General features: G+C 73.6%; 51 protein-coding genes, 1 tRNA gene and 2 pseudogenes (1 of these 54 cut by a window edge). 31 read left to right on the top strand and 23 right to left on the bottom strand.

Annotated elements, in window-relative coordinates; translation table 11 throughout:
- From pcaH to ACUW6W_RS08960, 5 genes are all read left to right on the top strand, one after another.
- On the top strand, positions 1-362 hold the 3' end of the coding sequence (gene pcaH, locus ACUW6W_RS08980) for a protocatechuate 3,4-dioxygenase subunit beta (protein WP_196489408.1). 448 nt of this gene lie to the left of the window's left edge; the window shows 362 of its 810 coding nt (coding positions 449-810); the start codon falls outside the window, past its left edge; it ends in the stop codon at positions 360-362.
- Positions 362-1,009 (top strand): protocatechuate 3,4-dioxygenase subunit alpha, encoded by a 648-nt coding sequence (pcaG, locus tag ACUW6W_RS08975; RefSeq protein ID WP_020625037.1) that lies wholly within the window; start codon positions 362-364, stop codon positions 1,007-1,009. Before pcaH ends, pcaG begins: the two co-directional genes overlap by 1 nt.
- Before the next feature lie 104 nt (positions 1,010-1,113).
- Positions 1,114-2,553: a lyase family protein gene (locus tag ACUW6W_RS08970; protein WP_454180132.1), complete on the top strand. Its 1,440-nt coding sequence runs from the start codon at positions 1,114-1,116 to the stop codon at positions 2,551-2,553.
- 66 nt (positions 2,554-2,619) lie between these two features.
- Positions 2,620-3,417, top strand: coding sequence for an alpha/beta fold hydrolase (locus ACUW6W_RS08965; protein WP_020625038.1), 798 nt, complete (start codon positions 2,620-2,622; stop codon positions 3,415-3,417).
- A 63-nt stretch (positions 3,418-3,480) separates the two neighbouring features.
- Positions 3,481-3,906 carry a carboxymuconolactone decarboxylase family protein gene (locus tag ACUW6W_RS08960; RefSeq protein WP_044658774.1) on the top strand — a complete coding sequence of 142 codons (426 nt, stop codon included), beginning with the start codon at positions 3,481-3,483 and terminating at the stop codon, positions 3,904-3,906.
- A 68-nt stretch (positions 3,907-3,974) separates the two neighbouring features.
- Here the strand turns inward: ACUW6W_RS08960 and ACUW6W_RS08955 are convergent, their stop codons facing one another.
- On the bottom strand, positions 3,975-4,601 hold the full coding sequence (locus ACUW6W_RS08955; RefSeq protein ID WP_129867092.1) for a DUF4352 domain-containing protein: 627 nt from the start codon (positions 4,599-4,601) through the stop codon (positions 3,975-3,977).
- A gap of 449 nt (positions 4,602-5,050) precedes the next feature.
- On the opposite strand from ACUW6W_RS08955, the gene ACUW6W_RS08950 reads away from it, so the two are divergent.
- Positions 5,051-6,403, top strand: coding sequence for an NAD(P)-binding domain-containing protein (locus tag ACUW6W_RS08950; RefSeq protein WP_020624472.1), 1,353 nt, complete (start codon positions 5,051-5,053; stop codon positions 6,401-6,403).
- A gap of 159 nt (positions 6,404-6,562) precedes the next feature.
- Here the strand turns inward: ACUW6W_RS08950 and ACUW6W_RS08945 are convergent, their stop codons facing one another.
- A complete protein-coding gene (locus ACUW6W_RS08945; protein WP_020624471.1) occupies positions 6,563-7,435 on the bottom strand; it encodes an IclR family transcriptional regulator domain-containing protein in 873 nt (290 codons plus the stop codon).
- Between the two features lie 95 nt (positions 7,436-7,530).
- On the opposite strand from ACUW6W_RS08945, the gene ACUW6W_RS08940 reads away from it, so the two are divergent.
- From ACUW6W_RS08940 to ACUW6W_RS08930, 3 genes are read left to right on the top strand one after another with little or no spacing between them, the layout of a single operon-like run.
- Positions 7,531-8,808: a thiolase family protein gene (locus ACUW6W_RS08940; protein ID WP_020624470.1), complete on the top strand. Its 1,278-nt coding sequence runs from the start codon at positions 7,531-7,533 to the stop codon at positions 8,806-8,808.
- A gap of 47 nt (positions 8,809-8,855) precedes the next feature.
- A complete protein-coding gene (locus ACUW6W_RS08935; protein WP_020624469.1) occupies positions 8,856-9,620 on the top strand; it encodes a 3-oxoacid CoA-transferase subunit A in 765 nt (254 codons plus the stop codon).
- 8 nt (positions 9,621-9,628) lie between these two features.
- Positions 9,629-10,294, top strand: coding sequence for a 3-oxoacid CoA-transferase subunit B (locus ACUW6W_RS08930; protein WP_020624468.1), 666 nt, complete (start codon positions 9,629-9,631; stop codon positions 10,292-10,294).
- A 187-nt stretch (positions 10,295-10,481) separates the two neighbouring features.
- Here ACUW6W_RS08930 and ACUW6W_RS08925 read toward each other — a convergent pair whose 3' ends face one another.
- Complete coding sequence (locus tag ACUW6W_RS08925) at positions 10,482-12,545, bottom strand: LysM peptidoglycan-binding domain-containing protein (RefSeq protein ID WP_454180131.1); 2,064 nt, start codon at positions 12,543-12,545, stop codon at positions 10,482-10,484.
- A 320-nt stretch (positions 12,546-12,865) separates the two neighbouring features.
- On the opposite strand from ACUW6W_RS08925, the gene ACUW6W_RS08920 reads away from it, so the two are divergent.
- A complete protein-coding gene (locus ACUW6W_RS08920) occupies positions 12,866-13,195 on the top strand; it encodes a bifunctional 3-phenylpropionate/cinnamic acid dioxygenase ferredoxin subunit (protein ID WP_002857882.1) in 330 nt (109 codons plus the stop codon).
- On the top strand, positions 13,192-14,481 hold the full coding sequence (locus ACUW6W_RS08915; RefSeq protein WP_063188628.1) for an NAD(P)/FAD-dependent oxidoreductase: 1,290 nt from the start codon (positions 13,192-13,194) through the stop codon (positions 14,479-14,481). The genes ACUW6W_RS08920 and ACUW6W_RS08915 overlap by 4 nt, the downstream gene beginning before the upstream one ends.
- Before the next feature lie 27 nt (positions 14,482-14,508).
- Here ACUW6W_RS08915 and ACUW6W_RS08910 read toward each other — a convergent pair whose 3' ends face one another.
- From ACUW6W_RS08910 to ACUW6W_RS08865, 10 genes are all read right to left on the bottom strand, one after another.
- Positions 14,509-16,005 (bottom strand): protein adenylyltransferase SelO, encoded by a 1,497-nt coding sequence (locus ACUW6W_RS08910; RefSeq protein WP_063188626.1) that lies wholly within the window; start codon positions 16,003-16,005, stop codon positions 14,509-14,511.
- 172 nt (positions 16,006-16,177) lie between these two features.
- Positions 16,178-17,128 carry a hypothetical protein gene (locus tag ACUW6W_RS08905; RefSeq protein WP_454180130.1) on the bottom strand — a complete coding sequence of 317 codons (951 nt, stop codon included), beginning with the start codon at positions 17,126-17,128 and terminating at the stop codon, positions 16,178-16,180.
- A gap of 209 nt (positions 17,129-17,337) precedes the next feature.
- On the bottom strand, positions 17,338-18,201 hold the full coding sequence (locus tag ACUW6W_RS08900) for an HpcH/HpaI aldolase family protein (RefSeq protein ID WP_454180129.1): 864 nt from the start codon (positions 18,199-18,201) through the stop codon (positions 17,338-17,340).
- 142 nt (positions 18,202-18,343) lie between these two features.
- Entirely contained in the window at positions 18,344-19,129 is a 786-nt protein-coding gene (locus ACUW6W_RS08895) for a 2-keto-4-pentenoate hydratase (RefSeq protein ID WP_044658782.1), read from the bottom strand.
- Between the two features lie 394 nt (positions 19,130-19,523).
- Positions 19,524-20,690 (bottom strand): 3,4-dihydroxyphenylacetate 2,3-dioxygenase, encoded by a 1,167-nt coding sequence (hpaD, locus tag ACUW6W_RS08890; RefSeq protein WP_113914330.1) that lies wholly within the window; start codon positions 20,688-20,690, stop codon positions 19,524-19,526.
- Between the two features lie 262 nt (positions 20,691-20,952).
- A complete protein-coding gene (gene hpaE, locus ACUW6W_RS08885; RefSeq protein ID WP_371450121.1) occupies positions 20,953-22,497 on the bottom strand; it encodes a 5-carboxymethyl-2-hydroxymuconate semialdehyde dehydrogenase in 1,545 nt (514 codons plus the stop codon).
- A gap of 83 nt (positions 22,498-22,580) precedes the next feature.
- Entirely contained in the window at positions 22,581-23,282 is a 702-nt protein-coding gene (locus ACUW6W_RS08880; protein WP_036339691.1) for a GntR family transcriptional regulator, read from the bottom strand.
- A gap of 2 nt (positions 23,283-23,284) precedes the next feature.
- Entirely contained in the window at positions 23,285-24,883 is a 1,599-nt protein-coding gene (locus tag ACUW6W_RS08875) for a fumarylacetoacetate hydrolase family protein (protein WP_049146557.1), read from the bottom strand.
- A gap of 94 nt (positions 24,884-24,977) precedes the next feature.
- A complete protein-coding gene (locus ACUW6W_RS08870; protein WP_049146559.1) occupies positions 24,978-26,192 on the bottom strand; it encodes an aminotransferase-like domain-containing protein in 1,215 nt (404 codons plus the stop codon).
- Positions 26,193-26,264: 72 nt separating this feature from the next.
- Positions 26,265-26,999 (bottom strand): GerMN domain-containing protein, encoded by a 735-nt coding sequence (locus ACUW6W_RS08865; protein ID WP_049146561.1) that lies wholly within the window; start codon positions 26,997-26,999, stop codon positions 26,265-26,267.
- 158 nt (positions 27,000-27,157) lie between these two features.
- Between ACUW6W_RS08865 and ACUW6W_RS08860 the strand changes: the two genes are divergently transcribed.
- The 4 genes from ACUW6W_RS08860 to pdxT all read left to right on the top strand — a co-directional run bounded on the left by ACUW6W_RS08860 (position 27,158) and on the right by pdxT (position 30,229).
- On the top strand, positions 27,158-28,003 hold the full coding sequence (locus ACUW6W_RS08860; protein WP_049146562.1) for an HpcH/HpaI aldolase/citrate lyase family protein: 846 nt from the start codon (positions 27,158-27,160) through the stop codon (positions 28,001-28,003).
- Between the two features lie 51 nt (positions 28,004-28,054).
- Positions 28,055-28,540 (top strand): DedA family protein, encoded by a 486-nt coding sequence (locus ACUW6W_RS08855; protein ID WP_041102620.1) that lies wholly within the window; start codon positions 28,055-28,057, stop codon positions 28,538-28,540.
- 115 nt (positions 28,541-28,655) lie between these two features.
- Positions 28,656-29,600 (top strand): pyridoxal 5'-phosphate synthase lyase subunit PdxS, encoded by a 945-nt coding sequence (pdxS, locus tag ACUW6W_RS08850; protein ID WP_036313496.1) that lies wholly within the window; start codon positions 28,656-28,658, stop codon positions 29,598-29,600.
- Positions 29,597-30,229: a pyridoxal 5'-phosphate synthase glutaminase subunit PdxT gene (gene pdxT / locus ACUW6W_RS08845; RefSeq protein WP_192831665.1), complete on the top strand. Its 633-nt coding sequence runs from the start codon at positions 29,597-29,599 to the stop codon at positions 30,227-30,229. Before pdxS ends, pdxT begins: the two co-directional genes overlap by 4 nt.
- A gap of 36 nt (positions 30,230-30,265) precedes the next feature.
- On the opposite strand, the gene ald is transcribed toward pdxT, so the two are convergent.
- Positions 30,266-31,408 carry an alanine dehydrogenase gene (gene ald, locus ACUW6W_RS08840; RefSeq protein ID WP_041102622.1) on the bottom strand — a complete coding sequence of 381 codons (1,143 nt, stop codon included), beginning with the start codon at positions 31,406-31,408 and terminating at the stop codon, positions 30,266-30,268.
- A 105-nt stretch (positions 31,409-31,513) separates the two neighbouring features.
- Between ald and ACUW6W_RS08835 the strand changes: the two genes are divergently transcribed.
- Positions 31,514-32,011: a DUF456 domain-containing protein gene (locus ACUW6W_RS08835; protein WP_036339666.1), complete on the top strand. Its 498-nt coding sequence runs from the start codon at positions 31,514-31,516 to the stop codon at positions 32,009-32,011.
- Positions 32,012-32,066: 55 nt separating this feature from the next.
- Here ACUW6W_RS08835 and ACUW6W_RS08830 read toward each other — a convergent pair whose 3' ends face one another.
- Both ACUW6W_RS08830 and ACUW6W_RS08825 read right to left on the bottom strand, forming a co-directional pair.
- Positions 32,067-32,795 (bottom strand): FadR/GntR family transcriptional regulator, encoded by a 729-nt coding sequence (locus ACUW6W_RS08830; RefSeq protein WP_036313468.1) that lies wholly within the window; start codon positions 32,793-32,795, stop codon positions 32,067-32,069.
- A gap of 79 nt (positions 32,796-32,874) precedes the next feature.
- A complete protein-coding gene (locus ACUW6W_RS08825; protein ID WP_020628227.1) occupies positions 32,875-34,536 on the bottom strand; it encodes an L-lactate permease in 1,662 nt (553 codons plus the stop codon).
- Between the two features lie 201 nt (positions 34,537-34,737).
- Here ACUW6W_RS08825 and ACUW6W_RS08820 point away from each other — a divergent pair, with 201 nt between their 5' ends.
- Genes ACUW6W_RS08820 through ACUW6W_RS08810 form a run of 3 tightly spaced genes read left to right on the top strand, consistent with a single transcriptional unit; the run spans position 34,738 to position 37,930 of the window.
- Positions 34,738-35,601 (top strand): (Fe-S)-binding protein, encoded by an 864-nt coding sequence (locus ACUW6W_RS08820; protein ID WP_036313467.1) that lies wholly within the window; start codon positions 34,738-34,740, stop codon positions 35,599-35,601.
- The gene (locus ACUW6W_RS08815) at positions 35,598-37,238 is read left to right on the top strand and encodes a lactate utilization protein B (protein ID WP_049146570.1); all 1,641 of its coding nucleotides are present in this window, start codon (positions 35,598-35,600) and stop codon (positions 37,236-37,238) included. Before ACUW6W_RS08820 ends, ACUW6W_RS08815 begins: the two co-directional genes overlap by 4 nt.
- On the top strand, positions 37,235-37,930 hold the full coding sequence (locus tag ACUW6W_RS08810; RefSeq protein WP_044658796.1) for a LutC/YkgG family protein: 696 nt from the start codon (positions 37,235-37,237) through the stop codon (positions 37,928-37,930). Before ACUW6W_RS08815 ends, ACUW6W_RS08810 begins: the two co-directional genes overlap by 4 nt.
- A gap of 32 nt (positions 37,931-37,962) precedes the next feature.
- On the opposite strand, the gene ACUW6W_RS08805 is transcribed toward ACUW6W_RS08810, so the two are convergent.
- The 3 genes and pseudogenes from ACUW6W_RS08805 to ACUW6W_RS08795 form a co-directional block, all read right to left on the bottom strand.
- Entirely contained in the window at positions 37,963-38,172 is a 210-nt protein-coding gene (locus ACUW6W_RS08805; protein WP_020624127.1) for a hypothetical protein, read from the bottom strand.
- Positions 38,173-38,193: 21 nt separating this feature from the next.
- Positions 38,194-38,322: a putative transporter small subunit gene (locus tag ACUW6W_RS08800; protein WP_036339645.1), complete on the bottom strand. Its 129-nt coding sequence runs from the start codon at positions 38,320-38,322 to the stop codon at positions 38,194-38,196.
- Positions 38,323-38,355: 33 nt separating this feature from the next.
- Positions 38,356-39,895 (bottom strand): annotated as a pseudogene (locus ACUW6W_RS08795) (sodium:solute symporter family transporter).
- A gap of 352 nt (positions 39,896-40,247) precedes the next feature.
- On the opposite strand from ACUW6W_RS08795, the gene ACUW6W_RS08790 reads away from it, so the two are divergent.
- The 4 genes from ACUW6W_RS08790 (at position 40,248) to ACUW6W_RS08775 (ending at position 43,230) form a co-directional block, all read left to right on the top strand.
- Positions 40,248-40,658, top strand: coding sequence for a VanZ family protein (locus tag ACUW6W_RS08790; RefSeq protein WP_060974163.1), 411 nt, complete (start codon positions 40,248-40,250; stop codon positions 40,656-40,658).
- A gap of 34 nt (positions 40,659-40,692) precedes the next feature.
- Positions 40,693-40,765, top strand: a tRNA-Ala gene (locus tag ACUW6W_RS08785).
- Positions 40,766-41,011: 246 nt separating this feature from the next.
- On the top strand, positions 41,012-42,139 hold the full coding sequence (locus ACUW6W_RS08780) for a glycosyltransferase (protein ID WP_060974164.1): 1,128 nt from the start codon (positions 41,012-41,014) through the stop codon (positions 42,137-42,139).
- The gene (locus ACUW6W_RS08775; RefSeq protein ID WP_060974165.1) at positions 42,139-43,230 is read left to right on the top strand and encodes a glycosyl transferase; all 1,092 of its coding nucleotides are present in this window, start codon (positions 42,139-42,141) and stop codon (positions 43,228-43,230) included. The genes ACUW6W_RS08780 and ACUW6W_RS08775 overlap by 1 nt, the downstream gene beginning before the upstream one ends.
- Positions 43,231-43,258: 28 nt before the next feature.
- On the opposite strand, the gene ACUW6W_RS08770 is transcribed toward ACUW6W_RS08775, so the two are convergent.
- Complete coding sequence (locus ACUW6W_RS08770) at positions 43,259-45,253, bottom strand: glycosyltransferase (RefSeq protein WP_060974166.1); 1,995 nt, start codon at positions 45,251-45,253, stop codon at positions 43,259-43,261.
- 165 nt (positions 45,254-45,418) lie between these two features.
- On the opposite strand from ACUW6W_RS08770, the gene ACUW6W_RS08765 reads away from it, so the two are divergent.
- The 4 genes from ACUW6W_RS08765 (at position 45,419) to ACUW6W_RS08750 (ending at position 50,338) form a co-directional block, all read left to right on the top strand.
- Positions 45,419-46,531 (top strand): glycosyltransferase family protein, encoded by a 1,113-nt coding sequence (locus ACUW6W_RS08765; protein WP_060974167.1) that lies wholly within the window; start codon positions 45,419-45,421, stop codon positions 46,529-46,531.
- Positions 46,528-47,907, top strand: a complete 1,380-nt coding sequence (locus ACUW6W_RS08760) for a glycosyltransferase (protein ID WP_230956251.1) — start codon at positions 46,528-46,530, stop codon at positions 47,905-47,907. Before ACUW6W_RS08765 ends, ACUW6W_RS08760 begins: the two co-directional genes overlap by 4 nt.
- A gap of 183 nt (positions 47,908-48,090) precedes the next feature.
- Positions 48,091-49,044: a WcbI family polysaccharide biosynthesis putative acetyltransferase gene (locus ACUW6W_RS08755; RefSeq protein WP_060973586.1), complete on the top strand. Its 954-nt coding sequence runs from the start codon at positions 48,091-48,093 to the stop codon at positions 49,042-49,044.
- A gap of 112 nt (positions 49,045-49,156) precedes the next feature.
- Positions 49,157-50,338 carry an NAD(P)/FAD-dependent oxidoreductase gene (locus ACUW6W_RS08750; protein WP_396830472.1) on the top strand — a complete coding sequence of 394 codons (1,182 nt, stop codon included), beginning with the start codon at positions 49,157-49,159 and terminating at the stop codon, positions 50,336-50,338.
- Between the two features lie 170 nt (positions 50,339-50,508).
- Here ACUW6W_RS08750 and ACUW6W_RS08745 read toward each other — a convergent pair whose 3' ends face one another.
- Positions 50,509-51,270, bottom strand: a complete 762-nt coding sequence (locus ACUW6W_RS08745; RefSeq protein WP_148408524.1) for an OBAP family protein — start codon at positions 51,268-51,270, stop codon at positions 50,509-50,511.
- Between the two features lie 336 nt (positions 51,271-51,606).
- Here ACUW6W_RS08745 and ACUW6W_RS08740 point away from each other — a divergent pair, with 336 nt between their 5' ends.
- Positions 51,607-51,882: a DUF1540 domain-containing protein gene (locus ACUW6W_RS08740; RefSeq protein ID WP_148408525.1), complete on the top strand. Its 276-nt coding sequence runs from the start codon at positions 51,607-51,609 to the stop codon at positions 51,880-51,882.
- Positions 51,883-51,891: 9 nt separating this feature from the next.
- Here the strand turns inward: ACUW6W_RS08740 and ACUW6W_RS08735 are convergent, their stop codons facing one another.
- Entirely contained in the window at positions 51,892-52,719 is an 828-nt protein-coding gene (locus tag ACUW6W_RS08735; protein ID WP_454180128.1) for a hypothetical protein, read from the bottom strand.
- Between the two features lie 160 nt (positions 52,720-52,879).
- On the opposite strand from ACUW6W_RS08735, the gene ACUW6W_RS08730 reads away from it, so the two are divergent.
- Positions 52,880-53,737, top strand: coding sequence for a transporter substrate-binding domain-containing protein (locus tag ACUW6W_RS08730; RefSeq protein ID WP_063188582.1), 858 nt, complete (start codon positions 52,880-52,882; stop codon positions 53,735-53,737).
- Positions 53,738-53,827: 90 nt separating this feature from the next.
- Here ACUW6W_RS08730 and ACUW6W_RS08725 read toward each other — a convergent pair whose 3' ends face one another.
- The gene (locus tag ACUW6W_RS08725; protein WP_223247472.1) at positions 53,828-54,055 is read right to left on the bottom strand and encodes a helix-turn-helix domain-containing protein; all 228 of its coding nucleotides are present in this window, start codon (positions 54,053-54,055) and stop codon (positions 53,828-53,830) included.
- Positions 54,056-54,314: 259 nt separating this feature from the next.
- Here ACUW6W_RS08725 and ACUW6W_RS08720 point away from each other — a divergent pair, with 259 nt between their 5' ends.
- Positions 54,315-54,530 (top strand): type I restriction-modification system subunit M N-terminal domain-containing protein, encoded by a 216-nt coding sequence (locus tag ACUW6W_RS08720; RefSeq protein ID WP_069942031.1) that lies wholly within the window; start codon positions 54,315-54,317, stop codon positions 54,528-54,530.
- A 338-nt stretch (positions 54,531-54,868) separates the two neighbouring features.
- Positions 54,869-55,540 (top strand): annotated as a pseudogene (locus ACUW6W_RS08715) (transposase); the annotation flags it as partial.

Genomic DNA, 55,540 nt, shown 5'->3' with positions numbered 1-55,540 from the left:
TCACGGGCATCGGCCGCACACTGACCGGCGCGGACGGGACCTACGAGTTCACCACCATCAAGCCGGCCCCGTACCCGTGGAAGAACCACCGCAACGCGTGGCGCCCGGCGCACATCCACTTCTCCCTGTTCGGCACGGACTTCACGCAGCGCATGATCACCCAGATGTACTTCCCGGGCGATCCGCTGTTCCCGCTGGACCCGATCTACCAGGGCATCACGGACCAGGCCGCCCGCGACCGGCTCGTGGCCACCTACGACCACTCGGTGACCAGCCACGAGTGGAACACCGGCTACTGGTGGGACATCGTGCTCACGGGCAGCCACCGCACCTGGATGGAAGACGAGGAGGGCGATCACTGATGCGGATCGACGAGACCACCGAGCGCACCGCCGACGGGAGGCTGGTCCCCACCCCGGGCCAGACCATCGGCCCGTTCTTCGGCTACGCGAACGGCTACGAGCAGGTCCACCTGCCGTGGCGCGACGGCCACCAGCTGGTCCCCGCGGGCCGCGCGGACGCGATGCGCCTGTTCGGCACCGTCTACGACGGCAACGGCGATCCGATCCCGGACGCCATGATCGAGATCTGGCAGGCCGACGCCGAGGGCGTCATCTCGCAGGAGGACGGCTCCCTCGTCCAGGACGGCTTCACCTTCACCGGCTGGGGCCGCTGCGCCGTGGACAACGCGGGCCGCTACACCTTCTCCACCGTGGAGCCCGGCGTGGTGAACGAGGACCGCGCCCGGTTCATCCACGTCGTCGTGTTCGCCCGCGGCCTGCTGAACAAGCTGCACACCCGCGTGTACCTGCCCGAGGACGCCGAGGCGATCGTGCAGGACGCGTTCCTGACCTCCCTCGACGAGGACCGCCGTCGCACCCTGATCGGCACCCGGAACGACGACGGCTCGCTCGAGTTCGACATCTGGATCCAGGGCCCCGGGGAGCACGCACCGAAGGAGACCGTGTTCCTGCAGTTCCCCGGCATCGAGTACCCCGAGCTCGACTGACGCCGGCCTCGGCCGCAGGCCCGGCCCCTCCCACACGCGGGACGGGTCGGGCCTGACGCCGCCTCCGGAGCCCGATCCCACCCCTCCGACCCCAGGAGCCCGCCATGACCTCAGCCGCCGCCGACCTCGCCGCCGTCGCCGACGTCGGCCTCCTGGATCCGGCCTGGGCCGGCAGTCGGGCGGAGGCCGCCACCGCGGACCGCACCTTCCTGGGGCACCTGCTCGACGTCGAGGCGGCCTGGGTGCGCGTGCTCGCCCGGCACGGGCTCGCCACGGAGGCGGAGGCGGCGGCCGCCGCGGCGGCGGGCGACCCGGACGCCTACGACCTCGCCGCGCTCGCCCGCGCGGCCCAGGGCGGCGGCACCCCCCTGATCCCGGCGCTGAAGGCGCTGCGCGCGCAGCTGCCGGCCGGCTCCCGCGCCGTGCACCTGGGCGCCACGAGCCAGGACGTCGTGGACTCCGCGCTGATGGTCATGGTGGGCCGGGTGGGCGCGATCCTGGCCGAGGACCTCGCCGCCGCGCAGGACGCGCTTGCGGAGCTGGCCCGCGCCCACCGCTCGACGCCGATGGTCGCCCGATCCCTCGCCCAGCACTCCCTGCCCTCCACCTTCGGGCTGCGCGCCGCGAACTGGCTCGACGGCCTCGGCCAGGCCGCGGATCGGCTCGCCGCCGCCGTCGCGGACCTGCCCGTCCAGTGGGGCGGCGCCGCCGGCACCCTGGCCTCCCTGTCCGGGCACGTCGACCGCGCGCACCGCGCGGGGACCCTCGGCCCCGAGGTCACCGCGTTCACCCTGGTCGAGGACCTCGCCGCCGAGCTGGGCCTCGCCGCCCCCGCCGGGCCCTGGGACACGAACCGCATGGCCGTCACGGGCGTGGCCGCGGCCCTGGCCGACGTCGTGGCCGCGTGCGGGAAGATCGCCAACGACGTGCTGACATCGGCGCGGATCGAGAACGGCGAGCTCGGTGAGCCGCTTGCGGCCGGCCGCGGCGGCTCCTCCCCGATGCCGCACAAGCAGAACCCCGTGCTCTCCGTGCTGATCCGCTCCGCCGCGCTGTCCGCCCCCGGGCTCGCGGCGCGGGTGTACACGGCGGCCGGCGCCGCGGACGACGAGCGCCCGGACGGGGCCTGGCACGCCGAGTGGCCCGCGCTGCGCCGCCTGCTGCGGGTGACCGGCGGGACCGCGGCCCTGACCCGCGAGCTCGTCTCCGGCCTGCGCGTCCACGAGGACCGCATGCGGCGCAACCTGGAGCTCACCGGCCCGCTGCTCGTCTCCGAGCCGATCATGGCCGAGCTGGCTCCGGAGCTGGACGAGGCCTCCGGCGAGCCGGGCTCCGGGAAGCGGCTGATCCAGGACGTCGTGGACCGCTCCCTGGCGTGCGAGGGGAACTTCCGCGCCCTGCTGCGCGCGGCGGTCCCGGAGTCCGTTCCGGACGCCCGCCTCGACGACCTCCTCGACCCCGCCGCCTACACGGGGGAGGCCGAGGCCCTCGTGGACCGCCTCCTCGCCGCCCGCCGGGGCACGACGACGCCGCCCCGCACCTGAGACCATCTCCGTCAGAACCGGCCGCGCCCCTCGGGGTGCGGCGCCGCCGCAGAGGAAGGACCGCCCATGAGCACCCCCCGTGTCACCACCACCCTCCTGAAGCCCGCCCAGGACCCCGCCCGCGTGCTCGTGGTCGGCGCCGGCCTCGGCACCGGCGTCCAGGCCCTGTGGAGCCTCGCCGCGCAGCAGCTCCCTGAGGACACCGTGGTGGTCGGCTACGACCTGCCCGGCCACGGCGCCTCCGAGCCCCACGCCGAGCCGTTCTCGATGGCGGAGCTGGCGGACGCCGTCGTCGCCGCCGTGCAGGCGCTGCAGGAGGACGGCACCGTTCCCGCGGACCTGCCCGTGCACTTCGCGGGCGTCTCCCTCAACGGGTGCGTGGCGCTGCAGCTGGCCCTGGACCACGCGGACACCGTCTCCGGTGTGGCCGTGATCTGCTCCGCCGCGAAGATCGGCGAGGCGGGGTCCTGGCGCGAGCGCGCCGAGCTCGTGGAGCGTGCCGGCACCCCGACCCTCGTCGAGGGCTCGGCGCAGCGCTGGTTCGCCGACGGGTTCATCGCGGCCCACCCGGAGCGGACGACGGGCCTGCTGCACACCCTGCAGGAGGCGGACCGCCATTCCTACGCGCGCCTGTGCGAGGCGCTGGCCGACTTCGACGTGCGCGGGCGCCTCGGGGAGATCGCCGTCCCCGTCCTCACGATCCACGGCGTGGCGGACCAGGTCACCCCGCCCTCGGCGGGCGAGGAGATCGCCGCCGCGGTGCCGGGCACCGTGACCCACGTGTTCGACGAGACCGCCCATCAGGCCCCCCTCGAGCAGCCCGAGCGCACCGCCGCGGCCCTGGCCGCCTTCCCGGCGCGCTGAGCCGCCCGCCCCCTCCCGCCCTGCCCCGCACGACGACGCCCCCACCACGAGGAGAGACTGCGCATGAGCGCCGAGCAGCCCATCGGGCACGACATGGACCGCACCTCCCAGGAGGTGCTCGACGCGGGCAGGGCCGTGCGCCGCGAGGTCCTGGGCGACGCCCACGTGGACCGCGCCGAGGCGAGGAAGGACGCCACCACCGAGGACTTCCAGAACCTGATCACCCGCTACGCATGGGGGACGATCTGGACGCGGCCCGGTCTGGACCGGCGGATGCGCTCAGCCGTGACCATCTCCGCCATGGTGGCCGGCGGCTACTGGGACGAGTGCGCCATGCACCCGCGCGCCGCCCTGCGCAACGGCCTGACCCGGGAGGAGATCCAGGAGATCCTCCTGCAGACCGCGGTCTACGCCTCCGTGCCGGCGGCGAACATCGCGTTCAAGCTCGCCCAGGAGGACGCCGACCTCGCCGAGGGCAGGCCGCTCTGAGCGCAACGTTCACAGCGCGCACGAGGCCCCATGCCCGGGAAGGACATGGGGCCTCGTCTGCGCGCTGATCAGTCGAGCTCGACGACCACCGGCTGATCGAGGGAGAGGCCGCCCCCGGAGACCTTGACCTGGGTGATCTCGGTCCCTGCCGGAACGTCGAACCACAGGTAGCCGCTGGCCACGTTGCCCGGGTTGGTCGGCTCGATGTTCATGCCGTTCTCGGTGCCGTAGATCGATGCGTCCGTGCTGTAGCTGTACTCGGCCCCGTCTGCGCTGACGAGCTTCACGCTGTCGGCGAAGAACGTCCGCTCCTCCTTGGCGTTGTTCTTCGCGCTGATCTGCACGGGCACGAACTCGCCCTGGGCCTCCGTGGAGAAGCCGGACGGGCCGACGCTCGCGACGGGCGTATCGACCGACTCAACGGTCGTGGCCCAGTCGCCCACGGTGAACTCCTGGCCGAGGCCGACCTTGGCTGCCTCGTCGCTGGAGCTGGTCTCGCCCTGGGAGGCGGCCTCTCCGCCCCCCTCCGAGGTGCTGTTCGAACCGCCGCCCATCATGGAGGCGAGGACGGCGATCACGATCAGGGCGAGCAGGCCGATCAGGGCGTACTTGAGACACCCCCCTTTCTTCTTCGCGGGGGGCTGCACGACATTGCCGTTGGCGTCGTAATACACAGGATTGCTCTTGCGGGCCACGATGCTCCTTCGGGAGGGCGCAGTGATGTCACATGCCGTTGTGGCCAACGGCTGCCATGCACGGCGCGTGAATTGAGTAATGAATGATGGGAGTATCGCATGCCGTAGAGGAAGCTGGGAGTACTCCCCGGAGCATCGCGTTCCAGCTGGCCCAGGAGGTCTTCGCCCGGCACGATGCCGACCTTGCCGACGCCGGGTCCGGCGTCGTGCTGGGCATGTGGGACCCGGCCGGCCTCCTCTACGGCCTCGGACTCATGGCCGTGGCGGCCGTGACCCTTGTCCGCCGCGCCCCGTTCGGCGGGTCGATCATGGTGCGGGTGGCCCGCTGCACTTGTGACCCTTCTGGCGGCCGTTCCACCCCGGAGAAGGGTCAGAACCGCAGTCGATTCGCGGGGGCCGGTGCTACGGTCGGGCCGAGCCGCCCCACCCCCACTCTCGGAAGGACACCCATGCGTGAGCGCGTCGCCCTGATCGGAGCCGGCCCGTCCGGCATGGCCCTGCTGAGGAGCCTCGCCCTGGCCGAGGACGCGGGGGCGGCGGTCCCGGAGGTCGTGGCGTTCGAGCGCCAGGACGACTGGGGCGGCCAGTGGAACCTGGACTGGCGCACCGGCGCGGACCGCCACGGCGAGCCCGTGCACTCCGCCATGTACCGGGACCTGTGGATCAACGGGCCCAAGGAGTGCATGGAGTACCCGGACTACCCGTTCGATGCGCATTTCGGCCGCGCCGTGTCCTCGTACCTCCCGCGGGAGGCCATGCGGGACTACATCGTGGGCCGGGTGGCCGAGGTGGCCGGGCGCATCCGCCCGCAGATCCGGTTCGCCACGGCCGTCCGCTGGGTGCAGCCGCTCGACGACGGCGGGTTCGGGGTGACCTCGGAGGACCTGGTCACGCGCGAGGCCGTCACCGAGCGGTTCGACCGCGTCGTGGTGGCCACCGGGCACTTCCACACCCCGCACCTGCCGTCCTGGCCCGGCGTGGAGACCTTCCCCGGGCAGGTCCAGCACGCCCACGACTACCGAAGCCCGGAGCCGTACACGGGCCGTCGCGTGCTCGTGGTGGGCTCCTCCTACTCCGGGCAGGACCTGGCCCTGCAGCTGCACCGCGCCGGCGCCGCCCACGTGACCACCGCCTACCGTGCCCGCCCGCAGGACATCGCGTGGCCGGCCGGCATGGACGAGGCCCCCGAGGTGCAGGGGTTCGACGGTGCGGAGGTCACCTTCGCGGACGGCTCCACCGCCGAGTACGACGCCGTGCTGCTGTGCACCGGCTACCGCCACCACTACCCCTTCCTGCCGGGCGAGCTGGCGCTGGCCGGCCCGAACCTGCTGGCCCCGTTCGGGCTGTGGAAGGGCGTGGTCTGGCACGCCGACCCGCGCGTGCTCTACCTGGGTGCCACCCAGCAGCTGTTCACCCTGACGCTCCTGGACGCGCAGGCCTTCTTCGCCCGCGACGTGCTGCTCGGCCGCGTCCCGGTGCCCGGCGATGAGGAGCGTCGGGCCGACATGGACGCCTGGTTCGAGCGGATGACGCGGATCGACGGGCCGCCGGCCGCGCTGGCCTACCAGGGCGCGTACATCCAGGACCTGTCCTCCCACACGGACTGCCCGGAGGTGGACGTCGAGGCGGTGGCCCGCACCTTCCTCGAGATGCGCGACGCCCGGATCGAGGACGTCCGGACGTTCCGCGACCGGCGGCACCGCTCGACCGTGACCGGCACGCTGGCCGCGGCGCACCCGGTGCCGTGGATGGACCGCCCGGACGACTCCCTCGAGGAGTACCTCCGCCGCTTCCCGGCCTGACCCCCCACCCTGCCCTTCCCGTTCCGAATCCACTGCACTTCCGACCCTTCTGGCGGCCGTTCCGGGCCTCAGACGGGTCAGAACCGCAGTCGATTCGCGGGGGCGGGTGCTGGTGCTGGTGCGGATGCGGGTGCGGGGAGTGCTGAAGGGGGTGGGCGCTCAGCGCTGGAGCGCGGCCAGGGCGGCCTCGGCGTCGTCCGCGGCGGCGCGCAGCACCGGCAGGGCCTGCACGACGGCGGCCGCCACCTCCGGCGTGCGCGGCGCCGGCACGCGGGCCCCGGTCCGCAGGGCCGCCCGGCGCGCGCCCGGGTCGCGATGGTCCGGCCCGAGGGACAGCGCCGTGTTGATCGCCACGGCCACTCGCCCCTCGGCGTCGCGCACGGGCACGGCGACGCTGCTCAGATGGGCGTCCAGCTCCGCGGTCACCACGGCGTGGCCCTGCTCCCGCACGCGCGCCAGCTCGGCCATCAGCGCGTCCACGTCCGTGAGGGTGTGCTCCGTGGCGGGGGTGCGCGGGGCGCCTGCGAGCAGGGCACAGGCCTCGTCCTCGGGCAGGTCGGCCAGCAGCACGCGGCCCATGGACGTGGTGAACGCGGGCAGGCGCGTGCCGACGTCGAGGTTCACCCGCAGGATCCGCTCGGTGTGCACACGCGCGATGTACATCAGGTGCGCCCCGTGGAGCACGCCCGCGGAGCAGGACTGGTGCAGGCGCTGCGAGGCCTGGGTGAGGATCGGCCGGAGGATCTCGGAGACGGACCGGCCGGACCAGTAGCCGTGGCCGAGCTCCAGCACGCGCGGGGTCAGCGCGAACCGCCGCCCGTCCTGCACGGCGTAGCCGAGCTCCGTGAGCGTCAGCAGCATGCGCCGCGCCGTGGCCCGGGTGACCCCCGCGGCGGTCGCGGCCTCGCTCACCGAGAGCGTGGGGGTGTCCGGGGTGAACGCGCGCAGCACCGCCAGACCGGACGCCAGGGCGCGCACCACGTCCCCGCCCGACGCGGGACGTGCGCCGGGGGCGTCGACGTCGTCGGTCATGTCCGCCAGCGTAGTCCGCTATGCGCACAGCGCACGCCCGTGCGCGTCACGCACACACCCTTCCCCGCCCGCCGAGGCGGTCCTACGGTGAGGCCATGAGCCTCACCGATGCCTACGTGTTCGACGCCGTCCGCACCCCCTTCGGCAAGGTCGGCGGCGCGCTGTCGGGGGTGCGCCCCGACGACATGGCCGCCCACGTGGTCCGCACCCTCGTGGACCGCGCCCCGGGCCTGGAGGGCCTGCGCGCCGCGTCCGCCCAGGCCGTGGCCGACGCCGCCGCCGGCCGCCCGATCGAGGCCGGCACGGACGCCGCCGCCCCGCAGCGGATCGACGAGGTCGTCTTCGGCAACGCCAACGGCGCGGGCGAGGAGAACCGCAACGTGGCCCGCATGGCCACCCTCCTGGCCGGCCTGCCGCTGTCCATCCCCGGCACCACCGTGAACCGCCTCTGCGGCTCCTCCCTGGACGCGGCGATCATCGCCTCCCGCCAGATCAACACCGGCGAGGCGGACGTGGTCCTCGTGGGCGGCGTGGAGTCGATGTCCCGTGCCCCGTGGGTGCTGCCCAAGACCACCCGCCCGTTCCCCATGCACGACCTGGCGGCGGCGAACACCACGCTCGGCTGGCGCCTGATCAATGACGCGATGCCGCCGGAGTGGACCGTCTCGCTCGGCGAGGCCACGGAGCTGCTGCGCGAGCGCTTCGGCATCTCCCGCGAGCGCCAGGACGAGTTCGCCGCGCGCTCGCACCGCCTTACCGCGCGGGCGTGGGACGAGGGGCGGTATGACTCCCTCGTGGCCGCCGTGCCCGGCACGGACCTGGAGCGGGACGAGACCGTCCGCCCGGACTCCACCCCCGAGACCCTCGCCGGCCTGCGCACCGTGTTCCGCCGGGAGAACGGCACCGTCACGGCGGGCAACGCCTCGCCCATGAACGACGGCGCCTCGGCCGCCCTCCTGGGCTCGTCGACGGGCGCCGATGTGCTCGGCCTGGAGCCCCTGGCCCGCATCGCCGGCCGCGCCACCGCCGCCAACGAGCCCGACTTCTTCGGCTACGCGCCGGTGGAGGCGGTGAACCGGGCCCTGTCCCGCGCCGGGATCGGCTGGAAGGACGTGGCCGCCGTCGAGCTCAACGAGGCCTTCGCCGCCCAGTCCCTGGCCTGCACGGACGCCTGGGGCGTGGACCCGGAGATCGTGAACGCCTGGGGCGGCGCGATCGCGATCGGCCACCCCCTCGGGGCCTCCGGCACCCGCGTGCTCGGCACGCTGGCCCGCCGCCTCGAGGCCTCCGGTGAGCGGTGGGGCGTGGCCGCGCTGTGCATCGGCGTGGGCCAGGGCATCGCCGTCGTCCTCGAGAACGTGGCCGCGCGCTGACGCGTCCGGCCGAGCACCCACCCGACCCCCTCATCCAAGGAGTCCCCATGCTGGAGTTCGTGGACACGGCCGCGCAGGCCGTCTCCCGCATCACCGACGGCGCCACGGTGCTGATCGGCGGGTTCGGCAACGCCGGCCAGCCGATGGAGCTGATCGACGCGCTGCTCGAGTCCGGGGCCACCGGCCTCACGGTGGTCAACAACAACGCGGGCCAGGCGGACGCGGGCCTGGCGCTGCTGATCAAGGAGCGGCGGGTCGCCAAGATCATCTGCTCGTTCCCGCGCCAGTCCGACTCGTGGCATTTCGACGAGGCCTACCGTGCCGGGGAGATCGAGCTGGAGCTCGTCCCGCAGGGCAACCTGGCCGAGCGCCTGCGCGCCGGCGGCGCCGGCATCGGCGGCTTCTTCACGCCCACCGGCTACGGCACGCAGCTGGCCGAGGGCAAGGAGGTCCGCGAGATCGACGGCACGCACTACGTGCTGGAGGCCCCGATCCGCGGCGATGTCGCGCTCATCAAGGCGTACGCGGCGGACCGCCACGGCAACCTCGTGTACCGCAAGACCGCCCGCAACTTCGGACCCGTCATGGCCGCGGCCGCCGCCACCACGATCGTCCAGGTGGACGAGGTCCGCGAGGAGCCGATCGACCCGGAGCACGTGGTGACCCCCGGCATCTACACGGACACCGTGGTGCGGATCGACACCGAGTCCGGGGAGAAGGAGCGCGCCGAGCGGGCTGCCCTGGCGGAGGGCCGGCCGAAGCCGTGCGCGGCCACGACGACCGCGGCCGAGCCGGCCGCCGAGGGGAAGTGAGGAGAGCGATGAGCATCACCCAGACCGACACCCCGCTGACCCAGGACGAACTGGCCCGTACGATCGCGGCGGACATCGCCCCCGGCTCCTTCGTGAACCTGGGCATCGGCCAGCCCACCACGGTGTCCAACTACCTGGAGGCGGAGAAGAACGTCACCCTGCACACCGAGAACGGCATGCTGGGCTTCGGCCCGCAGGCCGAGGGCGAGCAGATCGATGAAGACCTCATCAACGCCGGCAAGATCCCCGTCACCGAGCTGCCCGGGGCCGCGTACTTCCACCACGCCGACTCGTTCGCCATGATGCGCGGCGGCCACCTGGACGTGTGCGTCCTCGGCGCCTACCAGGTCTCCGCGACCGGCGACCTCGCCAACTGGTCCACGGGCAAGCCCGGGGCGATCCCCGCCGTCGGGGGTGCGATGGACCTGGCGATCGGCGCCAAGGACACCTACGTGATGATGGATCTCTTCACCAAGAAGGGCGATCCGAAGCTGCTGGCCGAGTGCACGTTCCCCCTCACCGGCGTCGGCTGCGTCTCCCGCATCTACGCGGATCGGGGCGTCTTCCTGCTGGACGCCTCCGGGGTCGTGCGGGTCCGCGAGCTGCACGGCATCACGTGGGAGGAGCTGGAGGCGGCGCACCCCGGCGTGCGGTTCGAGAAGCTCGAGGACTGAGCCGCCGCGCCGCAGTCACCGGCCCCACGGGCTCCCGGAGGCCTGCGCCGTCGTCGACTTCTCGTGGGGAGGAACGCCGGTTGACTTATCCCGGGTGCGGCGGCCTGCGACCGGTGATAACTCAACCGACGACGGCGGCCCGCACCTTCGCGCGCAGGTGCGGGCCGACGTCGTCCCGGCGGGGTGCTCAGGCGGTGCGCAGCACCATGCCCGGGTGGAGCAGGGTCGAGACCGTCATGCCGTTGAGGCGCTGCAGGCGCTCCATGGAGACGCCCGTGCGCTGGGCGATGAGCCACCAGCCGTCGTTCGCCTGGACCACGTAGGTGGCGGGCGAGGGCGCCGGGGCGGAGGCGGTCTGGCCGGTCCGCAGCACCATCCCCGGGTGCAGCACGGTGGTCGCGGTCATGCCGTTGAGGCGCTGGAGGGTCTCCATCGTCACGCCGGTGCGGTGGGCGATGATCCACCAGCCGTCGCCCTCGCGGACCGTGTACGTGCCCGGGGCCGGCGCGGGGGCGGGCGTGGGAGCCGGCGCCGTGGCGGCCGTGATGAGCACCATGCCGGGGTGCAGGACGGTGGACGCCGTCATGCCGTTGAGCCGCTGGAGCTCCGCGGCGCTGACGCCGGTCCGTCGGGCGATGACCCACCAGCCGTCGTTCGGCTGCACCGTGTAGGTGCCGGTGGTGATCGGGGTGGGCTCCGGGGCGGTCGGGTCGGCGACGGTGCGCAGCACCATGCCCGGGTGGAGCACGGTCGACTCGGTCATGCCGTTGAGCTCCTGGAGGGTGGCCGCGGGCACGCCGGTGCGGCGGGCGATGGTCCACCAGCCGTCGTTCGGCTGCACCGTGTACGTGCCGGCGGTCGACGGCTCGGTCGTCGGGGCCGGCGTCGGAGCCGGGGTGGCCGGTGCCGGCGGCTGGCCGGCCGCCGTCGCGATGGCCTCGGCGCGGTCCCGCAGGTCGTCGAAGCGGGCCATCAGGTGCTGCCCCGGGCACGCGGTCGCGGACGTGGCCCGGTGCGGGAAGATCGTGTCCACGGTGACGGGCGTGCCCGCGGCGTACTTCGTGCTGCCGCCCGAGGTCAGGGTGACTCGGCCCCGCGCGTCGATGCTGTCGCGGTACAGGTAGTAGGCGGTGGCGCGGGCCATCGCGTCCACGACCTCCTCGGACGGGGCGACCACGTCGTAGTTGCCCATCGTGGAGATGCCCATCGTGCCCCGGTTGAACCCGCCCGCGTGCGTGCCCAGCGGGTTCGAGTCCAGGGCGCCGCGGCGGCCCTCGTAGATGTTGCCGAAGCGGTCCGTGATCAGGTGGTACGGGAAGTCGCCCCAGCCGAGGGTCTTCGTGTAGTACGCGTAGATGCCGCGCATCTGCTCCACGGCCTGGGCGCGCGTGTAGTCGTTGGTGCCGGCCGTGTGGTGGATGGTCAGCGCGCGCACCTGGTCGAACTGCGGGGAGGACTCGGCCCAGGACTCGTCAGCGCCCCACTGCGCGCGGGTGATCACGTCCGGGAGGATCTTCGCGCGCGCATCCGAGGCCGTGGCCACGGTGTGGGCCTCGGCGGGTGCGGCGCCCCCGACGACGGCGCTCGACTTCACGCCCCGGGGCAGGCCGGCGGTCTCGGCTGCCTGCTCGGCGGCCACCGCCGGGTGCGCGCTCGCGACGGTCTCGTCCGTGGCGGCCGTGCCCGGGTCGATGAGGGACAGCTCGAGGCCGGCCGGGGCTGCGCCGTCGACGGTGGTCACGCGCAGCTGGGCGCCGTCCGCGCCGAACGCGACGAACGGGTCCGTGCCGGTGCGCGCGGGGGCGGCGCCCTCGGGCAGGACGGGCCGATCCAGGACCTGCCACGGGCCCCAGGCCCCGTCCTGACGCACGCGGATCTCCACGCGCTCGACGGCGTCGTCCGCCGCGGCGTCCCACACGGCGGCGGCCACCGTGAACGGGCGGTCCACCACGGGCTCGCCGAGCACGACGCCGGCCGGAGCCTCCTCGGCCGGGACGAGGTTCTCGCCCTCCTGCGGGACGGTCGCGACGCCGGCGCCCTCGACGGGAGCGGCCGACGCGGGGGTCGCGGCCGTGCCGGCGGTCGTGGCGCGGGCGGCGTCGTCGCGAGGGCGTGTGTCGGGGGCGCCCTCCGTGGTCGCGGACGGCTGCTGCGGGAGCAGGCCGCCGACGAGGACGGAGAGCGCGGCGACCGCGACGGCGGGCGCGAGCGGGCGGGGGGACGCGGCGGAGCGCGGCGGGAGAATCTTCATGCGGATGCCTTCGGAAGGTGGAGTGCCCGAGGAACGACAGGCGCAGGCCGTGTCGCCTCCCCGGGTCGGTGACGTGGTGAGGGCGGGATGAGGGCCGGAGAGCCGTCGTGATCGTAGCGTGATCGGCCATTCCCGGGAACATCTTTCGGAGGCTTGTCGGGTCATTTCACGCCCCCGTGATGTCCGGTTCATCCATTCACAGGTGGGCACGGCATGGCGCCGGGGCGGAACACAGCGGAGGGGTGTCGGGTCCGCGCGGGGGATACGGTGACGGGAGACCACCACGGGCCGCTCGGCCCGGGAACCAGAGGAGGCAGACCATGGCGGAGCCGATCCACATCGGCGCGGCGGCGGACGTCCCGGAGGGCGAGGCGATCGTCGTCCCGGCGGCGACGGCGGGGACGAGGGACGACGTCGCGGTGTTCCACACGGACGCGGGGGAGTTCCACGCGATCGACGACACGTGCACCCACGAGGACGCCTCGCTGGCCGAGGGCTGGCTCGAGGACGACCGCGTGGAGTGCCCGCTGCACGCCGCACAGTTCTGCCTGCGCACCGGCGAGGCGCTCTGCCTGCCCGCCACCAAGGGCGTCGGCGTGCACCGCGTCGAGGAGCGCGAGGGCCAGCTCTACCTCGTCCCCGGCGCATGAGCCACGACGTCGAGGCCCCGGCGGGCGTGCCCGGCTCGGTCGTCGTGGTGGGCGGCGGCGTCGCGGGCTTCGCCGTGGTCCGCGAGCTGCGGCGCCGCGGTTTCGCGGGCGGGATCTCCCTCGTGGACCCGCAGGGCGTGCCCTATGACCGGCCACCCCTGAGCAAGGAGTTCCTGACCGGCGACGCGGACGCGCACCGCCTGCTGCTCGCCCCGCCGACGTGGTTCGCCGAGCACGGGGTGGAGCTGGTGGAGGACGAGGCGGTCCGGGTGGTGCCGGGCGGCGTCCACCCCGACGGCGGCCCCGCGCCCCACCGGGTGGAGACGGCCTCCGGGCGGGTCCTGGAGGCGGACGCGGTCGTGCTCGCCACGGGCGGGCGACCCCGGGCCCTCGACGTCGCCGGCGCCGACCACCCGGACCTGATCACCCTGCGCACCCGCTCCGACGCCGAGGCCCTGCGCGACCGCCTGACGTTCGGGGCCGAGGTGGCGGTCGTGGGCGGCGGCTTCACGGGAGCGGAGGTTGCGGCCGCGGCGCGTCGCTCGCTCGCCGCGGTGACGCTCGTGACCGGGACGGACGCCCCGGCTCGCGCGGCGGTCGGGCCGGCGCTGGCCGCGCGCCTGCACCGGATGCACGCCGAGCACGGCGTCGCGGTCGAGGTCGGCCGGGCGGCCTGGATCGAGCACCGGGACGCCGACGGCGGCGCCGCGCTGCCGGCCGCCCACCGGCTCCACCTCCACGACGGGCGGACCGTGGACGCCGACGTCGTGGTGCTGGCCGGAGGCACCGTGCCGGACACCGCCCTCGCCGAGGACGCCGGGCTGGAGGTGGCCGACGGCGTGCTCACGGACGCGATGGGCCGCACGGCCGTGCCCGGGATCCTGGCCGTGGGTGACGCCGCGCGCGCCCGGGAGTCCGCGTGGGCGCCGTCGCGGCACTGGGAGCCGGCCCTGCGGTCCGGTGCGGCCGCCGCGGCGGCGCTCCTGGGGGAGCAGGCGGACGCCCCGGGCGCCCCGTGGTTCTGGTCCGACCGGTACGACGCACACGTGGAGGCCGTGGGGGACATGACGGTGCCGGCCGGTGGGCGGATCGTGGATCGCGAAGTGCGCGGCGTCGTGGTGGCGAGCTTCGCGCTGGCCGCGGACGGGACCCTGCGCGGGGCCGCGTCGATTGACGACCCCATGACCGTCAAGGCCGCCCGGCGCATCATCGACCGGGGGATCGTGGTGGACCCTGCCGCGCTCGCGGACCCGGCCGTGCCGGTGAAGTCGCTGGCGCGGGGGTGAGGGCGCCCGTTTCGTCAACGAAAGCGGTCAGGTGCCGCAGTAGGTGACGAACGGGGCCCCGTCCGCCGGACCCGGCTCCGCGTACCGCTCGAACCCGGGGCGCGGGGTGAAGGGATCCGTGACGGCCTCGAGCAGCCGGTGGACCGGGGCGAGGTCCCCGCCCTCCGCGGCCGTCAGGGCCTCGTCGAGCAGGTGGTTCCGCGGGATGTAGACGGGGTTCACCGCGCGCATGCGGGCCGGATCGGGACCCATCGCCCGCCAGTCCGCGAGCCAGGCGGCGAGCCCCGCGGGGTCCGGGGCGCCGGGGACGAGTCGTGCCGCTTCGGTGCGCGCCGCGTCGTCGTCCACGGGCGCCGCCGTGTGCTCGGCCAGCCGCACCCAGAACGAGGTCCAGTCGGTCCGCGCCGCGGCCAGCCACGGGAACAGGCGGTCGGTGAGCGCGGCGACGTCGTCCTCCGCCACCGATGCCGGGAGGCCGAGCTTGTCCCGCAGTCCGCCCCGCCACGCCGCGAGATGGGCGCCGTGGAACCTGCCCAGCGCCTCCTGGGCGAGTGCGACGGCGCGGTCGGGGTCGTCGTCGAGCACGGGCACGAGGGCCTCGCCGAGCCGGGCGAGGTTCCACGCGGCGATGGGCCCCTGGTTGCCGTACGCGTACCGGCCCTGGGTGTCGATCGAGGAGAAGCTCGCGGCCGGGTCGAAGGCGTCGATGAACGCGCAGGGGCCGTAGTCGATGGTCTCGCCGGACAGGGTCATGTTGTCCGTGTTCATCACACCGTGCACGAAGCCGACGAGCATCCAGCGGGAGATGAGCTCGGCCTGCGCGGCGATCACCGCCTCGTAGAGCGCGAGCGCGGGGTGCTCGGCGTCGGTGGCGTGCGGGTGGTGGCGGGCGATGGCCTCGTCGACGATCCGGCGCAGCACCTCCGTGGGGTGCGCCTGCTCGGGGAGGGCCGCGGCGTACTGGGCCGTGCCGACGCGCAGGTGCGACGCGGCCGTCCGGGCCAGCACCGCGCCTGGCAGCACGGTCTCGCGGCGGACCGGGTGGCCCGTGGCGACGACGGCCAGCGCCCGCGTGGTCGGCACGCCGAGGGCGTGCATCGCCTCGGAGACCACGTACTCGCGGAGCATGGGGCCGAGCACGGCCTGCCCGTCGGCGGTGCCGCGCGCGAAGGGCGTGCGACCGGAGCCCTTGAGATGCAGGTCGTGGAGCCGACCGTCCGGAGCCGTGAGCTCGCCGAGGAGGAGGGCGCGCCCGTCGCCCAGGCGGGGGGAGTAGTGGCCGAACTGGTGGCCCGCGTACGCCTGCGCGACCGGCCGTGCGTCCGGGCCGGGCTGCTCGCCGGTGAGGAAGCGGACGCCGTCGTCGGTGGCGAGCCACTCGGCGTCGAGGCCGAGCTCCGCCGCGAGGCCGGCGTTGAGCAGGACGAGCTGCGGGCCGTCCGTGGCCTGGGCCTGCCAGGGCAGGGCGAGCTCGGGGAAGGTGTCGGCGAAATGCGAGCTCAGGGTGGGGGCGGACGTGGTCATGGGGCCACGCTACGTGGGGGAGGCCGGGTGTTCACGGGCCGACTCCCACCGCACCCGTCCTTTCGAGGCGGGAAATCGACCCCACGGGTGTGGACCAGAGCGCTTTGACCTGGATTTCCCGCCTCGAAACGGGGGGCCGTGGCGGACTGCGGTGACCGTGGATCTCACCGGGTCACCCACCGAACGCGGCCGCCCGGCGCCGCACCCGGGCGACGACGTCCGCGTAGTCGTCCCGGGCGTCGGCCCACATGACCTTGATCGAGAGCCAGTCGCGGTCGGCGCACCAGCGGTCGCGCAGCACGTCCCGGGCCTGCTGCTCGGCGGTGCGGTGGTGCTCGCCCTCGTATTGCAACGCGAGGCGCCACGGCCGATACCCGAGGTCGACCGTCGGAGCGCGGCGGTCTGACGGGTCCAGCCGGCACTGCACCTCGGGCTCCGGCAGCCCGGCATCGACGAGCGCCAGCCGCAGACGTGTCTCGCGCGGCGAATCCGCCCCCACGCGCATCCTCGCCAGCGCCGCCCGGGCCAGTCCTCGCCCCTGGAAACGTCCCCGTTCGGCCAGCGATCGGACGAGCTCCTCCGGGGTGTAGGCGGGATCCCCGCGTCCGCCGCCGGGCAGCCACGGCGGGCAGAGCAGGGCGTCACCGGCGACGACGACGTCCCGCTCCGTGAGCGCCGCCCGTGCCGCGCACAGGTCCCACAGGGTGCGGGCCGGCGTCGTCACAAGCACGCCGCCCCGCGTCATCCGCTGTCCCTCCGGCACCTCGATGCGGTGGGGCACCAGACCCGCCTGGACCGGCCGGCCGCCCGAGGTGCCGACGCTGACGTGCACCGCACCGGGGGCCAACAGCCGTGCGGGCACGGTCAGGCCGTGCAGGCGCGCGGCGGTCTCATGGCTGACGACGACATCGGGATGGCGCCGCTGGTACGCGCGGATCTCATCCATCGTCCACTCACGGACGGGGGCCGCCGCAGGGCCGGCCGGCCCGTAGACGCCGTGGCGCAGCCGCCGCAGGTCTGAGGACTGCAGTCGGGACCACGTCACACCCGCCCGGCGCGCGTCGTCGACCGTGAAGGCGGCGGGGTCGATCGACGGCGGCAGCGGGGCGGGACGACGGGGCATGCGGCGAGCGTGCCCCGTCGCTCCGCGTCCCGAGACGGACGAGCGGGGGCCTGGGGATGCACGAGCGGGCCCGGCGCGGTTGTGCAGGAGGCGGTGGCGTCCCCCGGGGCGCCGGCCTCGAGCCATTCGAGGCGGGAAATCCACGTCATGGGCCGGGATCGGGCGCTCTTGAGGTGGATTTCGCGCCCCGAAGTGAGGGGATGACCAGGTCAGTACGACGCGCGGGGCCCGCCCTGCCCGTCCGAGCCCACGGCGTCGGTCGGTGCCGGGCACCAGCGGTCGGCGAGGGCCTCCGCGGCGCGGGCCAGCAGGGCGACGTCGGCGCCCACGTTGACGTAGTCCGCGCCGGCGGCGGCGTAGGCGTCGGCCTGCGCGGGCACGAACGCGTTGACGCCCACGATCTTCCCGGCGGCCTTGACCCTCGTGATGACCTCCTCGACCGCGGCCACCACCTCCGGGTGCGACTGCTGGCCGAGCAGGCCCAGGGACGCGGAGAGGTCCGAGGGGCCGATGAAGACGCCGTCGATCCCGTCCACTGCCGCGATCTCCTCGGCGTTGCGCACGCCCGCGGCCGTCTCGATCTGCACGATCACGGAGACGTGGTCCGCCGCGCCGGGCAGGTAGCCGGGGATCCGGTTCCAGCGGCCCGAGCGTGCCAGGGCGGAGCCCACGCCGCGCACCCCGCCCTCGGCGGAGCCGTCCGGGTAGCGGGCGGCGGCCACGGCGCTGCGGGCCATCGCGGCGTCGTCGACCATGGGCACCAACAGGGTCTGGGCGCCCAGGTCCAGGAACTGCTTGATGGCCACGGTGTCCAGCGCCGGCACGCGCACCAGGGTGGGCACGCGGTAGCCGGCGATCACGCGCAGCTGGGCGAGGACGTCCTGCAGCGTCAGCGGGGCGTGCTCGGCGTCGATGAGCAGGTAGTCGAGGCCCGCGCCGGCGCAGATCTCCGCCGTCGTCGGGTCCCCGGAGGAGAGGAACATGCCGGCGGCGGGGCGGCCCCCACGGGCGGCGACGGCCTCGGGCGTGAAGAGGTCGCGGAACAGCGGCTGCGGGTTGTGGCGGACGGGCATGGGACGTTCCTCCGGGGTTCTCCGCATCCTCCACCCGACGCGGGTTGAGTTGTCGCGGGTGGAGCGGCGTCGTACTGGTGATAGGTCAACCCGCGTTGCGGGCGGGCGGGCGCGGGCGGGCGGGGCGACGACGACGGGCGGGTCAGGCGAAGCGGCAGGTGATGGTGCCGAGCGGGCCGTAGTCGGCGTAGACGGTGTCGCCCTCGTACACCCACATCGGGCGGGTGAAGGAGCCGGCGAGCACGATCTCACCGGCTTCGAGCGCGTCTCCGTGCTCGGCGATGCGGTTGGCCAGCCAGTGCACGCCGTTGGCCGGGTGGTTCAGCACGCCCGCGGCCACGCCGGTCTCGATGATCTCCTCGTTGCGGGAGAGGATGCCGGAGACCCACCGCAGGTCGACGTCGTGCACGCCCACGGGGCGGCCGCCGATCACCAGGGAGCCCAGGGCGGCGTTGTCCGAGATGGTGTCCGTGATGGTGCGGCCGGCCATCTCGATGCGCGAGTCCAGCACCTCCAGCGCGGGCACCACGTACTCGGTGGCGCGCAGCACGTCCATCAGGTTCAGGCCGGGCCCGCGCAGCTCGTCCCGCAGCACGAACGCCAGCTCCATCTCGACGCGCGGATGGGTGTACTTCTTCCACTCGTACACGTGGCCGGACTCGAACACCTGGTCGTCGAAGATCACGCCGTAGTCCGGCTCGTCGATCCCGGTCGCGTCCTGCATGGCCTTGGAGGTCAGGCCGATCTTGTGGCCCACCTTGCGGCGGCCCGCCTCGACCTGGCGCTCGGCCCAGATGCGCTGGACGGCGTACGAGTCCTCGATCTCCATCTCCGGGTAGCGCGCGGTCAGCCGCGGCACGGGCACGCGGTCGATGCCCGCACGGTGCAGCTCGTCGGCGATCTTGACGTGGGTCTCGTGGTCCAGCACAGCGGTCTCCTTCACGACGACGGGCAGGGGCCTGGCCTTCATCGTATACGATTACGCGGCTCGGCCCCCGGCCCCGTCGCCATCCTGTCACCGCCCCGGATCAGTCCGGGGCGCGCGTCCCGATGCCCAGCCCGGGCTTGCGGCGGTGCACCGTGAGCCAGGCCAGCCCCCCGACGCCCGTCTGCGAGGCGGGACACCCCTGCTCCCCACGCTTTGAGGCGGGAAATCGAGCTCAAACTGGCCCTCCCGGCTCGAATGAGGTGGATTTTCCGCCTCGAACGGCGTGGGGCGGGGAGACGCGGAGGATGGTAGGGAGGGCGGACGCCGACGGCGGGCACCTGCGTTGGGTGCCCGCCGTCGTCGTGGTGTCCCGAAGCGGTGCCGGCCGTGCCGGTCAGAGCTGGTTGCCGAGCTTGTACTCGCCCTGCTTCCACTCCGGCATGGACTCCTCGCCCTGCCCCTCGCGGGTGTAGGAGAAGCCGTCGGCGCCGATGGTCACGGCCATCTCCGAGTCGTCGGTGCGGGAGACCAGCGGCTGCAGGTTGCCGTCGAGGTCCAGCACGCGGGAGGCATCGGTGTACCAGGACGGCACGATCGGGGTGCCCCACCAGTCGCGGCGCTGGTTGTCGTGCACGTCCCAGGTGACCACGGGGTTGTCCGGGTCACCGGTGTAGTAGTCCTGGGTGTAGACCTCCACGCGGTGGCCGTCCGGGTCGCGCAGGTAGAGGTAGAACGCGTTGGAGACGCCGTGGCGGCCCGGGCCGCGCTCGATGTGGTCGGACATGCGCAGGGCGCCGAGCTTGTCGCAGATCGCCAGGATGTTGTGCTTCTCGTGCGTGGCGAAGCACACGTGGTGCATCCGGGGGCCGTCGCCGCCGGTCATGGCGGTGTCGTGCACGGTGGGCTTGCGGCGCATCCACGCGGCGTAGACGGTGCCGTTCTCGTCCTGGATGTCCTCGGTGACGCGGAAGCCCAGGTCCTGCATGTAGCGGGCGGCGCGCGGCACATCCGGGGTCACCTGGTTGAAGTGGTCCAGGCGGACCAGGGCGCCCGGGGTGTAGAGGTCGTAGCGCCAGGCCAGGCGCTCCACGTGCTCGACGTCGTGGAAGAACTCGTAGGGGAAGCCCAGCGGGTCCTCGACGCGCACGGAGTCGCCGACGCCCTTGACGAAGCCGTCCTTCCGGCGCTCCACGCGGCAGCCCAGCTCCTCGTAGAAGGCGACCGCCTTGTCCAGGTCCTCGGGGGTGCGCACGCGGTAGGAGAACGCGGCCACGGCGGCGGTCTCGCCCTGGCGCAGCACCAGGTTGTGGTGGATGAACTCCTCCATGGAGCGCAGGTAGACGGTCTCCTCGTCCTCCTCGGTGACCACCAGGCCGAGCACGTCCACGTAGAACTCGCGGGAGGCGGCGAGGTCCGTGACCACGAGCTCCATCGAGGCGCAGCGCAGGATGTCCGGCGCCTCGGACGTCGGGGTGGGGAGGGGGTTCTCCGGGTCGATGGGGACTTCCTTGGTGACGAAGAAGCCGGAGGAGGTCTTCTGGCGGCTCTCGAGGTTGGTCATCGGTGCTCCTTGGTGAGGGGGCGGTGCGCTGTGGCCTGGGACACGGTCACGGGCTCGATCGTATACGATCCGGGCGACCGGCGGGAAGGCGGTCGAGGAACGCGGGTTGAGTTGTCGCGGGTCCGGGGCGCCCGCACCCGCGACAACTCAACCCGCGTCGGTGGGCCGGGGGAGAGACCCGGCCCGGCCCCACCACGACGACGGCGCCCGCACCGTCGCGGGGACGGTGCGGGCGCCGTCATGGTCGCCGGTCAGCGCGGGGTCAGCCGTCGATCTGCGCCGCGGCCTGCTCCTGCTTGCCGAACACCGGGTTGTGGACCTCGCCGAGGTTGATGTGCACGGCCTGCTGATCGGTGTAGAAGTCGATCGAGCGGTAGCCGCCCTCGTGGCCCAGGCCGGAGGCCTTCACCCCGCCGAACGGGGTGCGCAGGTCCCGCACATTGTTGGAGTTCAGCCACACCATGCCGGCCTCCACGTTCTGCGCGACGTTGTGGGCGCGCTTGAGGTCGTTGGTCCAGATGTAGGCGGCCAGACCGTACTTGGTGTTGTTGGCCAGCTCGAGGGCCTCCTCCTCCGTGTCGAAGGGGGTGATGGCCACCACCGGGCCGAAGATCTCCTCCTGGAAGATCCGGGCGTCCGGGGCCACGTCCGCGAACACGGTGGGCTGCACGAAGTTGCCCTCGGGGAAGCCCTCCGGGCGGCCGCCGCCGGCCACCAGGCGGGCCTCGGTCTTGCCGATCTCCACGTAGGACATGACCTTCTCGAAGTGCTCCGGGTGCACGATGGCGCCGACTTCGGTGGTCTCGTCGTCCGGCAGGCCGACCTTCACGCGGGAGGCCTGGGCGGCGTAGCGCTCCACGAACTCGTCGTAGACGGAGCGCTGGACCAGGATGCGGGAGCCGGCGGTGCAGCGCTCGCCGTTCAGGGAGAACACGCCGAAGATGGTCGCGTCGATCGCCGCGTCCAGGTCCGCGTCCTCGAACACCACGGCCGGGGACTTGCCGCCGAGCTCCATGGACAGGCCCTTCAGGTGCGGGGCGGCGTTGGCGAAGATGATCTGGCCGGTGCGGGACTCGCCGGTGAAGGAGATCAGCGGCACGTCCGGGTGCTTCACGAGCGGGTCGCCCGCGTAGCCCTCCTCGCCGAAGCCGTGCACCATGTTGAACACGCCCTTCGGCAGGCCGGCCTCCTCGAAGATCCCGCCCCACAGGGAGGCCGAGAGCGGGGTGAACTCGGCGGGCTTGAGCACCACCGAGTTGCCGGTGGCGATGGCCGGGGCCAGCTTCCAGGACTCCAGCATGAACGGGGTGTTCCACGGGGTGATCAGGCCGGCGACGCCGATCGGCTTGCGGTTCACGTAGTTGATCTGGCGACCCGGCACCTTGAAGGTGTCGTCGTGCTGGGCCACGATCAGGTCCGCGAAGAAGCGGAAGTTCTCGGCGGCGCGGGCGGCCTGGCCCCTCGCCTGCTTGATCGGCAGGCCGGTGTCGAAGCACTCCATCTCGGCCAGCTGGTCGCCGCGGGTCTCCATGATGTCGGCGATCCGGTGCAGCACACGGGAACGCTGGCGCGGCAGGGCCTGGGACCATTCGCCGGACTCGAAGGCCCGCTTCGCGGCGGCGACGGCGCGGTCGATGTCCGCGGCCTTGCCGGAGGCGGCCGTCAGGTACGGCTCGTTGGTCACCGGGTCGAGCACCTCGAAGGTGTCGCCGTCGATCGAGTCGACGAACTCGCCGTCGATGTAGTGGCGCAGGACGTCGGGCAGGCCCTCGGGCGTGCGGGCCTCGATGCTGGTCTTCTCCGTCATGGTGTCTCTTTCACTGAGTGCTTCGGGTGGGTCTGATGATCGGGGCCTGGAGCCGACGGCGTCGGCGCCGGTCCGGCCGGCGGTCACGCGGACGGTTCGGCACCGTGCTCCAGGTAGGCGCGCAGGGTGTTCAGGCGGTGGGCGCGGGCGGCGGCCTCGATCTCCTCGAAGCGCGCCCCGTCCTCGATCAGGCGCAGCAGGTGCTCGTGCTCGTCCACGGAGGCCACCGCCCGGCCGGGCACGTACGCGAACGTGGAGGAGCGCAGCGCGGCCAGGCGGTTCCAGCCGCGGTGCACCAGGTCGTGCACGTGCTCGTTCTGGTGATGCTCGAACAGGATCGAGTGGAAGCGGCGGTTGAGCTCGGTGAACGTCACCGGGTCCCAGGCCGTCTCCGACTCCGTCATCGCGCGCATGGTCGCGTTCACCTCGCGGGCCGCCGCGAGGTCCTCGGCGGTCACGTGCGGGGCGCACTGGGCGGTGGAGAACCCCTCCACCAGCGCCAGCGTCTCCATGGTGTGGCGGTACTCGACCGGGTCGATGCCCACCACGGTGGCGCCCACGTTGCGCTCGTAGGCCACCAGCTTCTCGGACTGCAGGCGGCGGATCGCCTCCCGCACGGGCACCACGGACATGCCCAGCTCCGCGGCGATCTGGGACAGCACCAGCCGGTCGCCCGGCTCGTGGCGCTGGTCCCGGATCCCCTCGAGGATCGCCTGGTAGGCGCGGTCCGCCTTGGAGACGGGGGCGCCTGCGAGGCCGACCGTTCCGATGTCCGTGCGGCGCATGCTCAGGCGTCGCCCTCCGGGGCCGGGGCGTCCGGCAGGGTCTTGCGGTACTCGGCGAACTTGGCCTTCCACTCGGCGTTCGGGGGGAACATCCCGTCCACCGGGTAGCCGGCCTTGACCTGCTCGTACGCCCAGGCGTCCTGGAGCTCCTGCTCGTAGGCGTCGTCCACAACCTCCTGGAGCAGGGACGGCGGGATGACCACCACACCGTCGTCGTCGCCGACGATGATGTCGCCGGGCTGCACGGTGGTGCCGCCGCAGGCGATGGTGCCGCCGACCTCCCACGGGATGTGACGGCGGCCCAGCACCGCCGGGTGCGTGGCGCCGGCGTACACCTGGAGGCCGACCTCGGCGACGGCGGCGGAGTCGCGGATGCCGCCGTCCGTGATCACGGCGTTCGCGCCGTTCACCTGGGCGCGCAGGGCCAGGACGTCCCCGAGGGTGCCGGTGCCGTGCTCGCCACGGGCCTCCATGACCACCACGTCGTCCGGCTGCACCGAGTCGATGGCCCGCTTCTGGGCGTTGAAGCCGCCGCCGAACTCCTTGGCCAGGTCCTCGCGCTTGGGGATGTAGCGCAGGGTCTTGGCGTAGCCGAGGACGCGCCGACCCCGGTGGATCGGGCGCGGGCCGTCGATGGTCGCGTTCTGGACGCCGCGCTTCTGCAGCTGGGCGGTGAGGGTGGCCACCGCGATGGCGTCGATCTTGGCGCGCAGCTCCGGGGTCAGCAGGGAGCGGTCCGGCTGCGGGGCGCTCGCGACCCAGTGACCGTTCTCGTCCACCGCGGACGACGACGGCGCCGCGGCCTGCGGGGCCAGGCCGGCGGCCTCGCGGGAGCCCCAGGCCTCCTCGCGCTGCACGTCGTCCACCTGCGGCTGCGCGCCGAACGGGGCCAGGGAGTGCTCCGAGTCGACGACCGTCGTCACCAGGCGGCCGGTGGTCGGTGCGCCGGGGGCGCTGGGGGCGTCCACCTCCACCTCGACGACGTCGCCCGGCTGGGCCACGGAGGACCCGGCGGGGGTGCCGGTGAGGATGACGTCGCCCTCCTCGAGCGTCATGAGCTGCGAGAGGTCGGCCACGAGCTGGCCGAACGGGAAGACGAGGCCCTCGGTGGTGTCGTCCTGGACGATCTCGCCGTTGACCCAGGTGCGCACGCGCAGGGCGGCCGGGTCCAGGCCCGCGGCGGAGATCACCGCGGGGCCGAGCGGGGTGTAGCCGTCGCCGGACTTGTTCTTGACGTTGGAGCCCTTGTCCGCGTGGCGGAGGTCGTAGAGGCCCCAGTCGTTGGCGGCGGTGATGCCGGAGACGTGCGACCAGCCCTCCTTCGGGCTGACGCGCCGGGCGGTGCGGCCGATGATCAGCGCGATCTCGCCCTCGTAGGCGAGCAGCTCGGTGCCGGCGGGGCGCTCGATGGTGTCGCCGGTGCGGGCGAGGGAGGTGCCGGCCTTGAGGAAGTAGCCGGGGGCCTGCGGGGACCGGCCGCGCTGGGCGATGCGGGAGGGGTAGTTCAGGTGGACGGCGAGCACCTTGCCCGGCCGGTTCTCCCGGACGGTGAAGTCGTGTTCGGTGACGGTGGGCGTGGGATCCGGTGTGCTCTGCGTCATGGTCGAGATCGTATACGATCTCGCGGGCCCGGGGAAGAGGTCGCACGCCCGGCAGACGCGCCGGGCCGACGTCGTCGTGGGCGCCCGCCGCGGCTCAGCGGGCCCGGTCGATCGACTCGTTCACCGCCGGGGCCAGGCGCCGCACGCCCTCCACGAGCTTCTCGGCCGCCACGAACGAGTACGCCAGGCGCAGGGTGGAGTGCGTGCCCTCGACGGGGGTGAAGGCCGCCCCCGGCACGAACACCGCGCCCGCCTCGATGCCGCGGTGCATCACCTCGAGGGTGTCCACCCCGACGGGCAGGGTGGCCCACAGGAAGAAGCCGCCCTGCGGGGTGATGAACTCGACCGCCGGGTCCCAGTGCTCACGCACCGCGTCCACGAGCGCCGCGGCCCGCTCGCGGTACAGCCCGGTCACGTGGCGGACGTGGCCCTGCCAGTCCAGCTGCGTGACGAAGGCGGTGGAGAGCATCTGCGAGTACGTGGACGCGTGGATGTAGGCGGACTCCGCGCACAGGTAGAACTCGCGCTTGAGCGCGGCCGGCACGAGCGCCCAGCCGATGCGCACGCCCGGGGAGAAGATCTTGGACATCGTGCCGAGGTGGACCACGTTGTCCCGGTGGTCTGCGGCGATCGGGGCGACGGGCTCGCCGTCGAACGCGATCTGCCCGTACGGGTTGTCCTCCACGATGAGCACGCCGTGCTTCTCGCAGATCGCGCCCACCTCGGCGCGGCGGCCCGGGGGCAGCAGGGCGCCCGAGGGGTTCGCGAACGAGGGGATCGTGTAGAGGAAGGCCACGCGGCGGCCCTCGGCGGCCAGGCGGGTCAGGGTCTCGTCGAGGGCCGCGGGCACCAGGCCGTGGTCGTCGGTGCCCGTGGCCACGGCCTCGAGCTGCCAGGTGTTGAAGGTGGTCAACGCGCCCACGAACGTGGGGTCCTCCACCACGACGACGTCGCCCGGGTCCGCGAACGCCCGGCAGGCGGTGTCGATCGCGGCCTGCGAGCCGGGGGTGATGACCACGAGGTCGGGATCCGCGTCCGGGATGCCGTCGGCGGCCATCACGGCGGTCGCGGCGGCGCGCATCTCCTCGGTGCCCTGGCCGGGGCCGTACTGCAGGGACTCCGTGCCGAACCGGGTCATCAGGTCGGAGGCGATCCGGCCCAGCTCGTCGAGGGGGAGGTCGGCGAGCCACGGGTTCCCGCCCGCGAGCGAGATGAGGTTCGGGTCCATCGCGATGTCGAAGACGTCGCGGACCGCGGACTGCTTCACGCCGACGGCGCGCTGGGACAGGTGATCTCGGAGGTTCCGCACGCTCGGCACCCTATAGCACGGCGCGGCCGTGCCCGAAGGTCCGATGACGGGCGACGACGGCGGGTCGCGCGGTCAGGGGGCGCTCGGCTCCTGGCCGGGGGACCACGTGCCCTGGGTCGGCTCGGCGGGACCCCACGACGACTCCTCGGCCGGCGCCCACGTCTGCTCGCCGGATCCGTCGCTCGGCTCCCCACTCGGCGTGGGGTCCCCCTGCGGGACGTCCACGGACTCGCCGAGGCGGAGCGGTTCGAGCCCCAACACGTCGTCGAGGTCCCGGCCGTCCACCTCGAGCCGGACCTGTCCCGCTGACGTGAAGGCGGCGGCGGTCGCCTGCAGCTGGGCGCGGATCCGCTCGGCCGTGCAGTCGTCCTCCGGCGTCACGGTGCCGGTGAAGGTGAAGATCTCCACGTCGCCCTCGCGGCGGTGCCCGGTCGGGGTGAGGGTCTCGCGCGCGTCGAACACGGCGTTCCACAGCGACGGGTCGCCGTGCCAGCCCTGCTCGTCCGCGAACAGGAAGTCCAGCGCGGCGTCCGCCTCGTCCTCGGTGTCCGTCGGCACGGTCTGCACGGGCACCAGCAGGTCGCCGCAGCCGAAGGGCCGGCCGCTCGTCCCCGGGACCGCCTCCGCCTCCGCGACGGCGAGGTAGACCGTCAGCGGCTGATACCCCTCCGTCGCGGGCAGGGGCACGCCGTCGTCGGACGCCGAATCCTCGGCCAGGCCGGGGTCGACCGCGCAACCGGCCAGCAGGCACGCGGCGGCCACGGCACCCGTGATCCGCAGGGCGCGGGAAGGGGAGGTCGGGCGCATCGGGTACTCCTGGCGGTCGGGGCTCGGCGGCGTCGGACGGGCCGACGGCCTCTCCATGCTACGGCCGTCCGCCTCGCCCGCCGCGAGCGGATGTGAGGCCGCCCACGGGCGGGAAGGGGCCCGCGGGCGGACGGCCGCAGCGGGCTAGGCTGGAGGCCATGCCCGTGAGGAACCGTCGCGCCGCCGCCCTGCCCGCCAAGCTCAGCCGCTCCTGGCTGCTGGTCAACGCGGCCACCCCCGACGCGTTCGCCCCCGCCCTGGCCTCCGAGGCCGACTCCGTCATCTTCGACCTCGAGGCCGCCGTGCCGGAGGAGCAGAAGGACGCGGCCCGCCAGCACGTCGTGGACGCCCTCTCCGGCGGCATGACGGCGTGGGTGCGCATCTCCGCGACCTCCACGGACCACTGGCAACGGGACCTCGAGGCGCTCGCGGGCCTCGACGGCGTGCGCGGCGTCGTGCTGGCCGAGACCGAGGAGCCGGAGCAGGTCACGTTCACCGCCATGCGGCTGCGCGCCGGCACCCCGGTGATCGCCCTGCTGGAGTCCGCCCTGGGCATCGAGAACGCCACGGCCGTGGCCAAGGCGCCGGGCACGTTCCGTCTCGCCTTCGGCGTGAACGACTTCCGCAAGGACGTCGGCGTCGGCGAGGACCCGCTGGCCATGGCCTACGCCCGCTCCCGCATGGTGATCGCCTCCCGCGTGGGCGGTCTGCCCGGGGCGATCGACGGACCGCCCGGCAACACGGACGGTGAGGACGCGGTCATCGACTCCAGCGCCGTCACCGCCTCGATGGGCATGACCGGCCGCCTCGTCCTGAACCGGGATCAGGTGGACTGGGTCAACCGGGCGATGTCCCCGTCCGAGGACGAGCTCGCGTGGGCCCGCGACCTGCTCGAGAAGCACGCGCAGGGCGCCGCCGTCGGCGACGGCTCGTACCTGCCCCGCGTGCTGCGCGCCCAGAAGATCGCGGACCTCGCGGACTCGTACGGGCTCTGGAACGCGTGAGCACGGCCGGGGCGAGCGCATGAGTCCCCGCACCGACGGGTGGCTCCGCCCATGATGGCGTGGATCGACGGGCTGCCGCTGCTGTGGTCCATCGGGTTCTTCTGGATGCTGGCGATCCTGCGCACCCTGATCGTGTTCTCGCTCGGGCGGGGGCTGGCCTCCGGCGTCGAGCGGACCCGCTGGTTCGCCCGCGTGATGGAGGGGCCCGTCTATGTCCGCGCCCAGCGCTTCATCCAGCGCCACGGGGTGTGGGCCATCCCGTTCTGCTACCTCACGGTGGGCATCCAGACGGCGGTGATCGGCTCCGCCGGCGTCGCCCGCATGCCCTGGCGCCGGTTCCTGCCGGCGGCCGCGCTCGGCACGTTCCTGTGGGGCGTGGTGTACGGGACCGTCGGGATGGCCGTGGTGTGGGCCGTCATCGGCGCGGCGCTCGGAGAGGGCCGGGGTGTCCTCGCCCTCGTGCTGATCCTCGCGGCCGTGGCTGCGTTCGTCGTGTGGCGCCGACGCCGCACGCTGCGCCGGCACGGGGCCGGGTGACGTCGTCGTCCGTGACGCGGGCCGGGCTGCGCCGCCGGGGGACTAGAGTTGACCGCGTCTTCGCCCTGGCCAGCCGCCCCGCGGCCGGGGCCGCCACCCCTTCGGAAGGACCACCATGAGCGACGAGCGCGCCCGCAGCTTCTCCGCCTCCACCGCCTCCGCCGCCGACGACGGCGCCCGCGGCACCGGCACGACCCGCGTCAAGCGCGGCCTGGCGGACATGATGAAGGGCGGCGTGATCATGGACGTCGTCAACGCGGAGCAGGCGCGCATCGCCGAGGACGCCGGCGCCGTGGCCGTCATGGCGCTCGAGCGGGTCCCGGCCGACATCCGCGCCCAGGGCGGCGTGGCCCGCATGTCCGACCCCGACCTGATCGACGGCATCGTCGAGGCCGTGTCCATCCCCGTGATGGCCAAGGCGCGCATCGGCCACTTCGTGGAGGCCCAGGTGCTGCAGGCGCTCAAGGTGGACTTCATCGACGAGTCCGAGGTGCTCTCCCCGGCGGACTACGTGAACCACATCGACAAGTGGGACTTCGACGTGCCCTTCGTGTGCGGCGCCACCAACCTCGGCGAGGCCCTGCGCCGCATCACCGAGGGCGCGGCCATGATCCGGTCCAAGGGCGAGGCCGGCACCGGCGACGTCTCCGAGGCCGTGAAGCACATCCGCACCATCCGCAAGGAGATCGCCCAGCTCCAGGGCCTGGCCCAGGACGAGCTGTACGTGGCCGCGAAGGAGCTGCAGGCGCCGTACGAGCTGGTGCGCGAGGTCGCCGAGACCGGCGCCCTGCCCGTCGTGATGTTCACCGCCGGCGGCGTGGCCACCCCGGCCGACGCAGCCCTGATGATGCAGATGGGCGCCGACGGCGTGTTCGTGGGCTCCGGCATCTTCAAGTCCGGCAACCCGGCCGAGCGCGCCCGCGCCATCGTCAAGGCCACCGCCCAGTTCGACGACCCGATGGCGGTCGCCGAGGCCTCCCGCGGCCTGGGTGAGGCCATGGTGGGCATCAACGTGGGCGACCTGCCCGCCCCGCACCGCCTGGCCGAGCGCGGCTGGTGAGTCCACAGAAGACCGTCGGCGTGTTCGCCCTCCAGGGCGACGTGCGGGAGCACGCCCACGTGCTCGAGTCCCTCGGCGCGCGCACGCGCCCCGTGCGCCGCCCCGCGGACCTCGAGGGTCTGGACGGCATCGTGCTGCCCGGCGGCGAGTCCTCCGTGATGGACCGCCTCGCCCGGATCATGGGGCTCAAGGACCCGCTCATCGCCGCCCTCCGCGACGGGCTGCCCGCCTACGGCACGTGTGCGGGGCTGATCATGCTGGCCCGCGAGATCCGCAACCCGGCGCCGGATCAGGGCGGGCTCGGCGTGCTGGACGTGGCCGTGCGGCGCAACGCCTTCGGCGCGCAGGTGGACTCGTTCGAGGAGGACCTGGACATCCCCGCGGTCGCGGCGGAGCCGGTGCACGCCGTGTTCATCCGCGCCCCCGCCGTCGTCCAGGCGGGGGAGGGCGTCGAGGTCCTGGCGAGCGTGCCGGCGTCGCGCCTGTCCGTGCCCGCGGCGGAACCGGGGCTCGACGGCGACGCGCGGCTGCCCGTGGCCGTGCGGCAGGGCCACCTGCTCGCCACGGCCTTCCACCCTGAGGTGACCGGCGACTGTTCGTTCCACCGGGCGTTCCTCGCGGGGCTCTGAGCGGCCGGCCGGCCCCGCGCGCGACGGGCGCGGGGCTCAGGCCTCCGCGAGCACCTCGGAGGTGACGCGGACGTCCTTCTGGGGGTCCAGGCCGAGCTCGTCGGCCACGGCCGTGGCGACGGAGGGCAGGGTGAGGACGCCGTCGTGCGCGTTGAGGCCCCCGGCGAAGCCCTCGTCCGCGGCCAGCGCGGCGCGCCATCCGAGGTCGGCGATGCGCTTGATGTAGGGCAGCGTCGCGTTGGTCAGGGCCGAGGTGGAGGTCTGCGGCACGGCGCCGGGCATGTTGGAGACGCAGTAGTAGATCTTGTCCCCCACGAGGTACGTCGGATCCTGGTGGGTGGTGGCCCGCGAGTTCTCGAAGCAGCCGCCCTGGTCGATCGCGATGTCCACCAGCACGGAGCCGGGCCGCATGGACTCCACCATCTCGGCGGTCACCAGCTTCGGGGCCGCGGCGCCGGGGATCAGCACGGAGCCGATCACGAGGTCCGCGTCCGCCACGGTCTCGCCGATGTTCAGGTGGGACGAGGCCAGCGTGCGGATCCGACCCTGGTGGACGGCGTCCAGCTGCGCGAGCCGCTCGAGGGAGATGTCCAGGACGGTCACGTCCGCGCCCATGCCCGCGGCGATCACGGCCGCCGCCTCGCCGGCCACCCCTCCGCCGATCACGGCCACCCGGGCGCGGCGGGTGCCGGGCACGCCGCCCATCAGCACGCCCAAGCCGCCCTGCGGCTGGAGGAGGTGGTAGGCGCCCGCGGCGGGGGCCAGGCGGCCGGCCACCTGGCTCATGGGGGCCAGCAGCGGCAGGGAGCGACCGCGGGTGACCGTCTCGTAGGCGATCGCCGTCGTGCCGGCGTCCAGGATCGCCCGCGTGCACGCGGGGGAGGCGGCCAGGTGCAGATAGGTGAAGAGGACCTGGCCGCGGCGCAGGCGGCCGTATTCCTCCGGCTGCGGCTCCTTGACCTTGAGGACCAGCTCGGCGCGCTCCCAGAGCTCGTCGACGTCGTCGACCAGCTCGGCGCCGGCGTCGCGGTAGTCCTGGTCCGAGGCGCCGGAGCCGACGCCGGCCCCCGACTGCACGAGGACCTGGTGGCCTGCGCGCACCAGCTCCTGGACCCCGCCCTGCGTCAGGGCCACACGGAACTCGTTGTTCTTCACTTCGGTGGGCACGGCGACCAACATGCGGCGAATCTAGCCCATCCGGCCCGTTCCGGCGAGGGCGCGGGGGCCGCTGCGCGGTCGCCGGTGCCGCCGTCACCGCGGTGCCCGTCCCGTCATACTGGTGCGGTGACTCCCGCGCTGATCTCCCTCGTGGCCGTGCTCCTGCTCCTGGTGGGGCTGGTGGGCACCGTGTACCCCGTCCTGCCCGGCTCGCTGCTCAACCTCGTGACGGCTCTCGGGTGGGCCGCGCTGCTGGGTTCCCCCGCGTCCTGGACGTTCGGCGTCATCGCGGCCGGTCTCGCCGTGGCGGGGCTGAGCGCGTCCGCGGTGCTGACCGGCCGACGGCTGCGACGTGAACGCGTCACCCGCGGCCCGATCCTGTGGGGGGTGGCCGGCGCCGCCGTCGGGTTCTTCGTGATCCCGGTGGTAGGGCTGTTCCTCGGCTTCGCCGTCGGCCTGTTCGCCTCCCAGTGGGCCCGCACCCGGGACGCCCGGGCCGCGCTCAGCAGCTCGATCGGCGCGCTCACGGCCATGGGCATGGGCATGCTCGTGGAGTTCTGCTGTGCGCTGGGCTCGCTGACCGCCGTGGGCGTGGGCGCCCTGGTGCACGGCGTCACCGCCTGAACCGCCGGAGCCGTCCGTCCGGCGGGACCCCGCGCGCGCCGGACCCTTCGCCGGCTCAGCCGCCGGCGGGCACCCTGCCGGTCTGGGCGAGGGCGGCGAAGCCGAGGACGTGCTCCCGCAGCTCCTGCGCGGCCGCCCGGCCGTCCCCGGCGGCGGAGGCGGCGAGGATCCGCCGATGGTCGGCCTGCAGGCCGGCGCGCACGGCGGGCCAGTCGGACAGCCCGGCCACGGTCTCGGTCACGTAGCCGATGGTCGCCTGGCGCAGGGAGTCCAGCATCATCGCCGTCACGACGTTCCCGCCCAGGGTGGCCAGCCGCACATGGAACTCGGTGTCGAGCAGGTGGAAGTCCTCTTCCGGCAGCGCGGGGTCGTCCATCCGGTCCAGCAGGGTTTCCACCTCGGCCAGGACGGCGACGCTCTCGGGGTCGCCGGAGGTGGCGGCGGCCGCCTGCGCCGCATCGGTCTCGAGGAGCACGCGCGCGGCGACGACGTCGGCCATCGGCAGGGACCGGGTGGCGATGTGCAGGCGCAGCGCCCAGCCCAGCGCCGCGGACGGCTCGGAGACGACGACGGCGCCCGAGTTCGGCCCGGAGCCGGCGCTGGCGCGGATCAGGCCCATGGCCTCGAGCATCCGGGTGGCCTCCCGCACGGACGCCCGGGAGATGCCGAAGCGTTCGGCCAGGGTGCGTTCGCCGGGCAGCTTGTCCCCCACGACCACGGCGCCGGAGCGCAGCTCGGCCTCGAGCCAGTCGAGCACGATGGTGTAGGCGGGGGCAGCGGTCATGGACGGACCTTCCGAGGGGGCGGGGCGGCGACCGTCCATCCTACCGATGGACGCCGCCCCGCTCGGGTGGTGCAGGCGGTCAGCCCGCCGCCGGCAGCATCCACGCCAGCACGTTGGACTGCAGGTACACGAGCGTGCACACCGCCAGCAGGAGCACGAGCGACCACACCACCACGCGGCGCAGGATCTCGGACTCCCGGCCCTCCATGCCGACCGCCGTCGCGGCGATCGCCAGGGACTGCGGGGAGATCATCTTGCCCACGACGCCGCCGGAGGTGTTGGCGGCCACCAGCAGGGCCGGATCGGCGCCGATGTTCGTGGCGGCGGTCTGCTGCAGGGTGGAGAACAGGGCGTTCGCGGAGGTGTCCGAGCCGGTCACGGCGGTGCCGAGCCAGCCGAGCACCGGGGACAGGAACACGAAGGCCGCGCCCAGGCCGGCCACCCACGTGCCCATGGCGACCGTCTGGCCCGAGAAGTTCATGACGTAGGCCAGGGAGAGCACGATCACGATCGTCAGGGCGGACCAGCGCATGCGGGCGAAGCAGCGGCCGATCTCGGCGAGCGCGTTCCCCACCGAGAGCGGGAACCGGCCGTCGTGGTCGAACCGGGAGTAGACCACGGCCATGATCAGGCCGGCGATCAGCAGCAGCGTGCCGGGGGAGGCCAGCCACTCGAACTTGTACACGGTGCTCGCCAGGGGCGCGCCGGAGGCGTCGACGAGGTGCCCGTCGAGCCCGGGCCACGGGATCTTGGCGGTGGCGGAGTTCAGGGCCGCGGTGATCGAGGGGACCAGCTTGGCCAGGGCGAACACGGCCACGACCACGATGTAGGGCAGCACGGCCATGAAGATCCGGCCGGGGGTGAGGTCCTGCGCCGCCGCGCGGGCGGGGGCGTCGAGGCGCTGGCGGGCCTCCTCGGCGCCCCGCGGCCGCCAGAAGCGCAGCAGCAGGACGGCGGCGGCGAGGGAGACCAGGGAGGCCACGACGTCGGTGAGCTCGTAGGAGAAGTAGGTCGAGGCCAGCCAGATGGCGACGGCGAAGCTCGCGCCGATCACGATCAGTGCCGGCCACGTCTGCCGCACGCCGCGCAGCCCGTCGATGATGAACACGAGCAGGAACGGCACGAACACGGCCACGAACGGGGCCTGGTGGCCGACGATCGCGCCGATGTGCGTGGCGGGGATGCCGGTGAGCGTGCCCGCGGTGGTGATGGGGGTGCCCACGGCGCCGAAGGCCACGGGCGCGGTGTTCGCCAGCAGCACGGCGGTGGCCGCCCGCAGCGGGGGCACACCCAGGCCGAGCACCATGGTGGCCGTGATGGCCACGGGGGCGCCGAAGCCGGCGAGGGCCTCGAGCAGGCCGCCGAAGCAGAACGCGATGAGCACGGCCTGGATGCGGATGTCTCCGCCGCCGAGCGAGTCGAAGATCGCGCGCATGTCGTCGAATCGCCCGGAGAGCACGGTGACCTGGTAGAACCACAGCGCCATCACGACGATCCAGACGATCGGGAACAGGCCGAAGGTCGCTCCCTGGGCGGCGGCCAGCGCCGCCAGGTGGGCCGGCATGTGGAAGCCCAGCACGGCCACGAGCAGGGCCACCACGAGCGCGGCGAGCCCCGACTGCCAGGCCTTGAGGCGCAGACCGAGGAGGGTGGCGAAGAACGTCAGCAGGGGCAGGACGCCGAGCGCGGCGGAGAGCGCGACGCTGCCGGCGGCATCGGGGGTGGGGGTGAAGGTGTGCACGGGGGTCTCCCGGTGGGCGAGGGGACGGGGCGGGATCCGGTCGGGCCGGTGATGGTCGGACCACTGTGGTCAGACCAAGGAGCGTACTGTGAGGGTGGTCACCTTGCAAGAGGCTGGCATGATATGGTCTGACCACTACGGCACCCGTGTGCTGGCGCACCGCACGGCGCCCCAGGCGCCCCGTCCGGAACGGAGACCGGCATGAGAATCGCCCTGTTCGCCACGTGCATCGTGGACGCGATGTACCCCAAGGTGGCCCTCGCCACCGTCCGCATCCTCGAGCGGCTCGGCCATGAGGTGGTCTTCCCGCCCGGCCAGGTCTGCTGCTCGCAGATGCACGTCAACAGCGGGTACGTGAAGGACGCCCTGCCCGTGGTGCGCAACCACGTCCGCACCTTCATGAAGGCCGACTACGACCTCGCCGTCGCCCCCTCCGCCTCCTGCGTGGCCTCGCTCGGCCACCAGCAGCCGGACGTCGCCCGCTCCGGCGGGGACGAGGGTCTGGCCCGCGACGCCGAGGTCGTCGCCTCCCGCACCCTCGAGCTGTCGCAGCTGCTCACGGACGTCCTCGGGGTGACGGACGCCGGGGCCCAGCTCGGCTCCTGGTTCCCGCACACCGTGACCTACCACCCCTCCTGCCACGGCATGCGCCTGCTGCGCCTGGGCTCGCGCCAGGAGGACCTGCTGCGCACCGTCGCGGACATCGACCTGCGCCCGCTGCCGGACGCCGAGGAGTGCTGCGGCTTCGGCGGCACCTTCTCCCTGAAGAACCCGGACGTCTCCGCCGCCATCGCGGAGGAGAAGATCGAGAAGGTCACCGCGTCCGGCGCCTCCCTCTGCACGGGCGGCGACGCCTCCTGCCTGCTCCACCTGGACGGGGCCATGCACCGTCGCGAGGCGCGCGGCCAGGACGGCCGCCCGCTGCGCACCGTGCACCTCGCCGAGATCCTCGCGGCCACCCGGGAGAACCCGCTCGAGGTCGACGGCCCCGTCGAACTGTCCATCCCCGCGTCCGCCGGCGCCCGCCGCGGACCGTCCGCCCGTGTTGAGGAGGCCCGCCGATGAGCACCGCACCCACCCGCGTGCGCCTGGGAATGCCCACCGTCCGCCCCGTCCACGGCGAGGGCGAGATCCTGCTGAACACCCCGTTCCCCGAGTCTGCCCGCGAGCAGCTGGGGAACGGCCAGATGCGCGCCAACATCCGCCGGGCCACGCACACCATCCGTGCCAAGCGTGCCGGCGTCGTCGAGGAGCTGCCGGACTGGCAGGAGCTGCGCGCCGCCGGCTCCGCGCTGAAGCAGTCTGTCATGGCGGACCTGCCCGCGCTCCTGGAGCGGCTCGAGTCCGAGGTCACCGCGCGCGGCGGCGTCGTGCACTGGGCCCGGGACGCGGCCGAGGCCAACCGCATCATCACGGAGCTCGTCACCGCCAAGGGCGTGGACGAGGTGATCAAGGTCAAGTCCATGGCCACCCAGGAGATCGGCCTGGACGCCGCGCTCGAGCATGCCGGCGTGGCCGCCGTCGAGACGGACCTGGCCGAGCTCATCGTCCAGCTCGGCCACGACCGGCCCAGCCACATCCTCGTCCCGGCGATCCATCGCAATCGCCGGGAGATCCGGGACATCTTCCTCCGGGAGATGCCGGACACGGACGAGAGCCTCACCTCCGAGCCGGCCGATCTGGCCGAGGCCGCACGCCGGCACCTGCGCGAGAAGTTCCTGAGCACGAAGGTGGCGATCTCCGGGGCGAACTTCGGCGTCGCCGAGACGGGCACGCTCTCCGTCGTCGAGTCGGAGGGCAACGGCCGCATGTGCCTGACCCTGCCGGAGACGCTGATCACCGTGATGGGCATCGAGAAGCTCGTGCCCACCTTCGAGGACCTCGAGGTGTTCCTGCAGCTGCTGCCGCGCTCGTCCACGGGCGAGCGGATGAACCCGTACACCTCCATGTGGACGGGCGTCACCGAGGGCGACGGTCCCCAGGAGTTCCACCTGGTCCTGCTGGACAACGGCCGCTCCGCGGTGCTGTCCGACCCGAAGGGCCGTTCCGCGCTGCACTGCATCCGCTGCTCGGCGTGCATGAACGTGTGCCCCGTGTACGAGCAGACCGGCGGCCACGCCTACGGCTCGGTCTACCCGGGCCCGATCGGCGCCATCCTCTCCCCGCAGCTCACCGGTGTGGACGCGGGGGAGAACGGCACCCTGCCCTACGCCTCCACGCTGTGCGGGGCGTGCTACGACGTCTGCCCCGTGGCCATCGACATCCCCTCGATCCTCATCCACCTCCGGGACGAGGACGTGCAGGCCACCCACGCCGCCCGGAAGGCGCTGCGCACGGAGGAGGACGCCGTCGGCGGCCCCCTGGCCCGCGCCAAGACGGCGGTGGAGTCCGTCACGCCCTCGCAGATGGACGTGGCGATGAAGGGCGCGTCCGTGGTGATGTCCTCGGGTCGGCGCATGTCGCTGGCCGAGCGGGGTCTGGGGCTGGGCCGGGTCGCGGCCGGGCCGGACCGGGTGCTCGGCTGGCTGCCGGGCATCGCCGGCGGCTGGACCGACGAGCGCGACGTGCCGGCGCCCCCGCGGGAGTCCTTCCGCAACTGGTGGGCCCGCCACAAGGATGAGACCGAGCACCGGGTCGCCATGGACGGCGTCACCGGGCTGGACCGGCCGGAGGACGAGCACGTCGAGGAGGACGGACGATGAGCGAGGCGAAGGCCGAGATCCTGCGGCGCATCCGCGAGGCGACGGCGGACGGCCCGGTCGCAGACCCGGTGCAGCGCACCTACCGGCGGACCTCCTCCCGGGACCGGGCCGAGGTGGTGGAGATGCTGCGTGACCGGCTGATCGACTACCGGGCCTCCGTGCGGGACGAGACCGAGGAGACGGTGGCCGCGGCCATCGCCGAGCTGCTCGGCCCGGACGCCCGGTACGTGGTGCCGGCCGGTCTGGAGCCTGACTGGCTCCCCGCGGACTCGCGCGGGGCCGGCCGGGAGCGCATCACGGAGCCCGCGGTGGGTCACACGGGGGAGCGGGCCGCGGTCCGCGGCGCCCACGACGGCGAGCGCGAGCCCCTCAGCGTGGACGCGCTGAACGAGGTGGACGCGGTGGTGACGTCCTCGACGGTCTCCTGCGCGGAGACCGGGACGATCTTCCTCAGCGGCCGCCCGGACGAGGGCCGCCGGGCGATCACCCTGGTCCCGGACCACCACGTGTGCATCGTGCCGCTGGACTCCGTGGTGGAGCTCTTCCCGGAGGCGCTGGCCCGCGTGGAGGCGACGGCGCCGATCACCATGATCTCCGGTCCCTCGGCCACGAGCGACATCGAGCTCGAGCGCGTCGAAGGCGTGCACGGGCCGCGCCGCCTGGACGTGATCCTGCTCGACCGCGCTCGCTGACGCGGGCGCGGTATAGCAGGGGATCGAGCGGGTCAGGCCCCCTCGACGACGGCGCCGCCGGCGCGGCCCGTCTCGAGGTGGGCCTGACGCTCCCGCACGCCGCCGTACAGGGCGACGAACAGCAGCGCGAGACCGGCGGTCACGAGCAAGTGTTCGAGCCCGGCGATGCCCGGGATGGCGGCCGAGGTCTCGGCGGGCGTCAGGCGGAAGACCGTGTCGAGGGCGAGGACCACCAGGGTCACGGGCCGCCCCCGGCGGAGGCCTCAGATGATCGAGCGGCCCTCGCGGCGGGCCGCGGCCCAGTCGGCGACGAAGCCGCGGGCGATCGCGACGAGGACGGCCAGCACGAGGACGGGCCACATCAGGACGTACAGGGTGAGACCGACGGTCATGCGGATGCTCCTTGTGAGTCGGTGGACGGGGGATCAGGACACGGGGGCCGAGGCGCGCTCGACCTGCGGCAGGTCCTCGGTCGCGGGGTCGAAGTCGCCGGTCACGCGCGCGATCCGGTCGAAGTCGAAGTCCTGCCCGGAGCGGACGGACAGCCCCCAGCACACGAGGAAGGACACGGCGTAGGCCACGAGCGAGCCCGTGAGGGTGGCGTAGTCCCGCAGGAAGCCGTAGCCGAGGAACAGCATCACGACCGAGGCGATCGCGCCGACCACGACCGCCGGACGCAGGCCGAAGAAGCCGAAGCACATGATGCCCAGCACGACGCCCACGCCGAGGATCGCGAGGGTCTCCACCACGAACGCCCAGGCTCCCTCGATCGGGATCCACTCGAAGCGCACGGGCAGGAACACGGCCAGCGCGGCGAGCACGGACACCGTGAACGCGACGTTGGTGATCCTGCCCCAGTAGAAGGACGCGATCACGGGGAACACGAGGCAGCCCCACAGGGCGCCCACGAAGACCAGCAGGTCGAGGATGTCGAACTTGGCGGTGGCGAAGTACAGGGCCGCCGCCGTCGCCACGATCATGGTGATGCGGCCGATCAGCAGCATGGTCTTCGGGTCGGCGTTCTTGCGGCCGACCGACTGGCCGTAGACGTCCGTCATCACGATCGACGAGAGGGCGGACAGGTCCGAGTCGGCGGTGGAGGACAGCGAGCCGATGATCATCAGGAACGCCAGGGCCACGAGCGCCAGCGGCAGGTGGTCGGCGACCATCTGCGGCAGGAGGTTGTTGACGTCGCCGTCGAGCGGCTCGACGCCCAGGTAGAGCGCCATGACGCCGAGCATGCCGACGCCGATCACGGTGCCGCCGTAGCCGAGGGTGGCCGTGATGAAGGTGGGCTTGATGAGGTCCTCACGCACGGCGAAGAGGCGCTGGGCGATGGTCTGGTTGCCGATCGCGTAGGCCAGCACGGCGGCGATGTACGGCGCCCCCTGGTTCATGAACGCCTCGGAGGAGAAGAAGCTCTGCTGCTGGGCCGTGACGTGGCCGGCCTCGACGCCGGCCTGGAACATGCCCGGGCCGCCCGCGGCGAAGAACACGGCGGGGATGATGATGACGGTCGCGCCGAGCATGGCCATCACCTGGGCGAAGTCGGTGAGCACGGAGGCGCGGAAGCCGGACCACAGGGTGTACAGCAGCACGCCCGCGGCCACGATCAGGATGCCCGCGCCGAAGGACAGCGGGGACAGCAGGGAGATCAGGGCGCCGCCGGCGATGAAGTTGGAGGTCAGGGAGATGACGGAGCCGAGCACGGGAGACGCCGTACGTGTAGCCGGCGGTCACGGAGGCGTACATGGAGGCGGCCCAGATCCAGGTGGCCGTCATGGAGGCGGCGGACACGCCGAAGCCGATCCGGTTGCCCGCCGTCATGTAGGCGTCGGCGTTCTCCTTCTTCTTGGAGATGGCCACGGACATGATCATGGTCCCGCCGTAGAACAGCGCGACGAGCAGGATCACCCCGATCACGCCGAGCTGGGTCAGGGATGCTGCGTCCTGGGAGGGCGGCATCGGACTTCCTTTCGCACGAGTGACTGTGGACGTCCCGATCCCCCGGCGCGGTCCGGTCAGGGCACGGCTCCGCAGGGCGGAAGGTGGCGTACCGATCACGTCGCGGCCAGGGGGCCGGGGAGGTGGAGGGCATCCCGCCGGGTCCCGAGTCCACGAACGGCGAGCTCTCTGCTCAAGCCATCGCGGTCCCTCGGCCCTGGGCGGCGCTGTCAACACCGGCATCCTGGCGGAACGAGCCCACCCGGATGGGGTGATCATCACATGATCGGCGCAGAAATGGCAAAAACATAGCTCCTTTTCAGCAGGGCGGGGACCATGAGTGCCCGGCGCAGAAGCCGGACAGAATGGGCGGATGACCGTTCCTTCCGGCTCCCCGGCCGCTCCCTCCGCCCCCGCTTCCCCACGACGGCGCCGCGCCCTGGCGGCGGCGCTGGCCGTCGCCGTCGCGGTGCAGCTGGTGGTGCTGTACCTGCCGGGCGAGCAGGTGCCGGAGGCCGGGTTCACCGTGCCCGGACTGGACAAGGCGATCCACGTGGCCGTGTTCGCGCTGCCCGCGTTCCTCGCGGTGTGGCGGGGGCGGAGCGCGTGGTGGGCGCTGCCGTTCGCGGTGCACGCGCCGGTGAGCGAGCTCGTGCAGCACGCGTGGGTGCCGCTGCGGACGGGGGACCCGGTGGATGTCGTCGCGGATCTGGCGGGTGTGGTGCTCGGCGTGGTCGCCGCGGGGCGCCGCCGGATTGGAGGATCGGGGGCGTCGGGCGTATGATGGTCCGGTGCACTCCTGCGGGAGGGCATGACCTGGGGCTATAGCTCAGTTGGTAGAGCGTTTCGTTCGCAATGAAAAGGTCAGGGGTTCAATTCCCCTTAGCTCCACGGACCGTCCCGGTCCGCGATCCTCGAGGTCGCGGGCCGGGACTTTCTCGTGACGGGGGCGTGTGCGCCTGCCCTGCCCTCACCCCCGGGAGGGGGGCCGGCGCTTCCGGGGGGACCCCCCGGGTGTCTACAGTGCCGGGGTACGTCAGCGCGGACGTGATGCGGTCGTGTCACCGCAGGTCAGTCGCGCTTCTGCCGCCCCGCACGGGGCCGTTCGGCCCGGCCCGGGCCGGGAAGGGGACGCCGATGCGCATCAGCGTGCTCACCCACATGCTCCACCCCATTCGTTCGCCCTACGAGGGCGGGCTGGAGATGCACACGGCCATGACCGTGGAGCACCTCGTGCGCCGGGGCCACGACGTCACCGTCTACGCGCGGGAGGGCACCCGGGTGCCGGGCGACGTCGTCGCCGTGCTGCCCGCCGAGGGCGCCGGCCCGGGCCGCGCGGGCGCCCGCGTGCGCGAGGAGGCCGCCCGCCGGGCCTGCGCGTTGATCCTCGATGACGACTCCGACGCCGTCCTGAACAACTCCCTCTCCCCGGCGCCGCTCGAGCTGCTGCGCGCCCGCCCCGTGGTCACCGTCCTGCACACGCCGGCCACGCTGGCGGAGGTGCTGGCCGTCGTCGACGCCTCGGGCTGGACGGCCCCCGACCACCATCGGTGGGCCTCGGTGTCCGCGTCGAACGCGCTGGCCTGGCAGCACCGGCTGCCGCGGGTGGACGTGGTGCCCAACGGGATCGAGCTGCACCAGTGGGTCTCCGACGCCGTCCCCGTGCGCGGCCGCGCCGTGTGGTCGGGCCGGATCACGGCGGAGAAGGGCCTGCACGTGGCGATCGACGCCGCCCGGATCGCGGGCATGGAGCTGCACTTCGCCGGGCCGATCTCGGACGAGGAGTACCACGCCCGGGAGGTCGTGCCGCGGCTCGGTCCGGACACCGTCTACCACGGCCACCTCGACCATCACGCGCTGCCGCACATGCTGGCCACGGGCGAGGTCTTCCTGGCCACCCCGCTGTGGGCCGAGCCGTTCGGGCTCGCCGTGGTCGAGGCCATGGCGCTCGGCGTGCCGGTGGCCGCGCTGCTCAGCGGCGCGATGGGGGAGATCGTCGCCCCGCAGGCCGGCGCGCTGGCCGTGCACCACACGGCGCAGGAGCTCGCGGTCTCGATCCGTCACGCCCGCCGCAAGGACCGGGGACGCGTGCGTGCGTGGGCCTGTCGGTTCAGCGCGGAGACCATGGTGGAGGGCTACGTGGACCTGCTCGAGCAGGCCGCCGAGGACGCCCGCGACCTCGCCGCCGCCGAGGACGCATACGGGTTCGACCCGCGGAGGGTCCCGCGCCCGTCCGCCGAGGCGGCGGACCTGGAGTCCCTCTGATGGCCCCGGCCCGCAGGCGGGTCCTCTACTACGCCCACCAGCACGGGGCGGGGCACATGCGGCACGCCGCGGGCCTGGCGTCGACCGGGGCGTTCGACGTGACGGTCGTGACCGCCCACCCCCGGGCGGCCGCACTGCTGCCCACGGACGTCCCCGTCATCCCGCTGCCTTCGGACCTCGTGCCCGGCCACGAGCAGCCGGCGCGCTCGCCCCTGCACTGGTCCCCGGTGGGGCCCGAGATCCGGGCTCGCTTCGACGCCCTCCACGCGGCGGCGCAGCGGGTGGAGCCGGACGTGTGCGTGGTGGACGTGTCCGTGGAGGCGGCCCTGTTCCTGCGCCTGGCGGGCTGGCCCGTGCTGCACCGCCGCATGCACGGCGAGCGCACCGACCCCGCGCACGCCCTCGTCTATGCCGAGGCCGACGGCCTCTTCGCCCACTACGCCGCCGAGCTCGAGGTCCCCGCCTGGCGCGCCGTCCACGCGGACCGGGTCACCTACCTCGGGGTCGCGGACGTCACCGGCCGGCTCGGCACCCGCGCCACGACGACGGCGTCCGCGGGCGGCGCCCCGCGCGTCGCCGTGATCGCCGGGACAGGCGGCGGCGGGGTGCGGGCCGCGGACCTGGCCCGGGCGGCATCCGCCGTGCCGGAGGCGACGTGGGAGGTGTACGGCCCGATCGCCGGGGTGGGCGATCCGGAGGCGCCGGGCGGGCTCGCGGTGGAGGCGATGCCCGCCACCGTGACGCTGCACGGCTGGGTCCAGGCGCCGGCCCGCCGGGCCGCGGACGCCGACGTCGTGGTGGTCTCGGCCGGGCACAACGCCGTGGTGGACGCCGCCCGCTCCGGCCGCCCTGTGGTGCTCGCCCCCGAGCCGCGGCCGTTCGACGAGCAGCGCGTGTTCGTCCGCGAGATCCACCGGGCCGCGGGTGTGCCGTGGTGCGCGTGGGAGGACCCGGACGCGGACTGGGCCGGCGCGGTGCGCGGCGCCCTCGCGGACCCGGCCGCCGCCGACCGGCTCGCGGGCCTGCTGCTCGTGGCGCCGGGCGAGTACCGGCGGCGCTGGGAGGCGGCGATCGAGGGTGCCCTGGGCTGAGTCCGGCACGCCCCCGGCGCATCGCCCCTCAGTACGCGGCGTCGTCGCGGCGGGCGGCCGTCAGCTCCGCCTCCGTGGGGTGACGCAGCAGCTCGAGCCGCTCGCCCTCGGGGTCCCACGCGATCAGCCCCGCGTCCGCGAACGCGCGCAGCCACCCCTCCATGGCCCATCGGCCGTGCACCTGCCGGAAGCGGCGGGCGTTGATCAGGATGTCCTCGAGGTGGTGCAGCGGCGGGGTCATCACGCCGTGGTGCTGGTGGAACGCCTCGGCGGGGCTGAACCGCAGCGTCAGGCCGGCGCCGCGGGCGCGGAAGGCCAGGTCCGTGTCCTCGGCGCCGTAGCCGGTGAAGCCCGCGTCGAAACCGCCGATGCGGGCCAGGTCCGCGCGGCGCAGCGCCAGGATCAGCGTCCACACGAGGTGCCACTCGTCCGAGGGCCCGGCGGTCAGGTGCGCGCGCGCCCGGTGGGGCACGGAGAGGCGGCGCAGCAGGGCGTCCGCGCGGTGCGAGGTCAGGTCGGCCTCCTCGACGGCGCTGGCCCAGCCCGGCCGCAGGTAGCGGGGCCGGCCCATCACCACGGACCCGGAGTGGGCCGCGACCTCGGTGGCCAGCACGCCGACGGTCTCGGCCGCCGGGATGCAGTCCACGTCGAGGAAGACGAGGATCTCGCCGATGGCGAGCTCGGCCGCGCGGTTGCGGGCCTGCGCCAGCGGCAGGCCGGCCTCGGCGGCCACGTGCCCCACGGTGACGGGCAGGTCCGTGGCCGGGACGCGCCCGTCCGGCTGGCCCATGAACACCACGACCACCTGGTCCGGGCGGCGGTGGGAGCGTTCCAGCCCGGCGATCACGCGGGCCAGGTGTTCGTCCCGATGCCCCGTGATGACCAGCACGGACACGCTCGGCAGCGCCCCGCGCGCCCGGGCGAGGGCCTCGCGGTAGACCGCCACGTGGGCGGCGGCCACGCGACGGCGCTGCCGGGCCCGGGCGGCCGGGTCGGCGGGGGCCGTGCGCGCGCGGGCGCGCACCAGCGTCTCGAGCGCGTCGGCGAGGGAGTCAGGATCCTCCGGGTCGAACGCGGCGAGCGAGTCGGGGGTCAACCAGGCGCCGGACTGGTCCGCGATGTGCCCGATGTCCGCGACGGCCACCGGCACCCCCAGGTCACGGCACATCTCCACCCAGCCCGAGTGGGTGCCGATGCGGTACGGCAGCACGGACACGTCCACGTCGCGCAGCAGCGCGTGCAGGGCGGGGTCGTCGAGCCGGTCGTGCTGCCACAGCTCGAAGCCGTGGTGGGCGCAGCCTGCGCGCAGCGCGGCCAGGGCGTCCTCGTCCTGCACGGTGTCCTGGACCTCCACGGTCACCCGCGCGTCGACACCGCGCTCGGCCAGCGTCCCGACGGCGGCGGCGAGCACCGGCAGCAGCGCCACCGGGGCCACCTGGGCCCGCAGGTCCTTGGCGTGCACCAGCAGGCGGGCGGGGACGGGCGCGCCGTCGCCGTCGTCGGACGCGTCGGGGGGCAGCAGGCCGGGGGCGTCGTCGTCGCCCTGCGCCACGAGGTCCTCGAGCGGGACGATGTGCGGGTGGGGGACCACGAGGGCGCGCACGCCGTAGTCGCGGGCGAGGGTCGCCGCGGCGCCGGGGGTGAGCGTGAGCACGGCGTCCGCGCGGCCCAGCAGCACGGCCAGGCGGTCTCGGTGGGGGCCCTGGTCCGTCAGGTGCGGGTTCTCGAGGTCGTGCACGGTCACGACGACGGCGCCCCCGTGCGCGTGCTGCGCGTCCAGGGCGGCGGCCAGCTGGGCGGGGCTGAAGTGCTCGAAGCCGAAGTGCACGTGCAGCACGTCCGGGCGGTGCTCGGCCAGCCACTCCGCGTGCAGGGCCCGGGGCGGCCACCACTGGTGCGCGGGCGCGCCCGGCACCGGCGGGTCCGGCAGGAACTCCACGTCCGGCGCGGCGCCCGGGTCGAGGGGGCGGATCGCGCGGGTGTACGGGTGCTGCGCGGGCACGTGCTGGACGGTGATGCTCACGGGGGAGGGCCTCCTGACCTGGGGGATGCGATGCCGCGCGGGCGGCGTGTCCCCGTCCCGGGTCGGGGGTCGCGGAATCTAGTCTGTCAGGGCAGGATCGGAGAATCGGAGCAGCGGCATCCTGTCCGTTCCGGCGCGCCGCCGCGTCGAGGAGCGCCGCCGCAGGTGAAGGGGATCGTGGACGTGGACTCGCAGCCGCAGGGGCGTGTGCTGTACGTGACCGTGGGCGCGCCGGAGCACGGCGTGGTGCGCCATGGCCGGCAGACCGCCGCCGCCCTCCGTCGGGTGGGCGCCGAGGTGGAGCTGCTCACGGCGGAGGACGTCGCGGCGTTCCGGGGCCTCGTGCCCGTGCTGGAGGAGGCGCGCGCGCTGGGCGCCGCCGTGCACCTGGACGTCACGGACGCGCTGTTCGGCCCCACCGCGACCGCCGCCGCGGACCTGCTCGTCGACGTCCTGCCCGAGGGCACCACGCTCACCCTGCACGACATCCCGCAGCCCGCCGAGGGCGACGGCCGCTACCGCCGCCGCGGCGAGGCATACGCGCGGCTCGCCCAGGCGGTGGACGGCGTCGTGGTCTCCTCGCAGCACGAGCGGGCGCTGCTGGCGGACCTGGTGGACGTGGCCGCGGACGTGGTCCCGCTGCCCGTGGAGGACCGCCGGGCCGCGGCCGCCCGCGCCGAGCCGGTGGTGCCGGAGAGCATGGCCGGCCTCGACCGGGACCTCGTGCTCTTCGGCTTCGTCTACCCGGGCAAGGGGCACGCCCTCGCCCTGGAGGCCCTCACCGAGCTGCACCGCCAGTGGGGCCCGGACTCCGGGGCGCCGCGCCGGCTGACGGCGCTCGGACCCGTCAGCGCCGGGCATGACGACCTCGTGGCGGAGCTGACCCGCGACGCCGAGGCGCGCGGCCTGGAGTTCCGCGTCACCGGGTTCGTGCCGGACGAGTTCGCGGACGCGGCCCTGCTCTCGGCGGGCATCCCGTTCGCGGCGCACCGCAACGTGTCCGCGTCCGGGTCCCTGGCGGCGTGGACCTCGGTGGGGCGGCGGGCCATCGCCTCCGCCGGCCGCTACACGGAGGAGATGGCGCGCCTGCGACCGGGCACCCTGCGGCTCGTGCACCCGAACGGGTCGCCGGCCTTCGCGATGGCCGAGGCGATCGCCGAGGCGGTCGAGGCCCCCGAGCGCACGTGGCTGGGCCCCGGCGTGGACCTCTCGCCCGGGGCCGAGGACTGCGCGCGGATGCTCTTCGACGTGCTCCGCCGCGTGCACAGGTGGACGTGAGCGCCGCCGTCTCCGTGGTGGTGCCCTACTACCGGGCCCAGGCGGACCTCGACCGGCTCACGGCCGCGCTCGCGGCCCAGCGCGGCCTGACCGGCGGGCTGCAGCTCGTGGTGGCCGACGACGGCTCGCCCGTCCCGCCCCGGGTGGACCCGGGCCTGCCGTTCGACGTGGTGACCGTGCGCCAGCCGGACCGCGGGTTCCGCGCCTCGGCGGCCCGGGCGCTCGGGGCGGAGGCGGCCGACGGCGACGTGCTCGCCTTCCTCGACGGGGACATGCTCCCCGAGCCCGGGTACCTCGCCGCGGCCCTGGCGGCGGTGGCCGAGGCGCCCCGGGACGCCGCGGTGGTGGGCCGGCGGCGGCACCTGGCCGAGGCCTGGCTGGAACGGGCCTGGGCGCACGGATGGCGGCCCGGGCACGAGGTGCCCGCGGACGCCCGCCTGGCCGAGCCGGCCTGGCTGCGCGAGGGGTACCGCGCCACGGACGACCTGCGCCGCGCCGACTCCACCGGCTACCGGTACGTCATCTCGGCCGTGCTCACGGTGGCGCGCGAGGTCTACGAGGACGCGGGCGGCTTCGACCCCGCCTTCGTGGGCTACGGCGGGGAGGACTGGGAGCTGGCGCACCGGCTGTGGCGCGTGGGGGCGGCCCTGCGCCACGCGCCGGACGCCGTGGCGTGGCAGGCCGGCGCCGACTTCGGCGGGCGCGGCGACGCCGCCGAGGCCGCCCGGGTGAAGGCCCGCGAGGCGCTCGTGCTGGCCTCCCGCATCCCCGCGACGACGGCCCGCGGTCACGGCCTCTCCCTGGCCGGCCCGCTGCGGGTCGAGGCGCGCGTGCGTGTGCCGGAGGGCACAGACGGCGCGGCGGCGGCCGTGGTGGCGGTGGACGCCGTGCTGCGCGCGGCACCGGGGGCGCGGGTCGGCGTCGTGGGCGGCCTCGACGAGGCGGCGGCGCGGGCGCTCGGCGACCCCCGCGTGCGGCTGCTGGGCGAGCCCGACGGCGGCGCGGCGGCGGGCGAGGACCTGCCGCCGACGCCGGCGCGCGGCGACCTCGACGCCGTGCGGTCGGTGCCCGACTGGTCCGTGGACGTGCACGTGCCGCTGCGGCCCGCCGCGGCCGGAGCCCGGCCTGACGCGGACGCCGTCGCCGCGTGGCTGCTGCGCCTGGAACGGGCCGGCGTCGAGCGCGTGGAGGTGCTGGGTGAGCCGGCCGAGCCGGGCGAGCGGGCCGTGCTCGCCGTGCTGACGTGTGCGCGGGCGCGGTGGCGGCACCGGCGGGGCGGGACGGCGCGGGTGTGGCGGGTGCCCGCCTCCCGGCTGGGCTGGGCGCCCGTGGCCGCCGTGCCGGACCTCGAGGCGTGGTGGGGCGGCTGGGGCTGAGCGGGCCGGTGCCCGCGGGGCGGGGCTGGCACAATCGCGGACAGGACGGAACACGGGAGGACCGATGAGCGAGCTGGACGAGCTGGACTTCGCGGCGCTCTCCGCGTTCCTGGCCTGGTGGTTCGGGAAGACGGGCGTCGACTGGATCCGGCGCGAGGACGGCTGAGGAGAGAGGACGCAGGCGTGCACGAGGACGAGGGACGACGCCGGCACTACGGGCACTTCTACGGGCTCGAGGACCTGCCCGAGGACGACCTGCTGCTGGTGTGGGGCAACTGCCAGGGCGAGTCGTATCGGCGGCTGCTCGGCGGGGAGCCCGGCACACCGCTGCACGGGGCGGACCTGGTGAGCGTGCGCGTGCCGCCCGCCTTCGAGGCCCAGCCGGACGAGGTCGCGCACCTGGAGCGGCTGCTGCCGCGCGTGAAGGCGCTCGTCACCCAGCCGATCCCGCACGACTACCGGGGCATGCCCATCGGCACGGACCAGCTCGTGGCCCGGCTGCCCGAGGACGCCGCCGTGGTGCGGATCCCCGTGGTGTACGACGTCTCGCGCTTCCCCTGGCAGGTCACCCTCCGCAACTGGAAGTTCGCGCCCGGGGCGGCCGAGCGGCCGGGGGAGGACCCGCCCGTCGTGCCGTACCACGACCTGCACGTGCTGGCCGAGGCGGCGACGGGCCGTCGTCGGGAGGTGGCGCCGGCGGCGATCCGCGAGGCCGCGGCCGCGTCCGTGCAGGCGCTGCGGGCGAGGGAGGAGGCGAAGGGGACGCTGTCCATGGCGGATCTGGTGGCGGCGGAGCGGGGCGTCGGCTTCTACACCGTGAACCACCCGACCAACACACTGCTGACCCGCGTGGCCGAGCGCGTGGCCGAGCGCCTGCCGGGCGATGTCGCCGTCCAGCCCGTGCCCGCCTCCCGCGTGCTCCTCGGCGGGGTGCGCGCGCCCCTCGAGGCGGCCGTGGTGGAGGCCCTCGACCTCGACGCCGAGCCGACCGAGGACTGGACCGTGGCCGGACAGACCGTTCCGGCCGAGCAGCTGCGACAGACCCACCTGGACTGGTACGCGCAGAACCCGCAGGCCGTGGAGGTGGGGCTGCGCAAGTACGCCGACCAGCTGCGGCTGCTGGGCCTTACGGGCTAGCGCCGGCTCCGGCCCCCAGTGGAGGATGGGCGGCACGTCCCGTCTGCCGCGGAGCACGTCTGCGGGGGCGGACGTACCGTTCCTTTGACCCCGTCACCCCACGGAGGACCACGTGACAGAGCAGTACGACATCCTGATCGTCGGTGGCGGCAACGCCGGCGTGTCCTTGGCCGCCGCACTGCGGCGGAAGCGGCAGGGCCGGGTCGCCATCGCCGACGGCCACCAGCTGCACCGCTACCGGCCGATGCTGAACTACGCGGCGGGCGGGCAGGCGGACATGGCCCGGTTCGAACGGCCGATGCGGGCCGTCATCCCGGACGGGGTCGAATGGATCCCGGACCACGTCGTGGCCGTGGACGCCGAGGAACGGACCGCGGTGACGAGCACCGGGCTGACCGTGGGCTTCCGCCACTTCGTGCTCTGCCCGGGGCTGACCCCGTGGTGGGGTGCGATCGACGGGCTGCGTGAGGCCTACGCCGCCGGATGGGCGGCGAGTGCGCACGTGCCCGAGCACGTGGACGCCGCCCGGGCGCTGCTGTCGCGTGTGGCCGCGGGGGACCGTGTGGTGGCGAATGTGCCGGCTGAGCCCTCCTCGTGCGGCGGCACCGTGCTCAAGGCGCTGTTCCTGGCCTGCGCGGCGTGGGAGCGCACGGGGATCCTGCCGGACGTGGACGTCCACCTGGTGACCCCGTACGGCCGGATCCTGGACCGGCAGACCATCGACCCCGCTCTGGCCGAGGCCGTGGCGAGGTACGGCATCCATGTGCACGCCGGCGCAGAGGTGAACGCCGTGGACCACGAGGCCCGCGAGGTGGTGCTCAACACCGGTGAGCGGATCACCGACGTCGCGGCCGCGTACATCACGCCCGTGGTGCGGGCCCCGGAGTTCATCGCCGAGGCAGGCCTGGCGGACGACGGCGAGGCCGGCCTGGCGGCCGTGGATCCCGCGACCCTGCGGCATCCCGTGCACCCGCACGTGTGGGCGCTGGGCGACGCCGCCGCCCTGGGCACACGGCCCTCCGGCGGAGCCCTGCGCCGGCAGGTCAAGATCCTGACCCAGAACATCCAGGCTGCGGACGCGGGGAAGCCGCTCCAGAAGTACGACGGCTACACCGTGATCCCCGTGATGGTCAGCCGGGACGAGCTGGTCCTGGACGAGCACGTCCGCGACGGCTCCGAGGACCGGTCGATCCCCGGCGTGGACCTGACGAAGCCGCGGAAGAGCACGGCGGCCTTCGACCGCTTCGGCCAGCCCCGGATCTACTGGCACCGACTGCTCAAGGGCAAGGTCTGAGCCCAGCGTTCTCGCTGCCGCGACACGTGCGGCGGACGTACTGTCCCTCGCGGGGCGCCCCCGCCCGATCCGGATGACGGCGCCGGCCCGCCGAGCGTTTTCGTTCGGGAAACGGCGGCGTGTCGCACCGCTGTCGTTCGGGAAACGGCGCCCTGCCGACGACGCCGGCCTCAGTCGTCGCGGCCCCGCACCGGGCGCTCCTCGAGCGTGGTCTGCACGACCCGCCCGCGCTCCCAGCTGTTCGCGCCCGGCACCACGTCCGGGACCGGGATGTCCGCGCGGTGGCGCCGCTTGGCCGCGGTGTCCACGCCCACGCGCTCGTCCCGGGCGCGCAGGAGGGCCTCGTCCACCTGGCCGTCGCCGGTGAGGCCCATCATCAGCTGGGGGATGCCGTACGGGAAGTCGTCCCGGTCGTACTGCCAGGTGTGGAACGTCTTCCCGTAGGTGTGGATGAGGTCTTCGAAGTAACTGTGCTCGGCCAGCTCGGGCACCCCGGGGGCCGTGAGGGCGCCGGAGCTCACCTCGTAGTGGTGGCTGTGCCACAGGCGCCGCTCCTCGTCGGGGAGGCTGCGGAACCGCTCCTCGCTGATGATGTACTCGATGCCGATCAGCCGTGCGTCCGGCGCGTTGCGGTCGAAGATCACGCACTGGTGCAGGTCGTGGCGCAGGTGGATGCAGAAGTGGCTGGCTTCGACCTGTCGGCCGAGGTCGTCGGCGTAGAAGTGCAGTCCGTTGAGATAGGTGCTCATCGCGCCCATGGGGTACTTCGGCTGGACCAGGCCAGATGCCGCGTCCAGGAGGCGGTGCTTGAGCGGGTGGCCCTTCCCCACGGCGCCCATGAGGGCGATCTTGCGGGCTGCGGTGACAGCGGCCGCGGTGCCCAGTCCGGCGGCGAACCCGAGGGCGGTGGAGGACAGGCGATGGGTGCTCATGGCCCCACGCTAGGGGCGCGGGGCGGACTCGGCCAGGGTGGTGGGGCTGCCGGGGCTGCCGGGGCTGCTCAGGAGGCGGGGACGGCGGATCGTCTGCGCATCTGACCCTTCTGAGTGGGCGCGTGGTCGCCAGAAGGGCCAGAGATGCAGAAGATTCCGGGCGGCCGGCGGGCACGACGTCGGTCCATACGACACGCGACAATGCGCAAAATGCATTTGCGCTAATTGCCTATCGACTAAGGCTCACCCCTCTTGTGCTATTCGTGGGCCGGAGTAATCTCGATTCCAGCAGCACCGTCCCAGCCCGGGGCGGGCCCGAACCGGGAGGATCACGCCATGACCACCGCCGTCCGCACCTGCGCCGCCAGCGCCTGCGCCTTCAATGCCGAGTCGTCCTGCAACGCCCTGGCCATCACCGTCGCCGGCTCCGACCGAACGCCCGGCTGCGGCACCTTCGTCCAGCTGGACGTCCGCCGCCCGGTGACCGAGGGCGCCTCGACCGTCGGTGCGTGCCACCGCCTCGAGTGCACCTACAACGTCGACCTCGCCTGCACCGCCGAGGGCATCGAGGTCACGGACGTGGCCACCTGCGCCACCTACACGATCGACTGACGACGCCCCTCAGGGGTGGGCGACCCGCGCCGGGATCGCGTCCAGCAGTCGCCGCCAGGCGTGCCGGGGGCTGTGGTCGAGTCGGCCCGCACCGGGCAGGGCCACGTGCACCGCGGTGGTCTCGCCGTCGCGGACGCGCAGCAGGGTCACCCCGGCTTCGTCCGCGTCGAGGGCGTAGGCGGGGGACTCGGGCAGGGGTTCGGTGTCGACCTGCAACGGGGTGCTCTCGCCCGGCAGCAGGCCCAGGGCGACGGCGTCGGCCAGGTCCGCGAGCACCTCGGGGGCGGTGCCCAGCACGTCGTCCGCCAGGTCTGCGAGCTCGGTCTGGTCGATGAGCCCGCGCGACGTGAGCGGCAGGGTGTGGCGGCAGAACACGGCGACGCCGTCGACGTCGTGCAGCAGGATCCGCTGGGTCTCGACGACGCCCACGCGCACCCGCGGGCCGACGTCGGCCACGAGGTCCGCGACGCGACCGCGCAGCCCCAGCTCCGCGACCTCGGCCGAGTCCCGGCACCAGCGCAGGGTGCCGAGCAGATGCACGGACGCCAGGCGGGTGGGGAGCGTGAGGTCCAGGGCGTCGCGCAGGACGTCCACGCGCACGTCCAGCGGCGCGGGCGTGTGGAACGCGCCGAGCGAACCGAGGAGGTTGGGGACGTGGGCGACCACGAGGCGGCCGTCCGCGCTCACGCCGTGGACGGCCGTCGTGAGCGTCTCGCCGGCGCGGAAGGCCGTGACCTCGACGGAGCCCTCGCCGCGGAGCAGCCGCTGGGCCAGCAGCAGACGACGGGACGCCACGGGCGGCAGCGGATGGGCGGGGTGCGTGGAGGCGTGGGCCATGGGGGTCCTTCCGGCGGGGGTCCGAGAACCAGTAAGGCACACCTCAGTGAGATACGCAAGGCGAGTGTTGTGTATTTGTCGCACACGGGGCGATGGGGGCGAGTGGTGCCGGGCTACGGTGACGGGACTCACATGCCGTCGTCGAGGGAGACAGCCGATCATGACCTTCCGCCCTACCCACTACCGACTCACGACGGCGGCCTTCGGCGTCGCCCTGGCGCTCGCCCTCACCTCCTGCGGCACGGCGCAGGATGCGGGCGGCTCATCGGAACCTGCCACCGCCACCGTCGTCGACTCCGCACTCACACGCATCAAGGAGGCCGGCACGTTGCGCGTCTGCTCCACCGGTGACTATCCGCCCTTCACCGAGCAGACCGAGAGCGGCGACTGGAAGGGCATCGACGTGGACATGGCCCGCGATCTCGCCGAGACCATGGGCGTGGAGCCGGAGTTCGTGAAGACCAGCTGGAAGACGCTCATGGACGACTACACGTCGGGGGCGTGCGACGTCGCCGTCGGGGGCATCTCCCTGAACCCGGAACGCGCCGAGCAGGTGTACTTCACCGTGCCCACGCAGGAGGACGGCAAGACGCCGATCACTCGCTGCGAGGACGTCGAGAAGTACGACACCGTGGCGGAGATCAATCAGCCGGGTGTGCGGTCGATCTTCCCGGAGGGCGGCACCAACGAGAAGTTCGCGCGGGAGCACTACCCGCAGGGCGAGCTGCTGACACACGACAACCTCACGGTGTTCGACGCTCTCGCGGCCGGTGAGGCGGACGTGATGACCACGGACCGCTCCGAGGTGCTCTACATCGACCACGAGTACCCCGAGCTGTGCGCCGCGAACCCGGACGAGCCCTTCGACTACTTCCAGAAGGGGTACATGCTCCCGCAGGGCGACGAGGTGTTCAAGCACTACGTGGACCAGTGGCTGGCCATCGCGCTCAAGGACGGGACGTACGAAGGATTCGCGGAGCCGTGGGTCGGGGACGTGGAGCTGAGCCTGGAGGACTGAGCCGCAAGGGCGATCCCGTCCCCGCTGGGACGCCGCCCTTGTAGACGTCCGCGGTGGTGACGCGCTTCAGGTCTTCGAGTGCAGGAGTCGTCAGCCGGTGACCTCGAGCTCGAGGCCGAGCACCTCCATGACGGAGAGCACTGACTTCAGGGTGCTCTTGCCGGTGCCGCGCTCGATCTGGCGGACGGTCGCATCCGAGACTCCCGCCAGGTCTGCGAGCTGCTGCTGGGTCAGCAGGAGCTCTTTACGCATGGCGCGGACGCGATCGCTGATCTTCATCAGCGCCGCGGCAGAGGAGACTGCGCGTGTGGTGGCCACGGCCCCAGCGTGGCAGATGAGCAGCTGAAATCCGAAGGATTCTTCGGAATCGGTGACGTTCGACTGCTGCGGTGACGAGTCGACATGGGAAACCGAAGAAGACTTCGGATTCGAGCCTCCGGAGGTCGGTCGAAAAGGTGCCGGCCTCCTCATCCGAAGAATTCTTCGGAACCCGGCTCTCAGGCATCAGGCGTGCGACTTTTCAGTGCCAGAATGAGGCCGACTGCCACACCGCCGTGCCCCGAAAGGATCTGCCACCATGCCCTCTCGCCAGAACCTCTCGAACTTCGTGTGGGGGATCGCGGATCAGCTCCGGGGCGTGTTCAAGCCGAACCAGTACGGCACGCTCGTCCCTCCGCTCACCATCCTGCGCCGCATGGAGGCGGTCATGGCCCCGCACCGGCTCGTTCTCGCGGGATCCCTCGTAGTGATCGAACAGGCTTGGCGGGATGGTCTCGACGGCGGCGAGCACTGACTCGATATCGTCCGGGGTGGGGGTGCGAGAAATCACGAGATGACCCCCTTCGCAGGGCTGCGAGCAGTATCCCTCCAGCCGCGGGCTCTGAAGTGCGGCTGTGGCAGGTGAAGTGGCCGTTCACCCTTCCGACGCGGAAACGCGACATGAGCATTCCTGCTCGACTCTCACATGTCCTCGGCGTGTCGCTCAATGGGTGCGTTGCTGTGCACAATATGCAGTTGAGGGCCTTCTCACCCTTCCTCGACAGACTCTTGGGCTGACCCCGTTTCGTAGGTCCAGTCGTTATGAGAGTCGTCCTGTTGCCCGCGGTCGCGGGCAGGGAGACTGGTCAGATCATGACGAACAGCAGGAAGCGTCACACCCCCGAGCAGGTCGTCCGTAAGCTCGGGCAGGCCGACAGGATGCTCGCCGATGGTCAGGACGTCGCGGCGGTGTGCCGGGAGCTCGGGGTGTCCGAGCAGACGTACTACCGGTGGCGGAACCAGTACGGCGGCCTCAAGGCCGAGGACGCAAAGCGCCTGAAGGAGCTGGAGAAGCAGAACGCGACCCTGAAGCGTCTGCTCGCGGAAGCGGAGCTGGAGAAGGCCGCGCTCAAGGAGCTGGCTGAGGGAAACTTCTAAGCCCGGACAGGCGCCGCGCCGCCGTCGATCACCTCAAGCGCAAGTTGCGGGTGAGCGAACGGATGGCGTGCCGTCTGGTCGGGCTGAGCCGCTCCGCGTACCGGCGACCGCTCAAGGGCGACACGGTCGCGGACCCGGATCGGGCGCTCAGGGAGTGGCTGCGCGCCTGGGCGAAGGACCATCCCCGCTACGGGTATCGGCGGGCGTATCACGACGCCCGCGCCGAGGGGCCGGTGGTGAACCACAAGAAGATCCAACGCCTGTGGCGTGACGAAGGGCTCCGGGTCCCGCAGCGGCGTCGACGCAAGCGCGTCGGGTCCTCGACCGTCGACGCGCCGACGGCGGACGCGCCGAACGTGGTGTGGGCGGTGGACTTCCAGTTCGACG

The organism is Micrococcus sp. 093350064-1, from assembly GCF_053627955.1.
Note: the sequence above shows the minus strand (reverse complement) of the source record. Positions and strands in the feature narration are given on the sequence as shown.

What these genes read in the sequence shown, in the direction of transcription:
- ACUW6W_RS08915 (WP_063188628.1), top strand. Translation starts at nt 13,192, where the DNA reads ATGAGCCACGACGTCGAGGCCCCGGCGGGCGTGCCCGGCTCGGTCGTC.
- ACUW6W_RS08780 (WP_060974164.1), top strand. Translation starts at nt 41,012, where the DNA reads ATGCGCATCAGCGTGCTCACCCACATGCTCCACCCCATTCGTTCGCCC.
- ACUW6W_RS08965 (WP_020625038.1), top strand. Translation starts at nt 2,620, where the DNA reads ATGAGCACCCCCCGTGTCACCACCACCCTCCTGAAGCCCGCCCAGGAC.
- ACUW6W_RS08910 (WP_063188626.1), bottom strand. Translation starts at nt 16,005, where the DNA reads ATGACCACGTCCGCCCCCACCCTGAGCTCGCATTTCGCCGACACCTTC.
- ACUW6W_RS08820 (WP_036313467.1), top strand. Translation starts at nt 34,738, where the DNA reads ATGAGAATCGCCCTGTTCGCCACGTGCATCGTGGACGCGATGTACCCC.
- ACUW6W_RS08920 (WP_002857882.1), top strand. Translation starts at nt 12,866, where the DNA reads ATGGCGGAGCCGATCCACATCGGCGCGGCGGCGGACGTCCCGGAGGGC.
- ACUW6W_RS08810 (WP_044658796.1), top strand. Translation starts at nt 37,235, where the DNA reads ATGAGCGAGGCGAAGGCCGAGATCCTGCGGCGCATCCGCGAGGCGACG.
- ald (WP_041102622.1), bottom strand. Translation starts at nt 31,408, where the DNA reads ATGTTGGTCGCCGTGCCCACCGAAGTGAAGAACAACGAGTTCCGTGTG.
- ACUW6W_RS08720 (WP_069942031.1), top strand. Translation starts at nt 54,315, where the DNA reads ATGCCCTCTCGCCAGAACCTCTCGAACTTCGTGTGGGGGATCGCGGAT.
- ACUW6W_RS08935 (WP_020624469.1), top strand. Translation starts at nt 8,856, where the DNA reads ATGCTGGAGTTCGTGGACACGGCCGCGCAGGCCGTCTCCCGCATCACC.
- ACUW6W_RS08790 (WP_060974163.1), top strand. Translation starts at nt 40,248, where the DNA reads ATGACCGTTCCTTCCGGCTCCCCGGCCGCTCCCTCCGCCCCCGCTTCC.
- ACUW6W_RS08800 (WP_036339645.1), bottom strand. Translation starts at nt 38,322, where the DNA reads ATGACCGTCGGTCTCACCCTGTACGTCCTGATGTGGCCCGTCCTCGTG.
- pcaG (WP_020625037.1), top strand. Translation starts at nt 362, where the DNA reads ATGCGGATCGACGAGACCACCGAGCGCACCGCCGACGGGAGGCTGGTC.
- ACUW6W_RS08860 (WP_049146562.1), top strand. Translation starts at nt 27,158, where the DNA reads ATGCCCGTGAGGAACCGTCGCGCCGCCGCCCTGCCCGCCAAGCTCAGC.
- ACUW6W_RS08865 (WP_049146561.1), bottom strand. Translation starts at nt 26,999, where the DNA reads ATGCGCCCGACCTCCCCTTCCCGCGCCCTGCGGATCACGGGTGCCGTG.
- ACUW6W_RS08730 (WP_063188582.1), top strand. Translation starts at nt 52,880, where the DNA reads ATGACCTTCCGCCCTACCCACTACCGACTCACGACGGCGGCCTTCGGC.
- ACUW6W_RS08875 (WP_049146557.1), bottom strand. Translation starts at nt 24,883, where the DNA reads ATGACGCAGAGCACACCGGATCCCACGCCCACCGTCACCGAACACGAC.
- ACUW6W_RS08930 (WP_020624468.1), top strand. Translation starts at nt 9,629, where the DNA reads ATGAGCATCACCCAGACCGACACCCCGCTGACCCAGGACGAACTGGCC.
- ACUW6W_RS08960 (WP_044658774.1), top strand. Translation starts at nt 3,481, where the DNA reads ATGAGCGCCGAGCAGCCCATCGGGCACGACATGGACCGCACCTCCCAG.
- ACUW6W_RS08970 (WP_454180132.1), top strand. Translation starts at nt 1,114, where the DNA reads ATGACCTCAGCCGCCGCCGACCTCGCCGCCGTCGCCGACGTCGGCCTC.
- ACUW6W_RS08745 (WP_148408524.1), bottom strand. Translation starts at nt 51,270, where the DNA reads ATGAGCACCCATCGCCTGTCCTCCACCGCCCTCGGGTTCGCCGCCGGA.
- ACUW6W_RS08950 (WP_020624472.1), top strand. Translation starts at nt 5,051, where the DNA reads ATGCGTGAGCGCGTCGCCCTGATCGGAGCCGGCCCGTCCGGCATGGCC.
- ACUW6W_RS08880 (WP_036339691.1), bottom strand. Translation starts at nt 23,282, where the DNA reads ATGCGCCGCACGGACATCGGAACGGTCGGCCTCGCAGGCGCCCCCGTC.
- hpaD (WP_113914330.1), bottom strand. Translation starts at nt 20,690, where the DNA reads ATGACCAACCTCGAGAGCCGCCAGAAGACCTCCTCCGGCTTCTTCGTC.
- ACUW6W_RS08740 (WP_148408525.1), top strand. Translation starts at nt 51,607, where the DNA reads ATGACCACCGCCGTCCGCACCTGCGCCGCCAGCGCCTGCGCCTTCAAT.
- ACUW6W_RS08945 (WP_020624471.1), bottom strand. Translation starts at nt 7,435, where the DNA reads ATGACCGACGACGTCGACGCCCCCGGCGCACGTCCCGCGTCGGGCGGG.
- ACUW6W_RS08855 (WP_041102620.1), top strand. Translation starts at nt 28,055, where the DNA reads ATGATGGCGTGGATCGACGGGCTGCCGCTGCTGTGGTCCATCGGGTTC.
- hpaE (WP_371450121.1), bottom strand. Translation starts at nt 22,497, where the DNA reads ATGACGGAGAAGACCAGCATCGAGGCCCGCACGCCCGAGGGCCTGCCC.
- ACUW6W_RS08925 (WP_454180131.1), bottom strand. Translation starts at nt 12,545, where the DNA reads ATGAAGATTCTCCCGCCGCGCTCCGCCGCGTCCCCCCGCCCGCTCGCG.
- ACUW6W_RS08830 (WP_036313468.1), bottom strand. Translation starts at nt 32,795, where the DNA reads ATGACCGCTGCCCCCGCCTACACCATCGTGCTCGACTGGCTCGAGGCC.
- ACUW6W_RS08940 (WP_020624470.1), top strand. Translation starts at nt 7,531, where the DNA reads ATGAGCCTCACCGATGCCTACGTGTTCGACGCCGTCCGCACCCCCTTC.
- pdxS (WP_036313496.1), top strand. Translation starts at nt 28,656, where the DNA reads ATGAGCGACGAGCGCGCCCGCAGCTTCTCCGCCTCCACCGCCTCCGCC.
- ACUW6W_RS08900 (WP_454180129.1), bottom strand. Translation starts at nt 18,201, where the DNA reads ATGCCCGTCCGCCACAACCCGCAGCCGCTGTTCCGCGACCTCTTCACG.
- ACUW6W_RS08815 (WP_049146570.1), top strand. Translation starts at nt 35,598, where the DNA reads ATGAGCACCGCACCCACCCGCGTGCGCCTGGGAATGCCCACCGTCCGC.
- ACUW6W_RS08735 (WP_454180128.1), bottom strand. Translation starts at nt 52,719, where the DNA reads ATGGCCCACGCCTCCACGCACCCCGCCCATCCGCTGCCGCCCGTGGCG.
- ACUW6W_RS08775 (WP_060974165.1), top strand. Translation starts at nt 42,139, where the DNA reads ATGGCCCCGGCCCGCAGGCGGGTCCTCTACTACGCCCACCAGCACGGG.
- ACUW6W_RS08905 (WP_454180130.1), bottom strand. Translation starts at nt 17,128, where the DNA reads ATGCCCCGTCGTCCCGCCCCGCTGCCGCCGTCGATCGACCCCGCCGCC.